The following is a 57,671-nucleotide window of genomic DNA, read 5'->3' on the forward strand; positions in this document are numbered from 1 at the left end:
GGAGATTCACATAGAAATTGTTGTAACGACTGTGAATTTGGCAAGCCAACAACTTTAGCAATAGCCGGTAAGGATTTGCGCTTAACCTCTGAAATCAGACCCACATGTAAATGTTTGAAGGCCTCAAAACTTCTGACTTCAGCGAACAGGTCTCGATAGGACTCGCAGTAGTCATCGATAAATTTGACGGTAGGTTGAGCAGCTCGGGGTGTCACCATGAGTACGGTTTGACCAACTTGGGCCGATAGCTACTCCTATTTTATACTGCTAGAGTCATTAAAGAGCGCTATGCTGGATTAATTCCCCAACAGCATCAATCTGGGCAAACCAATCGCCTAGGCAAGATTACGAAACGGGGACCGCGATTACTACGAACGGCATTAGTGGAAGTCGCCTGGATCATGTTACGGTACAACGACTGGGCTGCCGCCACCTATGCGCGAATTAGTGGTGGTCAGAAGACGCGCAAGAAAACAGCCATTGTAGCCGTTGCCCGGAAGTTGTTGGTGCGATGTTGGGCGATGTTATTACATAATCAACCGTGGAACCCAGAGTTGGCTAAACCAACAACATAGAGAACAATATTTAAAAGAGAGAATAAATGAGAGCAAAGTGAGACTCCAGCATGAGCTTGAAGCTTCACGTAATCTGAAACACGATTGCCCTAACGAATAAGCCATGCACCTTTGTAAAAACTCTTGAGACAATGCAGTAGAACACATAGTCGAATCGCATTGACACCTCGGATAGTCGGTTAAATCCACTTTGGCGTCCACTCATTCTCGATCAAACAGACATTCATAATAACAAAGAGAGAATCATCTTAGTCAAAAATAAGATGAGAGATTTGTATTGGCAAAAATTGAAAGACCCCCTGAGAAAAAGGCTGAAAACCACTTGACACGTTCACGGCTTCATAGTCGGTGTAGTTGTGCGGCTGTGCAGCATTTTTGCATCTTAACCGATACTTTTTGCTCAATCCGCTCAAACGCAGTGTTCGGAGGCAAAGCTTCCGGCGGGAGCGGCCACGATCTCAACTTATACCCATGCCACTCACCAACCGCTCAAAACCATTTATCCCAGGAAATCCACCGATATCCATTGGGACCTCGGCCACTGACCAACCGTTGACAAGATGTATGCTGACGCTATTGACGGCAACTTTGTGGGACCTGTCACGAGTTGGGATACCTGAACTACGCTCAGCTGACCAACGGGCGATTGCTCCACCGCCGATCTGACCCTTGGCAAACTCTCTTTTCTCGATTGCAGCCGAACACCTAGGCACGCCGCCGCGCTCTTCTGTCCACCTGCAATGCTCTTCAGTGACTTTCATTGAGCATAGTCTCCAAAGGATTGCCTGGCGGCACTATTTCATTAATGGACTTAATAAACCCCTCTAGATCGTCGAGCCAGAGGCTCACGTATATTGTGGAGTGATTATTCGCATTTTCGATGACAATGTAAGGAATGTCATACAACACGACGATATAGGCATCAGTTATATCGCAGTATCGAACTGACAAGAATCTTCCATAATAGTTGGAGCCAAAAATTGCTTCTCCTGTCAGTTTGACCTGATATACCAAAGAAAGCAGGTAGATGCTGAGCATCATCACCAAATAGCATGCGAATGGAATTAATAAGGCTAGACCGAGGTCAATGTACGCCGGAAATCGACCTACTCTCAATTGGCCAATAATCGCTCCAACGAAGATGATCGCGCCTGAGGCGACAAAATGGTTTCGAAAACACAACGAGTAAGCGCCAACAGAGTATTTGTAAGTTCTGGCCACGATGCCTCACGACCAATTAGAGGGCAAGTTTTCATCTATTTGTACCATAGGGGTGATGAGGTGGAAATATTTCTGCCTAAGATCCCAATAGAGGTAATTAGGCGGAAGTTGCGCAAGCAAAGCTGATATCTGTTGGGACTGTTGAGGTTTGGCCAGCTGTTGACAAGATTTATGCTGAGGCTAGCGACGGCAACTGTGTGGCATCTGTCGCGAGTTGGAGTAACACAAATATTGATGGGGGTTCAGTCACCCACAAGCACTTTTGCGATCGCTTCAATCTGATTCACCACCACTGAGATATGTCCTTCATTTGGATACATCACCAGCTTAGCCGTCGGGAGAGTCGCAACAGTTCGCTTTACCAGATCAAGCGGAACATTTCTATCGTCTTCACCATAGAACAATGTCAGCGGCATCCGAATTTCATCTAAACTAAAGTCCCATTTTCTAAAGTAAAGCTGAAGATCCCAGGCAGTTCCTTGTGTTCCTGAACGAAGTCCCTCGTTCAAAGCTTCACAGCTTTTCTCTATTCGACCTGGCGATTTTAGTACCGCGTAATCTGCTGCCGGAAGTCTTTTTTTGAAGGTTTTTAATAGTTTGTCTGGAGGTGCATTCAGTGATCGCTGTGTCAATTTCATTGAAGCTTGATAGAGCCAGGGACAATACTTGATTAAAAGCAAACTCCAACGATTATGTTTCAGCAAATCTGCAGCTTTAAATTCCCATGCTCCTGAGACGATCACGGCTGAATGTAACCGATGAGAAATCTTTGCCGCACAGGCAGCAGTATAGCCTCCGCCCGACGAAACACCCAAAGCTGAAAATTTGTCTAACTCCAAGGCATCGGCAAGAAATATGACATCCTTTACCCAATCAGAAAATCCGCGATTCGGTTGGAAGTCTGAGCGCCCTATTCCCGGACGATCTGGCGCAATCAGTCGTAAGCCTAATCGGATAAATACTTCATCGCCTAGCAACAATGGCTCTAGACGACAAGTTCCGCCACCATGAAAGTAGAAAACGGGATGCCCGTTAGGGTCGCCGTACTCTGCATAGGCTAATCGTCGATTGCCAGGTAGAGTCAGAAAATTTGTGGTCTTCATAGCGACTTTTTTAATGGAGCGTTAAGTCTAGCATCTTAATTTAAATCTGCTAGAAACCGCATCGTTTTGCCCACCTCGAATTGAGTAGAGGCTTTTAGAACAGGTGGGCACCAGTCTGGATGGTAGCAAAGGCGGCCACTTGTTCCCATGTGATGATGTGCGAATTGCAAGAACCTATGCAATTTAGCCAACAGCTGCCCCCTTATCATAGTTACATTGAATAACTGTTGCATGTAGTTGAATCGCAACCAATATTGGCTACAGCCAGTGAACTAAAAGCGCTGTAATGGTTTTAAGCTTACATTCAAAAAAGATTAATCTTGAACTCAGATTTTTATGGATTACTAAGAGTGTATCTAAGGCTTTGTCTTAGGCAGTTTGAGCCATTTAGTGATTTACGGTGGCTGAGTTCATAACATTTTATCTGTGGGAGATTCACTAGACTATGGCACTTCTTTCTAAACTCACTTTACGATGTCTCAAGGCTGCTGGTATCGGGGTTGTCAGTTCATTTATTGCATTACCCATAATCGCTCAAAGTGCTGATGCTCAAAGCATTGCTGAGATTGCTAGCTCAAACGATTCCTTTGATGTTCTAACTTCTCTTCTGGAAGAGGCCGGTTGGGTTGGAGCATTTGATGGATCTAATGGGAAAGAATTTACTGTCTTTGCCCCGACAGATGAGGCTTTTAGCCGTTTACCTGAGGGAACACTTGAAAGTCTTTATGAACCTGAAAACAGGGAGACGTTATATGATGTTCTTGCTTACCATGTTATTGGTGGTAGCGTCACCTCCGATCAGCTTTCTTCAGGAGCTTTGGATAGTAAAGCGGGTGGGCTACCTTTACAAGTGGAGGTGGGCCAACAGATCATGATTAATGATGCCACTGTTAGTACAGCGGATATCACCGCTACTAATGGTGTTATCCATGTAATTGATATGGTATTGATTCCACAGCGATAGGTTTAATTCTAATCTCGCTTAATCTTGTTAGGGCTGTGTCTTGTGCCAGCCCTAAAGCTTACACTGACTAAGTAGTAGATAGCCTAAAGTAGACTCCCTAACACCGCTGGTTTCGACTCCGCTCAACCAGCGGTGTTAGAGAAATGAGAGGGCTGAGGCTGCGACGGTGAGACTTCGGCATGAGGCTTCGACGAGGAAGCCAAACACCTGATCTTTTATCTTGTAAACGATTAGGCTAACCCACTTATCAGAAGTCATGGCAGTGGGGGATAGGCATTGTCGACCAGCATTTCAAACTGTTCTGTGAACCACCATCCGGCATGGGGGGCTCCAGCCATGGCATTGGTGGAGTATTGCGGTTTATCTCTATTGGTCGCGTTCGGATCGCACATGCCGTCAAATCCTTTGGCTGGATCATTCGGATCGATAATGCCAGCTGCGCTAACACCATCAGATTCTCCTGGCGGTTTCACCCATACAAATGCGTCAAAATGCTCATAGGGTTCGATGACCGGGCGTTCACCGATACCCATGCCGATCTGGTTGCACCAGCCACCGCGATGAGGTCGTTTGTCAATGCGAGACTCATCTACAAAGGTATTCACATCTTTAGAGGCGCTGGCAACGGTCGGACGCTGCGGACCACCCCATCCGTTACGACTGGTATCCACTAACATTCCAATCGTCGTCGGCAGACCTGCAGCTACAAAAGCATCGTACATCGCACTCATATAGCTAACTTCATCAGCGTAGGGATTCCAATCGTAGAAATCAGCGGAGCGAAACGGCTGGCTACCCGTAAATTCTGGAAGAAATGGCTCAACTACTGGAGTGCTGCCGGAGGTATTTGAAACAAAACCATCCACTGTATTCACGCCAGCGTGTGTGCCCTTAATTGTATCTGTGATCAGTGTCACTGTCGGACTAAACGCGCTATCCCAACCTAACCATCCGGAATGACCGAGATCAACATAGGTATAGACATTGGGGATTTGATACAGTTTATTTAAGGCGTACTGTACACCTTCGACATATTCACCGCTTGATTTTGCCCGAGCACAGGCAGGTGTTGACAGGTTGGTGACTAGGTTAGGCAATGAATCTGGTTCGATGGTGGCGACAATCCGGATATCTGCATACTGCGGATCGCTAACAATCTCTGCAATCGAATCGATGTAGTCGGTTTTATAGCGCTCAATGCTGCCATGGGGAATTTCGCCATTTGAGGCTAGCGCATGACAATCCCGGTTCGGCAGATTGTAGACCACCATCAAGAAGGTGATCGGTTTACCGGGGAGTTTTTGTACTAATGCAGCATCCAAATGTTCGCGTAAGCTCATGGCAATTTTGGTGCCATCGGCGGCGGTTCCTGTAATCGCGCCAATGCGATCCATCCAGACTGCGGTCGGGTAGGTAGCGACCTGGGCCATTTTCTCGCCTAAGCTGCCGGCGGTTTGGGTGGCCTGTTGGTTTACTTTTTCTCCATAGTCGGGGTTCAGATAGGCAGTTGCCCCGACAAATGGGTTGTCTACATGGGGAGGGGCATCCGTGGCTACAGGGGCATCCGTGGCTACAGCCGTTGTCAGGATGCTGAATGCCAGCATGCCGACGGTCAGTAATCCTATAAAAGATTTTAGTTTCGTAGACTTCATAAAGTCCTCTATATTTTTTTAATAAATATGACTTCAGGGTGAGGGTTGGTTGCCTGTATTAATTCAGCGTGAAATGGAATTTTTATGCCTCAAGCTACAGTATGACCGGGAGAGGGGAATTCATGGGGATGCTTACTATCCTGAAAAGAGCGCTCAGGGAGATGCTTATAATAAATACTTCCTTGGATAGGTAGCTCCAGGAGATCTCGGTAGAAAATGGCTTAGAGCTATCAGATGAATCGAATATGCCAGAGGTGCTGATATGCGATCGCTCGATATCTTAGGAACTGATGAGACTTTGCCAGTCGTTAGCAAGATTCAACTTAATGCAATGGGCAACAACTTTATACTCCCCCGCAATGCATTGAACATGGGGGGCACTGCACACTCTCTCTGGAAGCGTTTATTGATGGTCAGTGAATTGTCCTAATTTAGGCTACCAGCCCCCCTGGCAGTTAGGCTGGCCTAGCGTCAAGTAAGTTCAGAGCTGTTTATGGTCTGATTATAACGGGCGAGCGCCACTGCAATGCTCAAGGCAATAATGCCAGCAATTAACACAGTGGTGGGGGATGCTCCTAAGTTTTCAAAATACTGGGTGTAGAAATGGATCATCCCAAAAACAGATAGGGCATTGACCGCCCAGCGACGGTTTTGACGTGCTGCCCAAATGGTCGTTCCGATCAGAGTAATGGCCCAAACCCAAGCAAAAAACCAATCGGGGATAATGATGTCACTGCTATCAAAGCTCCAGCTATCGTTTTGGAGCCAGAGAGAATCGCCCCACAGGGACCCAACCCAAAAGCCAAAGTTGACCAAAAATAGAGAAGTACGAGAGACTGCGATCGCCAGGTGGGAGTAGTCTACTGATAGCTTATGAGCGATAAAATAAGCGCCCCAACCCAAGACACTAAACAAGATCACCGTAATCAACGGTTGGCGAATCACGAGAAAATAGCTGGCATAGCCATACATCACCATTGCTCCTACCGTTGCCGAAAGCGCCAAGGTAGCAATGATCATGAGCAGGGTTCGTTTCGTCAAAATTCCCCCTATCGCACAAAAAACCATCACCAGTAAAAAGCCGACAACACTGCCCTCAGTGATAGCTAAAATGCCGCTACTCCCCATCAATGTACCGACAAATAACAAAATTACACCTAACACTCCCCATTGTTGAGCATATCTAGTTTGAACGTAAATACCACAGACCGATAACATCAAACCGAGCGCAATCGCAGTCCAGAAAGATGGCAACAAAGCCACAGCGCCCAAAATTGCCGCAATCACCCCAAAGCTAATCAAAATATTGAAAGCTAGAGAGCCTGTATCCTCCATAGCAAAGGATTTGATCTGGTTATATTCATTCTGATTAATTCGACCTGCTTCCAACAGCTTATCGATATCAATTGTGACTTTCATAACATATTTTTCCCACGTGTTTGCTTTTAGATGGTTGCAGGTCTAGAACCTAGTGTTTACGAAGACGAGATAAACAATTGATGAATCCTCCCAGTAAGTGTCCCTCCCAAGACTGTTAAAGAATAAAAAGAATAAAATGTCCACGACTCTGAAAACAAACATTAAAAACGGCAAAAGCTAATACCCTGGAGCAAAGCAGCTTGTAAACAGGAGGAAGACTAATTGTGAAGGTGTGCAGCGATAGAAGATAATCTTGGCAACCTAGCCGTAATACTTGACCCGCCGCTCCACTGTTTGTTAGCTGGACAGTTCATCACACTATTTTTTCATCGCAACTGCCTTAAAGAAAGTGTAACAAAAGACCCCATCTGTTTCTGTTGTTCTGTATAGACCCTGAATTCCGTTATCAAAAGTTTCCTCGTCAATTAAGCCAGCTTCAATGGAGGATTCACGTACACCTTCAATCATCGCCGTGAACGTGTTTTTAATAAAGCCCTCAACAAGCTGAGGTTTACTGGAATCAACATAAACCATGCGCGGAGATACTTGGATAGTACCGAAACCGACTGCGTGTAAGAGGGGATAAAGTTCTCTACCTATATTGGCATTGCCACCTGCTCTTTTTTGCAGCTCGACTTGGCATTGAATCGTTTTGTGTGCTGCTTCACTATCAGGATAGAAATAAGTCGATCCGTGATCTCCTTCAATAATGGTGATTGTGCCACCAACTTTAAGGAAATTGTTAAGACACTTGAGTGCTGCAATAGGCTGAGCTAAATGCTCAAGCACAAAACAAACAAAGATGTGATCAAACGATTGTGGTGCAAATGCCAGATTAAAGATATCACCCGACTGGAAGTCCACATTTGTGCATCCTGCTGCTTCAATTCTTTTCTTCGCTTCTGCGATAGAACTCTCAGAGATATCAACTGAGGTGATCTGTGCAAGAGGACTATTATGGGCCAAAGCTACGGTTTGTGACCCTACTCCGCATCCAGCTTCAAGGATTTGACTCTCAGGTGGATAAGATGTGTCGGAGTGCAACAGTTCGACCAGAGTTGAAGCTTGGTCTTGCAACCGTATATTTTCTCTTGGGTCATACCCATGTACGTATTGCTTATTCATTAATCTCGTCTTTGATTTTGCTCAATCCAGCTGTTTATCCTGATCGCAAGTGCCTATGTAATGCCTCATCAGCAAATATAAGCCTCTTGCACAGAGCTAGCTAACTATGATGTATCTAGAAAGTTTCTGCATAATCCCCTTTAGACTGAGTTTATCTAGAAACTTTCTAAATAATCACTCTATAAGCATATCGCCTAGAAATTTGCTGGTGGGTAATAGTCTGAGCCTCGGAGTTATCCAGAAAACTTTAACTCATCTTCAGAAGTGCAAATGAACTAATCCCCTAAAAGTGTTAGAATCCTTACCCCAGATACACCTATACCTGAATGCATCGCATTGCCGCAACACCAGGAGGATGGAGCCCAGACACAGACGGAGTCATCATTCTGGAGCAGACCCCCGCACCTATTGTTATCCTCACCGCTGCCGATACAGAAATCCAAACCCTGGCTGCTAGCCTGCCGCGATTGCCTAAAGATTTTCCAGAGTTTCGAGTGGCAAGCTTACTCCAGCTGCAGCAGGAACTGAGCATTGATACTTATGTAGATGATGTATTGAGTAAAGCCCAGGTAATTATGGTGCGACTGTTGGGAGGACGCAGCTACTGGAGCTATGGTCTAGAGCGCCTGCGGGAAGTGGCGGAGTTTCAGGGCATTCATCTGGTGGTGCTACCTGGGGATGATCGCCCCGATCCGGCTCTCAGCAGCCTAGGAACCGTTCCCCTGACCGTGGCGGATCGACTCTGGCACTACTTTGTAGAAGGGGGGGCGGAAAACCTGACTTACGGGCTACAGTATCTGGCTCGAACTTGTTTAGGGTATTCCTATGAGCCGCCTGCTCCCCAACCCATACCCCAGTGGGGAGAGTATGTAGGGAGTCATGCGGCGGCGAGACCAGGGAAAGATAACACTGCTGGTGAACAACAACCGACGGTGGCAATTTTCTTCTATCGGGCTCACTATCTGTCTGGTAATACTCGGGTGATTGATGCCCTTTGTGAAGCGCTGCACTCTCGTGGTTTTACGCCGCTGCCGCTATTTTTCTCTTCCCTACGTAATCCAGATATACAGGCGCAGCTGCTGGCGGAACTAACTGAGCAGTATAGCATTGACCTGATTCTCAATACTACTGGATTCTCTCTAGCTAAGTTAAACTCTGAATCTCCCCAGGTGGACTTTTGGCAACGGTTAGATGTGCCGGTGATTCAGGTGATGCTCAGCGGTGGTAGTGAAGACCAGTGGCAACAACAGTGGCGCGGACTCTCACCCCGAGATATTGCTATGAATGTGGCTCTACCGGAGGTGGATGGTCGGATTATTAGTCGGGCAGTTTCGTTTAAGGCGGTGCAAACCGATCACCCGCAGCTGGAAACGACGGTGATGGCCTATGAGCCTAAGATGGACCGTGTCCAGTTTGTGGCTGACCTGGCAGCTAATTGGGTAACACTACGGCGCACGCCTCCTCAGCAGCGTAAGGTGGCTTTAATTTTGGCTAACTATCCTAACAAGGATGGTCGTTTGGCCAATGGGGTGGGGCTGGATACCCCGGCTAGCTGTTTGGAGATTTTACGGGCTCTAAAGTCAGCAGGATATACCTTTGGCTCTATTCCCTCAGAAGAGATTCTGTCTACTACCAGTACAGATCTGATCAACTGGCTCACCCAGGGCATCACCAATGATCCAGAGGGGCACGGCATGCGGCCTGTCCGTCAAACTTTATCGGCTAAGGATTATCAGGAGTATTTCCAAACGCTGCCTGCAACTGTGCAACAGGGTGTCATTGAGCGATGGGGAGCAGTGACCCCGGCTCAGGATATTCCCATTGCTGGAATTCAACTGGGCAACATTTTTGTGGGGATTCAACCGTCTCGGGGTTATGACGATGATCCGTCTTTGAACTACCATGCGCCGGATTTAGAACCCACACATCGGTATCTGGCGTTTTATGGCTGGCTGCGTCACCAGTGGGGAGCCCAGGCGATTGTCCATGTGGGGAAACATGGCAATTTGGAATGGTTGCCGGGCAAGAGTTTAGCCCTATCTGAAAATTGTTATCCGGAGGTGGCCCTGGGGCCAATGCCCCATTTGTATCCGTTTATTGTTAACGATCCGGGGGAAGGTACCCAGGCTAAACGTCGGGCACAGGCGGTGATTTTAGATCATCTGACTCCTCCTTTGACTCGGGCTGAACTTTACGGTTCACTTCATCGACTGGAAGCGTTGATTGATGAGTATTATGATGCGGAGTCTCTCGATCCGAAGAGACTGCCGGTGATTCGCGCTCGCATCTGCACTCTAGTTGTCCAAGAAAATCTTCAACAAGATCTCAGCCTGTTGCCAGGACTGGCTCCCATCCTGCCTCAGCTGCAGCTGAGGCAGGAAAAACCGCCCATGGCCCGACGCAACGATCAGTCGATGGATGCAACTATCTTTAGCGAATTTATTACCCAAACGGATGGCTACCTGTGCGATCTCAAAGAAGCTCAAATCCGTGATGGGTTGCATATTCTCGGGCTGTGCCCCGATGGCAGACTGCTGCGGGATTTAATGGTGGCCATTGCTCGCCAACCTGGTCCCGATCGTCAGGGGGTGACCCGTGCGATCGCAGATGATTGGGGCTGGGATTTACATTTTGACCCGCTCACAGCGGATTTAGGGACCGTGATCAAAGACCTGGAAATACCCGAGACTCTGTTACAGCCTGAACAGTTAGCCAAACGTACTCTTCATACCATTGGCGATGCCGTCGAGGTGCTAGAACATCAGGCGGCTGGCTGGGTGGAACAGTTGTTGACCAAAGCAGATAGGATAGAACCTGGTTTTGTGGCTGGCCCAAAAACAACGGCAGAACTTACCTGGATACGCCAGTGGCTATGGCCCAGACTGCTCCAAACCTCTGAGGAAATCACCCATCTGTTACATGGCTTAGACGGGGGCTATGTGCCCAGCGGTGCTTCTGGTGCGCCCACGCGAGGACGGGCGGATGTGTTACCCACCGGACGGAATTTCTATAGTGTTGATATTCGAGGACTGCCTACGGAGAGCGCCTGGGATGTGGGTCGGCGGGCGGCGGAAAACTTGGTGGAGCGCTACACCCAGGAACAGGGAGACTATCCTAAAACCCTCGGACTCTCGATGTGGGGCACGGCCACGATGCGCACAGGCGGTGATGATATGGCTGAGGCCCTGGCACTCTTAGGGGTGCAGCCCGTGTGGGACGGGGTGGGTCGCCGGGTAGTGGATTTTGAAATCCTGCCGCTGTCGGCGCTACAGCGGCCCCGTGTAGATGTGACTCTACGTATTTCGGGATTCTTTCGCGATGCTTTTCCCAATCTGATCGATCTGTTTAACTCAGCAGTGACAGCGGTGGCAGCCCTGGATGAACCGCCTGAGATGAATCCCCTGGCGACCCAGGTGAAACAAGAAGTGACCCATTGGCAATCCCTGGGCTTTAGTTCCAAGGATGCCGAGCTGCGCGCCCAGTATCGGGTGTTTGGTTCGAAGCCAGGGGCCTATGGGGCCGGACTTCAGGGATTAATTGAGGCCCAAAACTGGACTAGCGATCGCGACCTGGCCCAGGCCTATATCAACTGGAGCTGCTACGCCTATGGCCGCACCGGCACGGGAGAGTTCTCAGAACGAGAACACTCAGGCAAACTGCGCTCTACTTCGGTGCCTGATGTATTTCAACAACGGTTGGGGCAGTTGCAAATTGTTTTGCACAACCAAGATAATCGAGAACACGACCTGTTGGACTCTGACGACTACTATCAGTTTCAGGGAGGGTTAGTAGCGGCGGTGCGGGCCACCCAAGGCAAAAATCCCACTGCCTATTTTGGCGATCATTCCCGTCCCCAACAGCCCCGTATTCGGTCCTTACCCGAAGAGATCAGCCGAGTTTATCGGTCCCGTGTTGTGAATCCAAAATGGATTGCTGGGGTAATGCGCCACGGCTATAAAGGCGCTTTTGAGCTAGCAGCGACGGTGGATTATCTTTTTGCCTATGATGCAACAACCCACGCGGTGGCGGATTTTATGTATGCTGGCGTTGCTGAAGCCTATATTTTAGATGACAATGTTCAACGCTTTATCCAGACCCATAATCCCTGGGCCTTGCGGGATATGTCAGAGCGTTTGTTAGAAGCTCACCAGCGAGGGCTATGGCGACAGGTTTCGTCTGAAATGCTCGAACAGCTGAGGGCTATTTTGTTAGATGCTGAAGCTCACATTGAGGAAACACTATGACTAACCGACAAGATATCTTCGACGAACAAGCTCGATTGCAAAAGATCAAAGCGGCCAAAGATCAGGCTCGCGCCAACCGTCAGGGCAATGAAAAAGGACTGTATCTTCTGTTTACTGGCCTGGGTAAGGGAAAAACCAGTAGTGCCATGAACCTGGTCTATCGCCATCTGGCCCATGATATGAGGGTGGCTGTGGTGCAGTTTATTAAAAACGACAGCGCCTTTCCCGATGGCGATCGCATCATGTTAGAAAAACTCAAAGCCCAGGGGTTTCCGATCAGTATTGATACCCTTGGTGGCGGCTTTACCTGGGAAACCCAGGACCCCGATCGCGATCAACGCATGGCGGAGCAAGCCTGGCAGGCAGCCATGACACTGATTACAGATCCGGATATCTCTCTTGTAGTGCTCGATGAATTACACATTGCACTCAAAAAAGCCCGTCTAGATTTGGCTCCTGTGCTGGCTGGCATTCAGTCTCGTCCTGCCCATTGCCATGTGGCCAGTACCGGACGCTATGCTCCCCAAGCATTGATTGATGTTGCCGATCTGGTGACAGAAATGACCCGGATTAAGCACCCTATCAGTGCCGGTATTCCGGCCCAAATGGGTATTGAGTATTAGATTTCATCCATTGGCTAGCCTAGCCTACGGATCGAGAAGCCTGAGACCACAGTATGAAAGAAGGATGAAGCTACGTCGGGAAAATAAGCAGCCCATGATGTAGAGAGTGTTGACGTACATATAACCCACACTTTTGAGCCATCCTATATAATTAAATAGTCCTAGGAAAACGCTTGGCCAAGAGAGTGCTTTAAATGTAGCATTCATCATTGGCTAAGCTCTCCTTGGTCAGCAATATTCCTTATTTCCCTATCGTGTATACACAAGCCGGAGAGTAGCTCTAATTTTCGAGCCCTCATCCTAAATCCTTCTCCCCGAGGGAGAAGGACTTTGAGACTAGCTCCCTTTCTCCCCGCGGGAGAAGGATTCACTATTGGCTAAGCTCTCCTTGGTCAGCAATATTCCTTATTTCCCTATCGTGTATACACAAGCCGGAGAGTGGCTTCTAGATTTTGAGCCCTCATCCTAAATCCTTCTCCCCGCGGGAGAAGGACTTTGAAACTAGCTCCCTTTCTCCCCGCGGGAGAAGGGGTTGGGGGATGAGGGCCAATTCAAAGCCAGAAAGACTTTGAGGCTAGCTCTCCCTGACCTTACGCTTTAGCCCATACCTGAAGAGCTTTAGGAAGGGCTAAGGAGCATGCAAGATTTAGGAAAATCATCAACACCCTGTAAGCTCTCCTTAATGAACTGTAGGACTGACGTTACTGCGTCAGTTTCTCTTCGCCTATTCTCAACCTGAAAGATCTGACGCTAACCTCCAAAAGCTTGGGAGATTTTGATCTGCTAAGCCCTGGATGCTCTCGATCTTTTGCTAACTTTTCTATCCTGCCCTACAGTTCCCGCAATCTTGGCGAATTAAGCACTTTATTATTGGGACTTCTACCTATGAGTACTGCTTCAAGCCCCCTGACCGATCGCGCTGCTTTTGAACGTTTCAAGGAAGCCAACCCTCAGCTGGGTTTAGCCTTGAAGATAGCAGCGATTCCGGAAATAGAATTTGTTAAAACCTATGGAGAGCAGCTAGAGGATGGCGAACGACAAGCTTATCGCATCCACCAGACTGCTGTACGAGTCCAGCAGCAAGCAGCCCTAGTGTGGGCCAATCTGAAAGATGCGGCATCTCCTTTTTTGCAGCAGACCCTTTTTAACAACATTCCTCCTTCATTTTTAGAGCAGCAACAACGAATTCCAGGCTATGATCGGCTGTTTGGCAGTTTGGACTACATTGAATGTGATGAATCGCGCTCAGTGCTGAGTCCAGCTGCCTATTTTGTTGATCTGATGCGATTTATTGAGGAAACCATCACGGGCAACAATACAATTCCCGCAGAATGTCAGCTCGACCAGCGGCGTCCCGATCTGTTGCGTCTGCGCCTGGATGAGGACAACACCTTTAGCCTGATTCCCTACATTGACCTGGTGAATGAGGTGTTAGAAACCCTCGTGACCGATGAGGAGAATCCCAATGCTGAAGCTGTTGTTGCAGCGGCTGTATTTCCCCAGTCATTGCCCCTCAATCTGCCCTTAGCCGAAATTCGTGCTTATTTGCAGCAGCTGGATTGGAATTTGTCCCAAATCTACGATACTTTTGCCACGGCGACAGATGGCCAACACCAGCAGCGAGAACAGTTAGCACTTTCACCTCAAGAATTGGCACTGTTGGGTAGTCCCTTAGTGGACGAGCAGCTGGCAGCGGTCTACGGGTTCGAAACAATGACAACGACGCTCTCGGCACTGGCGTCTGTAGACGTATTTCTGGAGCGTACCGGACTCACTCGGCAAGAATTGAATGACCTAGTTTATCAAGACCTGGATCGCTTTGAGGTGAATGCCGGACTGTCGCGGTTGTTCTTTATTAATGCGGTTGACGATGGCTTAGGACAGCTGACGATCCAACCAGGGTCAGGAGACTCGGAAAATCCTACCCGACCACCGCAGGAAACGTTACTAAATCTCAGCGCTGCCAAGTTGGACCGGATTTATCGCTTTTTAAAGCTAGCCCGGCGGCTGGAGTGGTCCTTTGCGGATCTGGACTGGGCGCTGCGGGCTCTGGATACTCCCTACAACCCGGAGCGAGTGCTGCAGTTTGACGGGCTGAATGATTTTGTGGATATTCCAGCCCCGGCGGAGTCCCCTGGAGAGGGTGAATCAGGGCTGGCGGCTTTGCAAGGCACCTTCACGGTAGAAGCCTGGGTCAACCCTTCACGTCACCAGGCGAATCCGATTCTAAGTCGGGGAATGGAAGATAATACCGAGATTCACTTTTTGCTGTGTCTGACCCCTGATGGTCGGGTGACCTTCTATGGCTCGGCAGCGGCAGAAGAGTCGATCACCAGTTTGCAAACGCTGACGGTTGGGGAGTTTAGCCATGTGGCGGTAACGGTGCAGTCCTCGGATGGTCGAGTGCAGATCTACATCAACGGCGAACTGGACCGGGAGGGTAGTCTACCCGCTGTGCAACCTCCTGCTGGCAACCTGGCGGTCAACATTGGTCGCAACCTGAGCGATATTACCTTTGCTGGGTTAATTAAAGACGTACGGATTTGGTCAGACGTGCGGACAGCGGCGGCGGTCTTTGATAATCGCTATCGTCGTTTAACTGGCTTTGAGACCAACCTGGTGGCCTACTGGCCTCTGACTGAAACCCATGGCATCGAATTGCTGGATCGGACACCTTACCGGCAGCATGGGATACCGGGGGGCGATCGCTTTGTCACCCAGCCCACCTGGATCGGTACCGATCTGGTGCTAGAACCCCTACCCGACCGCATTGGTGCGACGGGCTACCAGTTCAATGGCATCGATCAGTTCCTGGCGGCACGGGGCGTGACGGGGTTAGACGTCGATCAGTTCACCCTGGAAGCCTGGATATATTTGGAAGCGGCTGGCCACAACACGATCATTACCAAGGGCAATGCGGGCAACCGCCAGACCCAGTTCCTACTGTGGGTCGATGAGCAAAATCGTCTAGTCTTTCGCAGCACCTCCTTCGGGGCTCAGGAATATCGCAGTCAATCTACAGTGGCGCTGCAAACCTTTACCCATGTGGCGGTAGCGGTGAGCGCAGAAACCATCGATTTGTATCTAGACGGTGTCTTGGATCAAGGCTTTGAGCGCCCAGACGGTGCCATCGATCCCCGTGGGGATGATTTAGTCATTGGTAACGACTTTAGCGATCGCACCTTCCACGGCATTATCCAAGCTGTGCGGCTCTGGAACCATGCCCGCAGCGCCAGCGAACTTAACAGCTTTATGCAGCGGGCCATACCGGCTCTAGCGCCTGGGCTAATTGGCTATTGGCCTCTCAATGAGATTACCGGCGAAGTAGCCGCAGATCAGAGTGTTAACAACAACCCTCTGTACCTGGGGGGCGTGCCCGCAGACTTTCAGCCGGAGTCCATCCCCGTTGCGCCACTGCTGCCCGCACTACCTGTGGCAGTGCCCGGTAGCGCTCTACAGTTTGACGGTGACCAGGACTTATTGGTGCTGCGTCACGAAGATAATTTGGGTCTGGGGCGATATCCCCGCTTTACCCTGGAGTTCTGGTTTAAGCCCACTGAGCAAGCGGTGAACCCTGAAACCCCACAGTTGCTCTTTAGCCAGGGGGATGGTGAGGCCGGTCTGGCTGTTTATCTGGAGCGGCAGCAGCTGCGAGCAATTGCCTGGTGCGCTAACTACGAGCTCACTGAGGTGCAAGAGACGGTACTGGCCAGCGGTGAGACGGCTGTTACCCCAGATCAGTGGCACCATATCGCCATTGTCCACGATGAAACCCAAAACCTGGACTACATTGAATTTCGTGGCTTCCTCAATGGGACGGCTCTAGACGAGATCAGCAATACCCACGGGAACACCAGCCTGGAGCCAGGACAGCGCGGCTATCACCTCAGCCCGGTGGGGGTGGTTTACCTGGGAGGCATTGACACCACTGGTATGACCCGATTCCAGGGCACCTATTTGCAAGCGGACGATGCCCGGCTGCGGGGCTTTTCTGGCCAAATGGCCGACCTGCGACTGTGGCAGCAGGCCCGGACCCTGGAGGTGATTGAAGCAGAGCGCTACCGAGCACCGGGTCTAGAAGACTTAATTACCTATCTCCCCCTGGATGAAGGACAGGACATTACTGTCACTGACCGGGTTGGTGGCTACACCGGACAGTTGCGGGGTCAGGAGGCGGTGTTTATGGCGGCGGCTATTGCCGATCCGGAGTTGGAGAACCGCTATACCCACTACGCTCCTGAGGGTGAAGCCGTCCTGGATTGGAGTAACTATGGCTACACCGGCATGCTCTATGTGCCCGCAGTGCCAGACGGGGTCACGGCAGGGGGCCTGGGGGTGACCTTCCTCAGTCGTCATCCGGACCAGGTTGATCAGTTCTATCGTTTACAGGTGACCTGGCCTGCTGGCCAGCCGACATTTGGTTTGACGGCCCATCCCCAGGGTGTGCAGCCCCTGACTCTAGGCCAGGCTGACTTTCCCACCCCAACACCGGGGACCTGGTACCATTTCTGGCTCGAAGTCACAGATGCCGCGGACCGTACCAACATTGCTGTTACCCTGTGGCCTGAGGGTGAACGCCGCCCAGCTAATGCTCAAGTGACGGCCTATGATGACAGCGATGTGCGGATCACCTCAGGTGCCGTGGGGCTGTGGGTAGCGGGGGACCAGCCTGAAACTTTGATGGCTCGGTTTAACAATTTACGGGTGGTGACCTTAGATGGGGCTGTGGATCTACTGGTGGCCAACTTTAAAGACTATTTGCCCGGTGAGAATCCCATTGGCTGGGTGGATACGTGCGATCTCATCACGCCCCAGGACGCCTCTGGTCTATTTGGCCCCCTTGACCTGCAGGGTAGAACCGTCCTTGGCACTGACTCCACGCTAGACGGCATCCATAGCCACTATTTTCCCGCTGGCAGCGATGTGCTGACCTGGACCAACTACAGCTACCGGGGCAAGGTGCGCTTTAGTGATGCCGCTAGCGGCATCGGCCTCACCGTACTCAGCCGTACACCTGAAAAGATTGACCAGTACTACGTGCTCCGACGGGATGCTGAGCAGCCCACATTGCACCTGGCCGCCCATCCCCTGGGGGTGCAGCCGCTGACCGCTGAACCCGGCAGCAGCCTGGACTCCGGTCTATTGCTGCAGCCCGAGACCGACTACTTTGTCCTGATTGAGGTCAACAGTGACCCAGAACGCACCCAGATTCAGGCCAAGGTTTGGGAGGCGGGCACCCTAGAGCCCAGCGACTTCCAAATTCGTGCCTTTGATGACAGTGATATTCGGATCTCGACAGGGACCGTCGGCATTTGGGCCGCAGGACCGGGGACTAAAACCTTCGATCACCTGACGGTGCATCAAGAGACTCTATTTGCCGAAGATTTCTCGGTTTATGGACCGGACGCAGAGCCGGTCAACTGGTTGGATACCGGAGCTAACAATAGCCGTGAGGAAGTCCCCGAGCTGTTCCGCACCGCCAATATTGACGGGGGGATTGTGTTGCGCACGCAATCACAAGAGAACAACATTCACAGCCATTATCAAGCTGCTGAGGCTCTAGCCTGGACTAGCTATAGCTACACGGGGCGCATGTTGGCCACACCGGATGAGAACGGCAACTTTAGCGGTATTGGGATCACCTTCTTTAGCCGCTATACCGATGCAGCCCTTGACAATCACGACCAGTACTACCGACTGCGACGGTTTAGCGGCATCCCCACGTTGCACATCGCCCCTCATCCCCACGATCAACGGCAGGTGGAATTCTCCAGTCGCGATACGGGTGTTAATCCCCTGGCTAACACCTGGTACCAATTTCTGATTGAAGTCAATGACACCGGTAGTCGCACCCAGATGCGGGCCAAAGTTTGGCCGGAGGGCACCCCAGAACCGGCTGCATTTCAAGCGGAAACATTTGATGACAACAATTCCAATGACCCCAATCGCAGACGGCTGACGGCAGGCACCATCGGTCTGTGGGCCCAGGGCGAAGGCGAAAAACACTTTGACGATCTGCAGGTGCGTCGCGGTGTGTATTTGTCTGCTGATCTAGCCCTGGAGGACTGGCAGTCTATGGGTGCCCGCACACCGTTTGCAGCGGACGATACCCTGTTTGTCGCAGAGCGTATCCCGGATCAGCCCATGTGGCTGCAGGTTGAAGATATTCCCCTGCTGCGACAGCCGCTGAATCTCCGGGCCTTAGACTTTGATGGCGATCGCGAATACCTGGCCCTGGCAGCACTTCAAGGAGAAATCGCTGACCGCTTTACCCTGGAAGCCTGGATTCAACCGGCCTCTATTGGGCCAGTAAACCCCATCTTCAGCTGGGGTGAGACCACCTGGTTTGGCCTCAATAATGCAGGTCAGGTAACTCTGGTGTCTGGTGCAAACTCCCTTAGTGGTGCGACTATTCTGGCGACCGATGCTTTCACCCATGTTGCAGTTACAGTCGCAGGGGACAGCATCACGCTCTATGTGAATGGCGTGGCCGATGGTGAGGGGACTTTCGCCCCCATGGCGTTGGCTGCTGTTATCGATGTTGGTCGCTTTGGAGAACAGTACTTTGGCGGTCAAATTCGCGATTTGCGGCTGTGGAATACTGCTCTGACTGAGTTCCCCATCCACCAGCGCTACCAAACACCCGACTTCACCTCGACCGACCTGCTGGCTGCTTGGGCCTTTGCTGACTTTGAAAACGCCTACGCCCTGGATAGCTCAGCCAATGGAAATCATCTGCGGTTGGGTGGGTTAGAACCGGCTCGCAAACCCACTTTATTTGAGCGCGAGCTGCCGACGGATAACACCTTCTTCCAGCCGGGGCGTCCCCTGCTGACGTTCAGTGAGGCTGAGGATGGCATCCTGATTCCAGTTGGAGCTAACCCCGTCGTGCCCAAGCGCCATACGGTGGAAGTTTGGGTCAAGGTGACGGATCCTGACCTCTCCGGTCGGCGTCAGGTGATTTACCACAGTGGCGATGCCCAGCAGGGATTAGTGATGTATGTCCATGATGGCCTGCTGCACTTTGGGGGGTACAATCAGGCCCTCGGTTGGCAGGGTACCTGGGTGCAGACCGACCGCATGCTGGCAAAGCGCTGGCATCATGTGGCCCTGGTACTGGATGGGCGAGCGGAAGTGCGACCTGGGGCCTTCCGAGCTTATCTAGATGGCAAGCTAGTGGGCTTTGGAGATGGCTCACAGCTCAGTACCGTTCCTGCAGGCATGGTGGGGGCGGCAGCCGGTGATATCCGGTTTCACGATGGCATGGCCACCGCCGTAGACACCTATTTAGAGGGAGCCGTGCTAGAACTGCGGCTTTGGGATACCGCCCGGACGTCTGCTGAGATTGCCGACTATCGCTATGTCACGTTGGCGACTAACGAACCTAACCTAGCTCTATGGTGGCGATTCCAAGAGATTAGTGTCGAGAATCCTGTGATTAGGGATGATTCGGGTCGCGATCGCACTGCCACCCTCGACAATCTCGACCGGCTGCAGTCTCTAGCTGCCCTAACTATTGGCAGTTTGCCCACACCAATTCTGAGCCAGGACACCCTGCTGGAGCTGGCCACTGGCCGACAGTTGATGGAGCGTCATCGTCGTTCTGTGGAACAGCTCACCGCCCTGTGGTATGACCTGCGCCACACCGGACGGGCTGATGACCAGGTATTCTTTGACCGGGTGTTCAACCCCACCGGGCTGACGGCTGACATCTGGAGCTACCACGACCCGGCCCGCCGCTGGGATATCACCGGGCAGGAATTGCCCAGTCGCGATCGCTCGATTCGCAGTCGCCTGATGGGAGCCTTGCAGCTGTCCAGTGACGACCTGGATCGGATAGTGGCTTTGGTCAGCGGCACAGAAACCCCGGTTGAAGTAGATACGCCTTACCTGCGACAGCTCTACCGTCTGTCCCAGATTCCTCGGGTGCTGCGGCTGACCGTAGATGAGTATCTCGTGCTACTGGAGATGCTGGGTCTGACTGGGGTGGAATCTTTGACGGATCTGGCCTTGATTAGCGATCGCATTACCGAACTGCGTCGCATCGGCCTGCGTGTGGATGAGCTTAACTTCTTCGCCAATGATGTTCCTAGCGATCGCATTCGCCCTCCGTTTACCGACGCTAATATCCGTGTCTTTGCCGATGAGGTGGTGAACCAGTCTGTCGAGTATCTGCTCGCGCCACTCACTCTGACGTCAGACGACATTAGCGAGCTGCAGTCTGCGACCATCGTGGACTTCTTGAAACCTGGTGAGGACACCCGAGTGATCGGGGCGCTGACCACCCGCTATTTTGTGGATGATCTAGGTGCGGTTACCGACCGCTATCAGGTGCCGGAGGATTTAAGGGAACTTGCGATCGCTCAAAACTGGGCCACCCCCTTTGCCGACTTAGGAACCAGCCTCTTCACTGCTCTACAAACCGCCGGATTTGTCAATGAGTACGGCATTATCCTGCGGTCTGAAGAGCTCGATCAGTTCCCTAAGGCATTTGGTGACAGTGCCCCCAGTCCCACCGTATTAGCAGACATTCAGGCGGTGCTGGAAAACCAGAACAACCGCCAGACAACAATCACTGAAACCCTGGTAAATTACCGCAACGAGCACCGCAGTGCTATCCTGGCAGGCCTGTCAGAACTGTTGGGAACCGATCCTGAACCGCTGCAGGCCGTTCTTACCTACTTCCAGTCCGTCGGTGAGCCCCTGAGCGACCCCTCTCGCCTGCTAGATCGACTGATGTCCCTGGAGGAAACGCAGCCTATTCCTACAGAGCTGCTTGACTACTGCTTCCGGCTGTACAAAATTCTTTTGTTGGTCACCCGATTTGAATTGACCACTGCCGAGATTCAGATACTACTGGAGCACCCCGTCTGCTTTAGCGTCAGCGATGTGTTCCGGCCTACGCTTACAGATCTGGTCAATCTGTTTACGTTCACGGAACTCAAGACCGCTTTTGGCGGTGATGAAGACCAGCTGGTGCAGTTACTTTCTCTGGAACCTGGTTCGTCCCTGGTGACAGACGCGATTCTGCAAATCAGCGGCTGGGACTCTCCCCAGCTACAAACCCTGATGGCCCACTTTGGGGCAAATCTCTCCTACAACCGGGTGGAGAATCTGCTGCAGCTGCAGCGAGGCTTTGCCCTGGCGGAAACCCTGCGGGTGGACATCAGCTTTATGCTGCAGCTGGCGGCCACGGATGATTTATCTCTCACCTTTTATCGACAACAGGCCGATGTTCTACTGCCCGCCCTGCGAGCCCTGTACGACGATGAGCAGTGGCCCCAGGTCTTCCGGCCTTTGCGCGATCCCCTGGCGATTCAAAAGCGAGATGCCCTGCTGGCTGTGGCTATGGAAGACATTCCCACAGACTTTGAAGGCCGCCGCAGTCCCGATTTGCTCTCGGAATATCTGCTGCTGGATATGCAGGTTAGCAGTGCCGTGGAAACCTCTCGCATTGTGCAGGGGACAGCGGCTTTGCAACAGTATGTGCAGCGCTGTTTGATGAACCTGGAAAAAGGGGTTGATCCAGCTACTATTCCCACGGACCAGTGGGAATGGATGCAAAACTTCCGGGTGTGGGAAGCCAACCGCAAAGTGTTCCTCTTCCCCGAAAGCTTTATTGAGCCGGAACTGCGAGATACCAAAACGCCCCTGTTTGCAGAACTCGAACAGGAGCTGATGCAAGGAGAGATCAACCAGGATGCCGTTACTCAGGCCTACACCCGCTACCTCAACCGATTTACGGAAGTGGCCAACCTCAAGATCGTGGGCAGCTATCGCCATAAACCCCTCGACGAGGAAATAGAAAACGCCAATCAAGATGAAATCCTGTATCTGTTAGGTCGCACTCAATCCCAGCCTGCTCGGTTCTTCTATCGAACGTTAATCAACAATACCCAATGGCAGCCTTGGCAAGAGATTGATCTGGTAATCGATTCAGAACAAGTCTCTCCAGTGTTTGCCTTTGGCCGTTTATTTCTATTCTGGGCAGAACTCACCAAGCTCAGTCAACCGATAGAAGTGGGGCCGGTCACTATAGTGCCATCTGGCGAAGGCGACCGGGCTAACCAAACCCTGGAAGGAGAAGGCGTGACTCAGCAGGACATTGAAGACTATCGTGCTGAGCGTAGAAGCTTGGACAATCAAGGCTTTCTGGTCAATAACAACACCGGAGAACGGGTCCAGCGGAATGTGGATGTATTTCGTCCTACGGTCAGATATTCTTACCTGAATGCCGACGGCAGTTGGATTACTCCTCAGAATTACCTGGAACTGGAGGAAACGATTAGAGCTGAACAAGCAATTTTGCCAAGCTGGCAACGGGTGGCCGCCCAGCGGGTGTTGACCCTAAATCAGGACAATGAAATTCCCCAAGAAAATAATGCCCAGGTGTTGGAACTGAATTCGAACACCACTATTCTGAATACGATTCCCCGCTTTGATATGCGGCGGCTTACCTGGTCGTTCTGGGTCAAGCTGGATAACCAGCGACCTAACGGCTTCTTGGGCACTACTGAGCCCGTTTCCTCTTCCATCACGCTGTTTGAGTATGGCAATCGTTTGAGGGGTTTAGCTAATGCCAATATCAATCCCATCCAGGGGCTCAGGGAAGCGGTAACCCAAGCGTCTGCACTGGCCACTACCATTCTGCCCCAACTTTCTCTTCTATCCGTTGCGAACGAAGATACTCGGGAGAACATCGTCACTGATCTGCAAACTAGTATCCAGGCTCTAGAACAGGCCCGAGCTGTTGCGCTGACGACAACGAATCCTAATCTGACTAGTGAAGTTACTAATTTAGTCGACGCTATCAATGGCGTTATTAACACTGTCAATAGCGCCATTAGTAACACCGCTAATGTGTCTGCAGCCATCGCTGCGGTTAATCAACTAATTGCGGTTGTCCAACAAACCCCTCAGTGGGAAACCACCTCCTGGCGGTTAACCCTTTCCCACGAGGGGGCTTCACCTGCTAATCGTCTGGATGTCGATCTGCCCTACGATGTGTGGCAACACATTGCCATTACCTTTGACTATCAACAAGGAGGCGACTATGAGCTTAACCTGTACGTAGGAGATGAGCAGACAGAAGTGGCCTCAGTCTTGAGAGATAGTGGCAATCTATCGGAAATGCTACCCTCCGCTCAAGTACTCAGCATTGGTAGATCAACAAATGAGGCTCTTCTCACTAGTACGTTTGCCATTGCTACACGAGACCAGTTACCGCCTGAACCCCTAAATCCCTTCTTCACCGCTCAACTAAGTGAGTTTCGTCTATGGGAACAGGTGAGAGACGTGGCTAGCATTAGCGCGACTCGGAATGAGCGCCGTTCAGGACAGGAGTTCGGTTTATTTTACTTGCCCTTGAACCGTGCCCCGCAGATTAATGTCTATCAGGGAACCGTACGCGATCTATTGGCTGATCGCAATACCCTGGTATCGTCCAGTCTGGATTTCCGCTTAACGGCCATTGTGCCAGTCGATGCGGAGCGAGAGCGGATCATTCTGTTCTATGGCAATCAGGTCAGGAGCATTCGCAATAATTTAGAAGAACAAAGCTTCACCTTACAGCTGGAGAATCGGTTTGCAGATATCACAAACTATGATGTCAACCTGTCACTTTTCTCCGAAACCGGGAACATCAACTTCCCCAACAGTCGAGGGCTGATCCTGCATCTATCCTTAACCAATGGGCTCAGCCTTAACGACTATGCCGATGGTGAGCACTCCACGCTCAATCGCTTTACTCCAGCTAGCTTAAGGCTGCTGCAGGAGCAGATTACCAGTTTGGCTTTCTTTAACATTTTTGCTCAACTAGCCAACGTTATCGAGGATCTGCGAGATACCCAGGCTTTCAGCGCTAGAAACTTTCTGCTAAGAAACCTACCCCGCTATGAAGCATCCATGATTGATGTGGGTAATCAACCCGGTTGGTACATCCTCGATACAGGGGATGAGCAGTACCTGGTACAGGTCAATATCGACAACTTGAAGACGGCGGGAGAGCGGATTCGATTTGAGTACGGTCAGAGCAGCTTGAATGATGTCCGTCAACAGATCACAGTCTACTTTGATCGAGATGATGCCCTCGAAGCTGTCGATCCTGATAATGACGCTAATTTACCCCTATTTCGGTTTACTCGCTTAAGTACGTTTGCCGTGCATGACCTGAGCGTCAAGCTATTTACCGAAGGAATTGAAGGTCTTCTGAGCCTGAGAGCGCAGCAAACCGAAGAATTTGACTTCAACAGCTACCAGCCCTTTACCCACGACTCTGATTCGGGGGTGGGTCTAGTGCTCACCGATGGCATTACGGAGACCTTAGATTTTGACGGGGCCTATGGTCTCTACTATCGAGAGATTTTCTTCCACATTCCCTTCTTTATCGCCAATCAGCTCAACACCAACCAGAACTTTGCTGATGCTCAACGGTGGTATCACTATATCTTTAACCCGACGTCCTCTGAGAGCAGCAATGGGGCTAACTCTAGCTCCGATCGCTTTTGGCAATATCTGCCGCTGCGGAATCTGTCTTTAGAGACCCTGCGGCAAATGCTCGGGAATGAGGAGGCGCTGGCGGAATATCAAAGTGATCCCTTTGACCCCCATGCGATCGCACGGCTGCGGATCAATGCCTACCAGAAGGCAATCGTGATGAAGTATATCGACAACCTGCTGGATTGGGGCGACAACCTATTTGCCCAGGACAACCGCGAGTCGATCAACCAGGCATTTCTGCTCTATATTCTGGCATTCAACCTGCTGGGTCCCCGACCGGAGGCCAGAGCTGATCGTACCTTTGAGGAAATCGGCAACTACCAGGGTATCCGTGAAGCCTTTGACGACGTGCCAGAATTTCTCACCGAGCTGGATCTAAACGGCAACGTCGCCGCCCGTACCAGCACTATCACCCTGAATCAGAACGGCAACATCATCACCACCTTCTGTGTCCCCGAGAACTCTGACTTCATCGGTTTCTGGGATCGGGTGGAATCCCGACTGTTTAACATTCGCCATAGCCTCAATATTGAAGGCATCTTCCGACAGTTAGCGCTCTTCCAGCCGCCCCTGGATGTGCGGGCTCTGGTCCAGGCTGCCGCCGCTGGCGGACGGGATATTGGCAGCCTGCTAGCGGACGTGAACGTACCCGTACCCCATTACCGCTACGGTTTCATGCTGGAGCGAGCTAAGGAGATTATCGGCAACGTTAAGGATTTTGGGGCCGTGCTACTTGATGTACTGGAAAAACGGGATGCAGAACAACTCGCGACTCTGCAAACCACCCATGAACGGGATATCCTCAATCTGACTACCGCCGTCCGGGAAGCCGCACGGGATGAGGCCCGCACTGCCATTGGAGTCCTGCGCATCAGTGAACAACGAACGCAGGAGCAAATTCGCTATTTGGAGGGTCTAATTGAGCAATCCCTGATTCCCGCAGAACAAGCTGGGCTCGGCCTCATGATCGGTGGGAATATCCTCAAACTTGGCGCTTCAGGGCTAAAATTGGCAGCTTCATTTGCCTTCAACGTACCTGAGACCACTGCCGGTGCTGCCGGTGCCTTTGGCAGTCCTGTATCCGTGGTCAGCTTTGGCGGCGGCGATGTGGCCGAAGGGCTGACCACCGCCTCGGACATTGTTGAACTGATTGGTGATACCACTCTGACGGCGGGCGAGATCGCAGATAGAACTGGAGAGTATATCCGCCGGGCAAGCGGCTGGGCACAGGATCTAACCATCGCCCAATTTGATCTGTCTGAAATTCAAGAACAAATTGCAATAGCTGAGCTGCAGCTGCAAATGGCTGAACGGGAGTTAGAAATCCACAACCGCCAGATTGAACAAAATCAGGAGCTGGCCACGTTCTACCGCAGTAAGTTTACTAACGAGGCTCTCTACAACTGGATGATCAGTCGCCTGGCAGGGATGTACTTCCAGTCCTACCGCCTGGCCTACGACTTTGCCAAATCGGCAGAACGAGCCTTGCAGTTTGAGCTGCCTACCAACGATCGGTTCATCAACTTTGGTCATTGGGATAGCCTGCGTCGCGGTCTGCTAGCTGGGGAGGCCCTGCTGTTGGATGTCAACCGCATGGAAAAATTCCACCTGGATAACGACAGCCGCTTCCAGGAGATTGAGAAGATCATTCCCCTGAGCCGGGTCGATCAAGCAGCACTGCTGCAACTGCTAGGGACAGGTGAGTGCAACTTCAGTCTCAATGAAGCCCTATTTAATCGTGACTATCCGGGACACTACTTCCGGGTCATCAAGTCTATCTCCCTATCCCTCAAGTTTGTCGAGGACTCTCCCCTGGTGGATGATCCGTACTTCACCGTTAACGCCAGCCTGACCCAGGTCGGCAACAAAACCCTCCTCGATCCGGATATTAACGCCGTGCGCTACCTCATGGGTATTGAAGGAGCCACCCAGCCCGGTGGGACGGCGCTGCGGGTCAATTGGCGCTCCAATCAACAGATTGCGGTGTCTAGTCCCCGGCAAGACAACGGCATGTTTGGTAGCTTCGACTTGAACTTTGTGTTTGACGATCGCTACTTCCCCTTTGAGGGCACAGGCGCAGTCTCCAACTGGCACTTAGAGATCCCGCTAGAAAACAACCCCGATCTAGTGCAACGTATCCAGAACGCCAACGTTCTGGCTTTAGAAGATGTGGTTATTCACATCAAGTACACCTCTAAATTTGACCGGAGCGAATTTAGAACCCAAGTTCAGGAGGAAGTGAGAACCTTAGATCAGGCCTAACCGAGCAGGTAATGACCGGCACCGTGATGTCGGTCATTACCCAATATAAAAAATGTTTCTGCTGTCCTCCATCCTCTGCCCTGGGCTTACGTACGAGAGTTAAAAGCAGCATAGGGCGACAATGTCGGCACCGGCCATCGGGCGTACCATTGTCCTAAATAGGGGATGAGATCCGTGGCCAAGGCGCGATATTGGTCTCGGTTGGGCGCGGCGTCAAGCTGTTCGGCAATGGTTTGGCCCACTGCCCTGAGGTCAAAGCCGGTGGGCATGCCGGCTTTGAGGACGACCTGGCCATTAACCAGAACCGTATCGACATCGGTGGCCTTGGCCCGCATTAGTATGACATGGAGAGGATTGGCCTCAGGAGACATCCAGGGCCAGGTGATGCGATCGCAATTTACCAACACCACATCGGCTCGATAGCCAGGGGCGAGTTTGCCAAGCTGTTGCGCTTTGCCCATGAGCTTAGCACTGCCAACTGTTGCCAGCCGCAAGATGTCGCCATAGCCAGGGGCCGGACTGTTAATTTGAGGAGACCGCTGCAGCCGCGCCGCTAATCGCATTTCAGCAAACATGTCCTCATCATCGCCGAGGGCGGTACCATCCATACCTAACCCCACAGTCGCCCCACCAGAGACCATGGCTGTCAGCGGAGCCATGCCCGCCCGCAGCCGCAGGTTAGAGCTGGGGTTGTGGCTCACCGCAGCTCCAGTTTCTGCCAAAATCTCAATGTCAGCTGGGGTAAGCCAGACACCGTGGGCAATGGAGAATCGAGGACTCAGCACTCCCAGTTGGTTTAAGTGAGCAATAACAGATTGACCATAGAGACGCGGCCCCATCAGTTTTTCATAGAAAGACTCCAGGGCATGGGTTTGGACATGGGTATCTAAACGCTCAGCGGCATCTACCATCTGTAGGAGTAGTTCATCGCCAACCCATTGAGGGCCTGGTGGACCAAACCAGATATCAATGTGGGGGTGAGTCTGATACTGTTGCACAAAGTCGGCAATCAGCTCTATGTGCGCTGTTCTAGATACGGGCTGTGCCATGGGTACCAGGGTTTGCAGCCGCTGTCTTAAGTCTTCTGGCAGACTGGCTAAAAAGGTATCATCTTCACCATGGACAAACATGCTTTCATAGCGCATGCCCGGCGTTAGGGCGACACGCATGCCAGCTTGCTCATAGGCGGCCAGTCGTCCCTCAAGATTGTCCCGACAGTCCTGGGCGGTGCCACCCATGCTGGCCACATCCACAACGCTGGTTACCCCGCTCTGCAACAGCTGGGCAATACTCAGTAAGGTTTTAAGTTTAGGATCTTGTGATCGCAAGCCAATATTGGCAAATAGCCACAATTCTAGAAAATCATCGTCCACACCCTGGAGAGAATTGGGCACCCCATTGCTGTGGTGGTGGGCATTGATTAACCCCGGCATCACAGCAAACCGATCAGAGCCAATCACCGCCGCCTGGGGATAGGTCGCCTGTAACGTCGTCCAGGCATCCACCGCTACAATAGTATCGTCCTGGATTGCGATCGCGCCATCAGTTAGCGTAGTCTCACCCGTAAAAACCCAGCGACCTCGAATTAACCGCATATCTGTCATCGTTGCCGTCCACTTAGAAAACCACGTCAAGCAACAGTCTATTCTGAAACTTTTTTGATGTTTGTCAATTAATTCAGACTAGTACCCATGGCAGAAACTTAGCAGCTATTTCATCCCCCATCTACCCATCCACTCATCCACTCATCCCCACTGAATAGTGAGCCAACTTACGCCACAGAGCACTAGGGTGCTGGTAATTTTTCTGTTGCTTAAAATTCTGTAAATTAATTAATTTTTTGCTTCAGCAAGTGATACAAGGGATTTAATGCTGAGAAATGCTGCTGTTTTACCATGACGACCCAGTTTGATCCAGATATTCATGCTAAACGGGTCGATACCGAAGTCGGCGCAATCGGATCTATCCTGCAGCGTCTGGGTCAAACCATGCAGCGCGATCAGCTGGTGCAAACGACGACTGAGGATCTGCGCACCTTTCTACAAGTTAATCGAGTCGTTATTTATTACTTTTACAATCAATGGGAAGGCCAGGTTACCTTTGAAGCCCTAAGTTCCGGGGAATTCTCCATCTACGGTTCGACCGGTCCAGACCAATGTTTTAACGGTGAGTATGCTGAACTTTATCTGGCTGGTCGCATCCGAGCTATTGAGGATATTGAAACAGCCTCCATTGAGCCCTGTCACCGTGACTTTTTGCGACACTTGCATGTACGAGCCAATCTGGTAGTGCCCATTTTGACTAATCAGGGGCTATGGGGTTTGCTCGTGGCCCATCACTGTCAGGGCCCCAAGGTTTGGTCAGAGATAGACGTTAAACGGATGCAGGAAGGTGCTTTGACCCTGGCCTCGGCTCCTTCTATTAAGGATCATTGAGGGGGGATATTGCTAGGAGCGACGGCTGGTTCCTTACAGCAGAGCAGCCGTTGCTGATTTAGAGAATGAACCGATCGATTCGCAACACCATACAGCGATATCTTTGAGAGAAAATCATGGTTCGGCTCAGCAACGCCCAGGTCAAGAATCCCTACTGAATCAAGTCTTGAATGCTACCTTTAAAGCACCCTCTGAGAGGTTGCCCCTATGGAAGTTCTATACCGAGCAGGCCAAAAAACAGATGTCAAAACCCTGGCTGAACTAGAGGATATCGCCTCGGGCGGAGCCGTCGAGTTTCTTTTCCACGACTTGATGCCAGGGGTTTCGGCAGTGCAATTTGTCGCATCTGGCCTGGAACAGGATGTGTATCCCCACTCTTATCGCAGTGCCATTGTGGCCGAATTGAATCACCACGTCATTGGCATGGCCCTCTCATTTCCGGCCACTTATCATCAAATTACTCCGGAAATGCGTGACCTTTTCCCACCAGACCGGCTGGAGCACTTTCAAGACTTTTTCTCGGCCCGAGTGGAAGGCAGTTTTTTTCTTGATGCTCTGTGTGTGTTGACAGACTATCAGCACAAAGGCATTGGCTCTCGGCTGATTGAGCTCACAAAATCAAAAGCCCAGACAGAAGGCTATAACAGTTTAAGCCTGATCGTATTGGCAGATAATATCGGGGCCCAGCGGTTATATCAGCGCCATGGATTTGAGAGCGTCAGATCCATCGAACTCCATCCCCATCCTCTGATGCCACACCAGGGGGGGGCGCTATTGATGAGGGCCAACCTGTAAAACTCAGTTCGGATCAGCAATGCCCAACAAATTATCTGATAGTGTTGTGCTTTTCCCTCTTGATGTTTGTGAACGGCTGAGCCTACAGTAATGCAATCTTCCAAACGGCTATGTATCAATCTGCTAGGTCATTTTCGATTAACGTTTGAGCACCAACCGGTCGAAGGATTACAGGCAGATAGATATCAGTCGTTGATCGCCTATTTGGTGCTGAATGCGCAAACACCTCAGCTGCGCTCTCAGCTGGCCAGTGTATTTTGGCCAGATACCACCGATGCCAAAGCAAAAACGAGTCTGAGGCGAGAACTACATCGACTGAGACAGATTTTGCCAGCTGCGGATCAGCTACTGGCGGTCACATCCCAAACGATTCAATGGCGACCTCAATATTCATTCTGGTCGGATGTGGCGGCATTTGAAACCCAAATTGCCCAGGCGGCTGAGGCGGTGGCGGCTCCAGCCAAGGCCGAGAGCCTCAAGCAAGCTATCGAGCTGTATCAAGGTGAACTACTCCCCACCTGCTATGACGATTGGATTGAACCGGAGCGCCATCGTTTGCATCAGCTTTTGATCAATGGGTTGGCTGATTTGAGTTCGGTATTAGCTGAATTGGGAGACTATCGGGATGCGATCGCAACTACCCAACGCTTACTCCAGCTAGAACCCCTGAATGAGTCGGGCTATCTAACCTTGATGCAGTGCCATGCCCACCAGGGAGAACGAGCCAATGCCCTGCAGGTGTACCACCAGTGCATGACGCTGCTACGGGATGAAATGGGCATTGACCCCAGTCTAGAAACCCGTCAGTTTTATGAACAACTACTCTTAGATGAAACCCCACCACCAGCATCTAGACAGGCTGAGCCATGGCCGGGGCAATTGACTACTGAGTCTGTGGCCATCGGTGCTCCTAAAACAAAAACACAAATCGATTGGGGAGAAGCTCCAGATATTAGTTTTTTCTATGGCCGCTCAGAGGAGGCAAGCCAGCTATGTCAGTGGATTGACCAAGACCAGTGTCGCCTGGTGACTGTAGTGGGGATGGGCGGCATTGGCAAAACGTCCCTGGCGGCCAAGGTGATTCATCAGCTGCAGACAAAATTTGACTTCATCATCTGGCGTTCGCTGCGTAATGCACCGCCGCTGAATACGTTGCTAGAAGATTTAGTACCGTTTATATCTAACCAGCAAGAAGCGACCTGTTCCCTGACTCGATGGGTGCATTGGCTACGGCAAGCGCGATGTTTACTGATTTTGGACAATGTGGAAACCCTGTTTAAGGGGGGAGAACGGGCTGGTCAATATCGTGAGGGCTATGAGAACTATAGTGAGCTGGTGTCAGTCGCCGGTCAGACTAACCATCAAAGCTGTCTGTTGCTAACCAGTCGAGAAAAACCGGCTGAGGTGGCCACGATGTCAGAGGCCAATCCTGCGGTGCAGGTGCTGCAGTTAGAAGGTTCGCCGGAGGCAGCACTGGCTCTGATTGAAGCGAAGCAACTGGTGGGTAGCCAAGAGGATAAAAACCGGCTTTGCGATCGCTACGGCCACAGTCCCCTATCGCTGCAGATCATCAGCAGTTCCATCCGCGATGTGTTTGATGGCGATATCTCCCTATTCCTCAAAGAAGACACCTTGCTCTTTAATGGTGCACGAAAATTGTTAGATGTTCAGTTTGACCGTCTCTCCCCCCTGGAACAAACGGTCATGACCTGGCTGGCGATTAATCGAGATTGGACCACAATTACTGAACTCAAGACGGATATTTATCCATCCTGCCATAAGACAAAATTAATTGAGGCCATCGAATCACTCTGTTGGCGTTCTCTAATTGAACGACGGGGTAATACCTATACTCAACAGCCGGTGATTATGGAGTATGTCATCGATCGGCTGATTGAACAGATCAGTGAGGAATTAGCTGATCCTGAGTGTTTTAGCAGCCAGCCACTAAAGTCTCTGGCAACAGTCACCTATGCCTTAATTAAAACGACTGTCAAAGATTTTGTACGAGAGAGCCAAGAAAGGCTGATCTTACAGGTTGTTGCTGAGCAGTTGAGGCAATCGTTATCGCATCCAGAACCGGCTATTCTGGACCATCTCAAAACACTACAATCACTTCAGAAAAAAGCCACTGGCTATAGCGCTGGCAATCTGATTAATCTTGCGTGGGCCCTGGCTATAGACTTTACGGAGTTGGATTTATCAAGACTAACAATTTATCATGCCTATCTACAGCATGTGCCTCTGCAACAGGTTGACTTTTCCCATACTGTATTTAAAGAAGCGGCATTTAATCAACCCTTAGATCCTGTTGCCAGCGTTGCCTATAGTCCTGACGGTTCATTGCTGGCCACAGGTGAAGGAGATGGGCGAGTTGTTGTCTGGCGAACGGTTGATCAAAGACCGATCTTGATCATAAAAGAAGCGTCAACCAGCTGGGTGATTGCTGTGGATTTTATCCATAATGGTAAACACTTAGCGACTGAAGGCAAGGCTGGAGAAATAAATATTTGGGATGTTGCTACAGGCCAATTGATTCAAGTGCTAAAAGAGCATACAGGTATTGTTTGGACCCTGAATACTAGCCCCACTGATAATTTGCTAGTGAGTGGTAGCCTCGACACTCATTTGATCCTGTGGGATTTAACTACCTACAAACCTCGACATCGCTTAACAGGACACACCCAACAGATTAATTCAGCCGTTTTTAGCCCAGACGGCCAACAAATTGCCAGTGTTAGCGTTGATAAAACCCTGCGTATTTGGGATGCTCAAACGGGAGAAGTGCTCACTGTCTGGCACTGTGAAACTGAGCCTAAATGTGTCAGTTTTAGTCCAGATGGACAGTATTTGGCTATTGGTGAAAATGATGGCAGTATTCGCATCTGGAATTTACAAACCCGACAAATTGAACTGACATTCCAAGCACACAAATATTGGATCTCATCCGTGGCGTTTAGCCCCTGTGGTAATTATCTTGCTAGCGGTAGTGCTGACGCTACAACCAAGTTGTGGGACCCGAAAACAGCTCAGCTGCTGCGCATTGCAACTGTTTATACTAGCCTCGTATGGGCCCTGGCATTTAGCCCCGATGGTCAACAGTTGGCCGTTGGCAGCAATGATCACACCATTCGACTATGGGAAATACCCCAGAAACGTCTTTTCAAGGCATTGCAGGGCTTCTCCAGTTGGGTGAACTCAGTGCGTTTTCATCCTAATAAACCTCTCTTAGTGAGTGGCAGTAGCGATCACAAGGTGAGACTTTGGCATGTAGATACGGGTGAGCTGATCAGCACATTCGAAGGGCAGAGTGACGCCGTCTTAGGGGTGGCGGTCAGTCCTGATGGCAAGATGATAGCCGGTAGTGGTGTTGAGAACACTATTAGTCTATGGGATGTGGCAACAGGTCGGCTTTTGAAGGTGCTGCATGGGCATGATTTTGCCGTATATTTCGTAGAGTTTAGCGCCGATGGTCAACTGTTGTTGAGTAGTGGATTCGACCAAACAGTGCGTCTATGGGATGTGCCCTCTGGACAGGTGATTAAAACCATTGATGCCCATGACGGTTGGGTGTTTGCAGCTCGCTTTAGCCCGGATGGTCAATACTTTGCCAGTACGGGTATGGATGGTGCCATTAAACTGTGGGATACGGCAACGAGAGAATTGCTCACTGTTTTGCAAAGCCAAAAAAGTTCCACCTGGACGTTAGGGTTTCACTGTGATGGTCAACAGTTAGTGATCGGCGGTGATGATGGCACAGTGCAACTATGGAATCCTAAGACGAGTAAGCTGCTAAAAACTCTGCAAGGGCACCAGGCAACTGTTTGGGTGGCTGATTTTAGCCCGAATGGCAGCATCATAGCTACGGGTGGCGACGATCAGATGGTTAAACTTTGGGATGCAAACACAGGCAAATTGTTACGGATTCTGGATTTACATCATGGACGGATCAACTCACTATCTTTTACTCCCGATGGTCAAATACTGGCCAGTGGCAGTGCGGATCAAACGATTCGACTTTGGCATGTTGCTACGGGTGAATGTTTGAAGACTCTGATGGTGCCCAGACCTTACGAGAATATGAATATTACCGATGTGCAAGGGTTAACCGCTGCTCAAAAAGAGTCTTTGAAGGCGCTGGGAGCATTTGAGAAGTAAGGCGTTGCTGATTTAGAGGAGAAATCGATCTAGCAGGATCGCCTGACAGCAATATTTTTCAGATTAGAGCCTGGTCGAGGATCAGCAACGCCTTAATCTAATAACGGCCTAAGGGCTGAGAAGAGAATAGGGTTTCTAGGAGTGTGATCGCATTTCCCACACCCTCCTCAGCCCGAATTTTCTCCCCCAATGTCTCAGCATTGTGTCGTAGGGTTTGGTTAGAAACAAGCTCATGCATTGCCTCAGCCAGCTTGCTTATCGTTAGCTGTTTTTGCGGAATCGGCTTTGGCCCCACCCCTAGGGTATAAATCTGTTTGCCCCAAAATGGCTGATCGCCAAAGAAAGGACAAATCAATGTGGGACGTCCGGCTCGCAACCCTGCGGCAGTTGTACCTGCACCACCATGGTGGATGACGGCTGACACTTTTGGAAACAACCAGTCGTGGGGGGCTTGCTCTAGCTGAAAAACTGTTTTAGGTAAGTCGCCTGTTTGCAGGCCACCCCAGCCCGTGGCCAGAATACCGCGTTGATGGGTGGTCTGTAATGCTTCAAGCACAACCTTAGCCAGTCGCTGGGGCTGACTGCCAGAGATACTGCCAAAGCCAATATAAATGGGCGGTGCCCCCGCCTCCAGAAATGCTTTTAAGTCATCTGGAGGCTGCCAGCTATCGTGTTGTTCCAAAAACCAATAGCCATTAACATAGGCAGCCTCTGGCCAGTCAGTTGGTCGGGGAACAACATGTTGGCTATAGCCATGGAGCACAGGAATAGGACTACCATCCGCCCGGTGCAACAGGTCCATACCTTTAGGCTTGGGCGGTAGCTGCAACACCTGGCGACGAAATTCATTGGGAATCCCCCCATACAAACCAATGGCTGTATGCACAATCCAATAGGTGAGGCGGTTATACCAGCGGCCCAGGGGCCAATCTGGGAAACCCATGGCAGGGGATTGAGCCGTAGGCACAAACTGGGGAAACGGTAGGGCGATAACTAAGGGGATTTTCTGTTTGTCGGCAATGGCTTCAGCCATAAATGCGGCTTTAGATGCCAAAATCAACAGATCCGGTGCAACCGATTGGGTGGTTTGCCAGATATCCTGCAGGGTCTGGCGATACATTGACTTCACCTGGGAAAACAGTTTGATGTTAGTGCGAATAGTACCCCACAGATTGTTGGTATTTTCCATCGCATCTCGACCCGCATCTGAGTCCATCAGCTGCATCAGCTGATTGTTCATATGGCCGTAATGCAGACCCTGTTCAGTGATAAAGGATTGAAACAGCATACTGGTGCAAACAGTGACCTCATGGCCAGCGGTCTTTAATCCTTGACCCAGAGCAACGTAGGGTTGCACATCACCGCGAGAGCCCAGGGTAACGATTAAGACTTTCATGATGTATTCACTCCCCTAGGAGATTCTAATGTGGCTGCACTGTTCTATTTCCAATATTAGGCCATGAGCTTAGATATGTGTGTCGCAGCGATCCCTATGGGCTTGGTTGTAGTGCTGGGACGCATTAGAGACGAGTTAGAGACGCCTGTTTGGTTACCTTTGGGGTAGTTGAAAACCAGATAACGTTTTCAACCGGCACAGTTTAACCCCACAACTACACATTAGGGAGGACTCGAAAAATGTTGCACGTATTACGACCTTATCATCTTGTGTTTGAGCGACTTGCGATCGCATTCCTCTTCACCTTCATCATTGCTGATTTATACCCCCATCCATCTCTGTCGCCAGGGTTAATTATGTCAACTGTGTCATATCTGCAATCCGATGCGACTGAGTTAGTGGACCATGACACCACGACTTTGAATAAATAACCGAGCAGCTGTTAAAACGATGGCATCACAAGGATTGGACGCCCTGGAGACGGTCTGGAGACGCCGACTTAATTAAAGTAAAACCATGGTAATAGGAAAAGATAACCATGAGTAAAGCACAGGCTAACCTCTCTCTAGTTGGAAAAATACCGGCCCTACTACCGGATAGATTAGACGAAATAAAAGAGTTGTTTGCCGATGATTTTGTCTGGCACTACATCAATCCTCAGCTGCCACAGCTTCACGGTGACTATCAACGTCTTGATGGCTTGCAAGGGTTTTTTAGAAAACTAGGTAAGCTGACTGATAACACCTTTAGTGTACGGGTTCAGCAAGCCTATGCTGTGGGTGACGAGTTTGTCGTGGCCCATGCCTGCCCGAGTATGACCCTCGACGGTAGCTCTTTTGAGATAGATGCTGTTGTGGTCTGGAGAATAGTTGATCAACGCCTCAAGGAGGCTTGGGATATTCCTAGCCTGCATTCGCTGCGATCGCAATCATCATCATAATCTCCTCAAAAGCAAAATACCACCTAATTTTATTTGGATGAATCACCATGAAGCAGGTTCTATATCGCAACTTTGGCAATCCTGCAGAAGTGCTGGAAGTAAAAGAAAGTGATGCATCTGTGCTGACCGCAGGGCAGGCACGGATTAAGGTACTCAGAGCTCCCATTAATCCATCCGATGTCGCTCAAATCGCAGGGCAGTATGGGGTAAAGCCCGACCTCCCAACAATCGCTGGTCTTGAAGGTCTAGGCAGAGTGGTTGAAGTCAATGGCAACGGCGTTGATGAAGGGCAGCTGGTACTGTTGCCTTCGGTGGGTACCTGGACCACGGAGATGGTAGGTGCCATCGATCAGCTTGTGCCTTTGCCAGAGGCCGATCTAGATCAGCTGTCTATGCTCCGTGTGAACCCAGCCACCGCATATTTGTTGCTGACCGAGTTTGTGGACCTCAAACCAAGAGACTGGGTGATACTATCTGCGGCCAATTCAGCGGTGGGCAGCTATATTTTGCAATTGGCGAAAGCGCGAGGGATTAATCTTGTTTGTGTTGTGCGACGCGAGAGTGCGGTGGCAGCCCTGAAGCAAGCGGGCGCAGATATCGTTTTAGTGGATGGAGTAGATCTGGCCAAACAGGTGCGTGAAGCAACGGGTGTCGGGATGAAGTTAGCCCTTGATGCTGTGGCAGGCGACACGTTTGGTCGACTGGCAGAAACACTGGAGGAGTCTGGAACCATCGTTCTCTACGGTGGTATGTCCAATAAACCAGCCTCGGTAGAGATTGCCCCAATTCTTTTCCGCGATGTGCACGTGCGAGGATTCTGGTTATTGCCCTGGTTGCTCAAAGCTAGTAAAAAAGAACAAACCAGAGTTTATGGTGAATTGACCATGGCTGTGGCCGCAGACATATTGTATGCGCCGGTTGAAAAACATTTCTTGCTAGATGAGATTACAGAGGCCATCACCTACACCATGGCCGGAGAACGCAAGGGTAAAGTTCTGTTGGCTCCAAATGGCCTGTAAATAGTCAGACGGAGAAAATGTATGATGCAGGATGTATTAGTGATTGGTTCAGGGCCTGCCGGATTAGCGATCGCAGCCGCCTTATGCCATCAAAATCTCAAGGTGCATGGCCTAGCACCGACAGGCCCATCTATCCCCTGGTCCACTACCTATGGCATTTGGGTGGATGAGCTAGAAGCCTTAGGACTGCCCGATGTATTGAGCCACCGATGGCCAGACTGTGTTAGCTACTTCAGTGAACGAGAACGACCACTGCATCGGGAGTACGGCTTTTTGGATCAAGCTAAGTTGCAACAACACTGGCTCCAACAATGTGACTCAATCACCTGGCATCAAGGGCTAGCTGACACAATTGAGCACACAGAAAATAGCTCTACGGTCACCACCCAAGCCGGTGAACAGTTTTCCGCCAAACTGATCATTGATGCCACTGGCCATGAGCCTGCCTTTATCCAAAGACCCGCTAAAGATAATGTGGCCTATCAGGCTGCCTATGGAATTTTCGCTCAATTTTCTCGGCCACCGATTCAGCCGGGGCGCTGTGTTTTGATGGATTATCGGAACGGACACTTGCCCTCAGAAGACAGGTCTAAATCTCCTACATTTCTGTACGCGATGGATTTGGGCAATGATATTTACTTTCTCGAAGAAACATCCCTGGCCTCCCATCCCGCGATTCCCTTTGAAATGCTTAAGGACAGGCTCTATCAACGCCTGATGGCAAGCCAGATCGAAGTCTTGGAAATCCAGCGCGAAGAGCATTGTCTGTTTCCCATGAATCTCACCCTGCCCGATTTTAAACAGCGGGTTGTTGGTTTTGGCGGTGCCGCCAGCATGGTACATCCAGCAACAGGTTACATGGTTGGCGCGCTACTGCGCCGGGCACCGATTTTAGCAGAAGCTGTTGCAATAGCGATGCAGTCTTCAACCCCTTCGCAGCTATCTCAGGTAGCTTGGCAAGCGTTGTGGCCCAGCGAACGCCTGCGTAAACACTATATTTATAGCTTTGGTTTAGAGGCATTGATGCGGTTCAATCATCCTCAGCTCTGCTGTCTTTTCAATGCGTTTTTCCAGCTGCCTCGTTGCCAATGGTCAGGCTTTTTAGCCGATAGCCTGGCCACACCTGATCTGCTCGCCGCCATGGTTAACATGTTTGGCAAAGTCCCTAATTCTGTTAGAGGGGGTCTGATCCGAACTCTAGGAACCGATGGACATTTGCTCTGGGAATCGCTTCGGTCTTAGCTCTTCTTTGCAAAAGCTTATCCCTCATCGACTTTAAGAGCTATCTAACAAGGGTGTCAAAAATCTAGCAAGTAGATGGTCTCAATAGGAATCATTGAGGGGCCTGGGATACGGGCGACAGTGCGACGACAGTCAGCTGCGGAGATGAACATCTTCTTGCATCTTGCTGGGATAAACGATATAGTAGAAATTCGTGGTCGTTGTTGCCGTTTTGCGAAAACAACGGTGCTTAAAGGGAGCGTTCTTACCACAATCGCTCATCTGGAATCATAATGATGGGGTTATCAAAATCATGGCTGCCGATATTCATCGACATGATAATGCTGCTTCAATAGTCTCTTCAAACCCAGTACGCATTGTCTCTCGACACTGGGAAAGAACGATCAAGCAAAAAAAGCTGCTGTCACTACGCTAAAGTAGCCTTTGCTGTCCCTTATCTGCAGGGATGTGAAGTTTTTTCCTATTCTTAATTAGAGGTTCTTATCTCTAGTTAGTATTTATCGCCATGTCCCTTGTCTGCAGGGACGTGAGGTTTTTTCTTGTCCTTAATTAGAGGTTTTCATCTCTAGTTAGTACCTATAGCCATGGGCGCGTCCACCTCAGCTTGAAGTGGACGGTATTTGTTCAGGTTTCAAATTCATTGGCACTAGGCAACCCTATGCCGAAGTCATCCCTTCGATGATCGTGATTATGGAATCTGCATCTGAATTGATCAAGCAGGCGTTTTAATACCCTTCAAAAACTCTCTATTAGTCCGTCATGTCATTGATTATCTCGATGTCCGTCTTTGGTATAGCTACCTATATCGCCAACACTGCAAAAGAGGAAATGATTGGAGTTTTTGCAGCTATCTTGGCGTTGCTCAGCCTTCTCTTGAGCATTGTTTTAGCTCCCTGGTTTATACAGGTGGTCATCTTACTTTCTGTATTGTCTTGGCAGTTTTCTCTTCGCGATCGCAGTAACTATTCCGAAAATTAAATTGCAGCAAGATATTTGAACGCCATCATTTCCCAGTACTCTTCTTTGATCATGAACTCACCATACGATTTTCAGATGCTGATTTCTGGTTGTGCTGTTGTTGAGCTGATTTTTCCGCCCTAGTGCAGCGTCAAACCTAAAAATTGGGATCAATAGCATCTGGAACCTTTGAAGTGTAAAGCTTCAAAAGCTTATGCATGCCAAAATTTAGGCTTGACGGACTACTAGTCTTATCTGTTTTTTTGGGTAACTACCCCACTGGTACCGTTGGTTGAGCGAAGTCGCAGCCAACGGTACCAGTCAGTCTCCCCTATTCTCTCCGGGGACGCTTAGGAATGAGAATTCAATTAGACCCTGTTTTTTGCCGTACAGACGTTCCATGGAACGCTTCTGCAGACAACATTCTGGGATCTGATAAAATCCTGCTTCCTTACTTTTTTGATTGCCTGATCTGGCATTAAACGACTATAAGAGGAAAATTTCATGCCTGTTCGATTTCGCAAAAAGAAGCGAATTAGTCCCATCCCGCTGATGGCACCCAGTGAAGCGAAGCGTAAGCTAAAAAATCAGCTTGTCATTGATGTGCAAAATCCAAAATTCGCAAGCCATATGATTCCAGATGCGAAAAGATTAAATTTAGATATCTCAATTAAAGACATTCCCAAAGACCAGCCGATTCTAATCACCTGCCTCAACGGACAGCGAAGTAGTATGGCCGCTCGGCAGTTCATGAGCCGAGGCTATCGCAACATTTGCGTTTTGAAAGGTGGACTCGCAGCATGGCAAAGTGCAGGTCATACCCTATGGCGAACTAAGTCCCCTACCTAGTTTTTCCATTGTTGATTGCCTACGCTCCATCGCGAGATAAATCGAACTCATGCTCGACCAAGTTTTTAATTCTCCCTTTAATACCAGCGTCGAAACGCTGTTTCAGTTAATTGTTCTAGTTGCTATGGAAGCGGTGCTCACTGCTGACAATGCGATCGCTCTAGCCGGACTGGCCCAAACACTCCAGCAACCAGAGCTGGAACGACGTGCCTTGAATATTGGATTGGGGCTGGCCTACGTCTTCCGAATGTTGTTGGTTGTGGGTACTGCCTGGGTGCTGCAGTTCTGGCAATTTGAACTGGCCGGAGCACTTTACCTTCTGTGGTTGGCTGGGCGCTATTTTACAACAAAACCACCAGACAGCAGCCAGTTGGTGCAAGCGCGATCCCATTGGCAAATTATTCCACTGATGGTGTTAACCGATCTGGCCTTTTCCTTAGATAGTGTGACAACTGCGCTCGCCATCTCTCAAGAACTCTGGTTGATTATGCTAGGTGGCACGATTGGGGTTGTGTTGCTGCGCTTTCTCGCTGAGTTGTTCATTCAGTGGCTACAGGAGTTTATTTATCTGGAAGATGCAGGCTATTGGGCGGTTGCCTTAGTAGGAATGCGCCTGCTGCTACGGGTAGTCAATCCTGAATGGGTGCCGCCTGAATGGGCGATGATCAGTTTGATTGCGGTATTGTTTATCTGGGGATTCTCGCGACGTACCTCAGAGGTTCCTGTGGAATTGCAATCATCGAGTGTGGATAAAATGAGCTATGAATTGGTTGAATAAACTGCCGTGCTGGTGATGGTTTGGGCTGTAGGCTTTTTGCGACTAGTCGTCGATGGTTAGCTGGCACCGAGAGTATTCGATTTCTTTCATCCTCAGCTCACTATTTTTTGACGGCCATACTACTGTCGTTGGACAAACAACCGTAACGCTGGGACTGGGCACCGCGATGACAACCTCGTTTTTGCTCATGAAAGTCTCATTGGGTTTGTTGTTTTCTCTGGCAGTGGACGTCATGATGCTGTTCTCTTTTGGTGAACTTATAAGCATTGCGATTGCCGAGGTGTTGACAGCGCTGAAAATTATTTGGCTGGGCGCACGATTGCTTTGCTGGACTTGTTGTTGAACAGATTTTAACCAATGGGATCGCTCATTGAGGGTATTTTTAGGCTAAATCCAGCCTGGGTTTAGTCTCTTTATTGCTTTGCTCTAAAATTGGGGGCATTTTGGGTTGAATTGTAGTGTTATCTGCCACTAGCTCTATAACAGAGCTAGTGGCTTTGTCTTTCATAGTCGACAATCTTGTGTCCATTGATTGTTATAAGAGAGTAGGAGTAGTCACGAACTTTCATCTTTCGACAGAATTTATTCAAAAATATCTCGAAGAGGATTGTTGAATTCTGTTGCATAGGTTATAGTAATTATGTCAGCCGAAAAACAACTTCTTGCAAGGGAACGCAAAGCTTTCTTTTAGAAGTTCGTGATTTCCTTTGATTTTGTTGCTTCGGCTGTCTTTTTACTTAATTACCCAAGATTAATAATGACTACTACTTTGCAAAAGCGCCAGAGTGTGTCGCTTTGGGAACGGTTTTGTCAGTGGGTTACTAGCACCGAAAATCGCCTCTACGTAGGCTGGTTCGGCGTGTTGATGATTCCGACGCTGCTCACTGCTACCGCTTGTTTCATCCTTGCCTTCATCGCGGCTCCCCCTGTAGATATGGATGGCATCCGCGAGCCGGTTGCTGGTTCATTGCTGTATGGCAACAACATGATCTCGGCTAGTGTTGTTCCTTCCTCCAACGCGATTGGCCTTCACTTTTACCCTATTTGGGAAGCTGCTTCTCTCGATGAATGGCTTTACAATGGTGGCCCTTACCAACTGATTATCTTCCACTTTCTCATCGGTGTATACTCTTACATGGGTCGTGAGTGGGAACTCTCTTACCGACTAGGGATGCGTCCTTGGATCTGTGTTGCTTACTCTGCGCCTGTCGCCGCAGCAACTGCAATCTTTTTAATCTACGCAATTGGCCAAGGTTCATTCTCTGACGCGATGCCTTTGGGTATTTCTGGTACGTTCAACTTCATGTTGGTGTTCCAGGCAGAGCACAACATCTTGATGCACCCCTTCCATATGCTTGGTGTGGCGGGTGTCTTTGGTGGTTCCTTGTTCTCCGCTATGCACGGTTCTCTGGTAACGTCCTCCTTGGTTCGTGAGACCACTGAGACTGAGTCCCAGAACTATGGCTACAAGTTTGGTCAAGAAGAAGAGACTTACAATATCGTTGCAGCCCACGGCTACTTCGGTCGTTTGATCTTCCAGTATGCTTCTTTCAACAACAGCCGTTCCTTGCACTTCTTCTTGGGTGCCTGGCCTGTGATCGGTATTTGGTTTACCGCGCTGGGTATCTCTACGATGGCATTCAACCTAAACGGTTTCAACTTCAACCAGTCCATCCTCGACTCTCAGGGACACGTGATTAGTTCTTGGGCAGACGTCTTGACCCGCGCCAACTTGGGTATAGAAGTGATGCACGAGCGCAACGCTCACAACTTCCCGCTTGACTTGGCCTCCGGTGAAGAAGTCCCTGTTGCGCTAAGCGCACCTGTAATTGCTTCGTAATCGTCATTTAATAATGACACCGCCATGAGCTTTAGCTAGCTCGCAAAAGCCCCCCGTACGCCGTCTTTTGATGGCAGTGCGGGGGGCTTGCTTTATATGCAAGTCTAGACGCGTATTATATTATTCTGAAATGCCTGAATAACAAGGATTAGACGCTCTGTAGACGGCCTGAGACGCTTTGGAGACGCCCATCTAACTATGGTGGAACTAGCCAAACAGATGACGCTCCATCATCTGTTGCTTACCATTGACATCACACCAGTTCCATGAATGATGAAAACCCTAAGTCTCAATCTCCGTTGTCTTCTCAGAGTCTGGAACGCGTTCAAGAAATTCAGTCGCCTGATGTAGAACAGCCACAGGATGAAAATGCTCCACCTGCTAAACCTTCCCCATGGAAACTAAAAAAGCCCCTGTGGCCAGTGATTACTTTGGCCATGTTGGTGTTAGCTGGCTTTACAGGTTGGAAAGTGTATCAAGGGTGGCAGCAACCATCGTCCACTGAAACAGCTGAAATCAGCCCAACCCAGCTGCCGGTGCGAGTCACCCGCGCTCAACAAGGCCTTGCCCAGGCTTGGGTCTTTGATGAAGGGATTTCTCTGCCGGTTCAGCTCAGGGTCTTGAACTTCTATGCCAATGGTGACATTACCTATGTGGCAAAAAATAATGGCGTTGCTCTTAAGGAAGGGGACTTTGTTTCCCGTGGTCAGCTGTTAGCCACGATAGATGACCGCCGACAGACGTCCAGTATGGTGACATCAGAGGCTGATATTCAAGTAGCCCTTAACCAGCGCGATCAGTCACAAGCTTCGGTCCTGCAAGCTAAGGCCGAGCTGGCTAAGGCTGAATCTGACTTAGCACTGGCCCAAACTGAATACCAGCGTTACCAATCGTTATTTGCACAAGGAGCAGTATCGGCCAGCTCACGGGATGTCTATCGCAATCGTGTAGATCAGGCCCAGGCTGCCTTCAAAATTGCTCAGCAAACAATTGCATCTGCTGAAGATAATGTGCGTGTGGCCGAGTCCTCTATTCAATCCGCTCAGGCTCGCCGTAATCAAACCGTAGTGGATTTGGAAGATACTCAGCTAGTTTCTCCTATTGATGGTGTGATTGCCTACATCAATATTCAAGAAGGAGAGTATTGGAACTCCCAATACCTCAATGTCAGTGGTGCTCAAGAGTTAATTGAAACAGCTCCCATTGTTGTTGTGGATCCGTCTACTTACGAAGTGGAACTAGAACTTCAGGCTGATGATGCCAATGCGGTGCGCGCTGGTCAGCGAGCCTATGTAGTTTTAGAAGAAGATGTGAGTGCTGCTCAAGCCAGCGGAGTCAGTCAGCAAGACTTGTTGTCAATTGCTAAACAGCGGGGCAGTGAAGGACGCGTTTTTGCCATTAGCCCATCCCAGACGCCAGGTAGTCGCGGTACTAAGATTGTTATTCGAGATTTCCAGCAGGTGCGTAATCTCAAAGTGGGTGCTCGGGCCTACGTGTGGATTGAAACAGAGGCCAATTCAGATGCAACCGTTCTGCCCTTAGGGTCTGTGCTTTCTCGGGGACAAGACTTTTTTGCATTTGTTGTTGGGGAGGACAGCACGGTACAGAGACGTCGCGTCACCGTAGGTGTGGAGGGCCTCGCTGGGACAGAAGTGTTGTCTGGAGTGGAGCCTGGCGAGCTAGTAGTTACTGATGGCCAAAATCGTTTGGTGGATGGTACCCCTGTCGAAATTATTAATCAGGAGGAAGTACAGTGAGTCCTCAGGAGTTGTCGAACACCCCATCAGATAATGTGACCAGCATTGCATCCGATAACAGAGGTGAGCAGCCATCAGTCCCTGCCTGGATGACATTCTTTTTTACCCGCCAGATTTTTGCCATTCTACTCTGCTTTATGCTGATGATGGGCGGGCTGATGGGGTATTTCTCCATGGTGAAGGAGGGAGACCCTGATATTAAGATTGCCCGTGCGCTGATTACTACAGTTTGGCCGGGTACCGATGCAGAAACTATCGAAAATCAGGTTACCGACAAAATTGAAGAAGAGATTAAAAGTCTCCAGGGGTTGGATGACTTTACCAGTGCTACCTTTAATTCCTTCTCGATTATTAATGTTGCCTTTAAGGCCGAATCCCCTGTGGCTGAGTCGATTCAACAACTGCGCGGTAAGCTGGATGATTCTGAACCTGAACTGCCGTTAGAGGCTACTGGGCGAGAAAAGCCGGAATTTGAACAGCTTTCACAGCAGGATGCGCCAGTTCTCTCTCTAGCCCTAACCGGAGACAATCTGGATATTACCATTCTCAGTCAGGTTGCTGAAGACTTACAAGAACGGCTGGAGTCGGTTAAAAATGTGCGCGAGGTCGATCTGTCAGGGCGACGTGAAGATGTTATCCATGTGCAGATGCTACCCAGTCGTTTAACAACCTTAGGGATTTCCGCCACCCAGGTGGGCAGTGCCATTGAAGGGAGCAATATTGACACCTCCTGGGACTTAGTGCGGGATGACAAAATTGGTGCTCAAGTCAGGCTATATGGTCGCTTTCGTACGTTGGAGGATTTGAGCAGCCTGCCGGTTGCTCGGCTGAATGATAATCGTGTGGTGCGCTTAGCTGAGGTGGCTGATGTTTATCAAGGTCTGGAGCGAGAAACCAATCGTGCTGACGTCAGCTGGCAGGGGGCTGAATTTTCACCCACCATCGTGCTGGATGTGGTGAAAGTGGCCGGTAGTGATACGACCCAGGTGGTTAATGGTGCCCTTGCTGCTATGGAATCTGCCCGTGAAGATCCTGAGCTATGGCCCCATGGTATGGACTATCGCGTTCTCAACAGTGATGCCAACAAAATTCAGACTGAGCTGAATGATTTGGGTAGCAACGTTTTGCAAGCGTCGCTCTGTGTCTTTGCCATTCTCTTTGTGGCCCTCACCTGGCGCGAGGCGCTGATTGCTGGATTAGCCATTCCCCTGACGTTTTCAGGGGCGATTTTCTTTCTGTGGATGATGGGGTATACCCTCAACACCATGGTGATGATTGGTATGATCCTGGCGTTGGGCCTGCTGGTGGATGTGTTTATCCTGATGCTGGAGGGAATGCACAATGGTCTATATATTGAGGGACTAACCTTTGCTCAAGCGGCGATTAAAACCGTAAAGACCTATGCGGCTCCTGCGTTTTCAGGCCAGTTGACGACCATTTTAGCCATGGCTCCACTGATGGCGATCGCAGGTACCATGGGCAAGTTTGTGCGCCTGATTCCCATCAGTGCCATTACCTGTTTGGTGTTGAGCTATGTAATTGCCTTACTAGTTGTTGTGCCCCTCTCTAAATTCTTGCTAGATAATGTGCAGGATAAGGGCGATGCTAAAACTTTTGTCGATCGCCTGACTGAAGAGGTTTCTAAAAAGTTTGCCCAGTGGAGCTTAAAGGTCACGGTGCCCAATCGGCGGGTGGCTCGTCTATGGACAGCTAGCACAATTGCTTTGTTTGTATTGGCCATGGTGTTGTTCACGGGGTTACCATCTGCCCTATTTCCAGATGCGGAGGGGCGTAAGCTCAGCATTAATGTGGAATTACCGCCAGCCACCACGCTGACCCGTTCCCAAGAGGTGGCTGATCGCATGGGTGAATTTGTTCGTAACTATAGTGACCCTAACGGAGAAAAAGTCTTCGAAAGTGTAGTGAAACTGGTGGGTCAGCGCAGTAATTTGGTCGCTTCTAGTGAGATCAAACCCACCAATGCCGACTACTTTGTTGGTTTATCGACAATGTTCGTCGAACGACCTCAGCGAGACCGTGACTCCTTTGAATATGCTCGCGATCTCAGACGGGAGATCAACAACACCATCCTACGGGATTATCCAGGAGCCATCTTAGCGGTTCAATATGAGCGTACCGGGGGCGGTGAAGACCCCATCCAAGTAGAACTCTATGGTAAAGATCTGCAAACCCTACGGGAGATCTCTGGTCAGGTGCAGCAGGCATTGCGGGAGATTCCCGGAACCATGGATGTGCGGGATGACCTTGGTAACTTACGGGAAGATTACAAGTTTGTGCCTAAACGAGAGGCCTTAGATTTTTATGGCATTAGTCAAGAAGATTTGGGGGTCCAGGGGCGCTATCTAATGATTGACAATGAGGTGGGTGACTTTTCTGTGGGCAGTGGCGAAGAAGACCTGGAAATTCGTTTGAGTACCCGATGGCCCTCTCAAAATGGCGAGGTGGGTGGACCGGCTCGGCTCGATGAATTTGCCACCATGCGTTTTATCACACCTGATGGTGAGGCGCTGCCTGCCAATGCTTTATTGGAACCGGTACAGGGGGCTGTGCCTCTTTCCATCACCCATCGCGATACCCAACGCAGCGTCACAGTGTTGGCTAAAGTGATTCCTGGTCAGGGCTACTATGACAGTCAGATCTTGGCTGAACTTGTGCCCCATCTGGAGGCCATGCAGTACGATTCCGCCGCTCCCAAGAATCCTGATCGCTGGCCCAGGGGGTATACCTATAAGTTTGGCGGTGATGCCGATACCAGTAGTGAAACCTTTGGTTCGGCAGGGCAGATGTTAGTGGTGGCCATCTTTCTAGTGTTTGCGGTGCTGGTGCTCCAGTTTGGTTCCTATACTCAGCCGGTGATTATTATTCTCACCATTCCCTTTGCTCTGATTGGGACAATTGTTGGTTATGTTGTGCTCAATCTACCGTTTTCGTTCCCAACCGCCATTGGTATTATTTCTCTCACAGGCATTGTGGTAAATAATGCAATTGTCATGGTGGACACCATGAATGAGCGCCGCAGAGAGGGCTGGGATGTACGCCATGCAGCGGCTCTGGGTGCTAGCGATCGACTACGCCCCATTGTGACAACGTCGATCACAACTGTGATTGGTTTGATTCCGTTGGCGCTGAGTGATGCGAAATGGTTTCCGTTGTGTATGGCGATCATTTTTGGACTGATGTCGGCGACGTTGATTGCTCTGTTGGTTGTGCCGGGGCTTTACTTGCAGTTGACTCCCAGGACCCCAAAAGAGTCTGGTGCATAAGACATTCTATGGGTGAAATTTTGCCTTAGAATTTCTTCTCCTTAAGAAGATCGTGCCAGTGAACTCAATGTTTAGAAATATTGGTGCTGATGTGAATGTTATCCAGGCCCTCAAATTCCCCAAGATTCTTTTTTGAACTATGATTCTTTCTTCACTTTCTGTTGTCACGAGTTCTGTGCTTACTCCGCTGCTGGCTTCAGCTGTCGGAGCTGAAAGCGAGTTCTATGCTAAAGCGTTAGCCGCAGCCGTTGCATTGGTGACCGTTGTCGTTTTTCTGTTTGCTCAGCTTTTTGGCGAACTTGCTATTCGCTTGAGTTTGCCTGCAGTTCTAGGAGAACTGATTGCTGGTTTTATTCTGGGTGTTTCAGGTATTCATTGTATTGTTTTGGGTAATGGGGGGGAAGTTGCTGATTGGACCGTGGCCGCTGTTCAGCTAATTTCTGGTAGTGACACTACGACAATTCAAGAAGTCTTTGCGGGTCCGATAAGGATTTTACTGAATCAATATGCCGATCTTGGTGTGGGGGTTCTACTCTTTAAGATTGGTCTGGAAGCTGATCTCGAAGAGTTAATCAAGGTGGGTCCCCAGGCGGCATCGGTAGCTGTGGCAGGTGTGATTCTCCCGTTTGTAGCCGGGTTTGTGGGTCTGACTTCGATCTTTCATCTATCTGCGATCGCATCAATTTTTGCAGCGGCAGCACTAACGGCCACAAGTATCGGCATCACCTCTCGGATCATGCAAGATATGGGAGTATTGAACACCAAGGAAGGGCAAATTATTCTCGGTGCTGCCGTTTTAGACGATATTCTTGGCATTGCCATTTTAGCGGTGGCCATTGGTATTGCCGAGCATGGAACAGTGGAGATTTCTAGCGTCATTGGCACAATTGTCAGCGCTACACTTTTTGTAATATCAGCCATTGTCCTGAATAAGTTTTTTGGTCCCCGCTATATCAACTTTCTGGACAAATTCAGTAACCCGTATAGTGTGCTAATCGGTTCCATTATCTTTCTATCGTTGATGGGCACGATTGCTAATGTGATTGGCTTGGAAGAAATTCTGGGTTGTTTTGCAGCCGGTATAATTCTTGGCAATACAAAAGCAACGGCGGCTTTAGAGAAGGCCTGCGAGCCTTTGGTTGCTCTATTTGCAACGGTATTCTTTGTGTCCATTGGGGCCAAAACTGACTTGAGTGTCCTGAACTTGGCGAATCCTGAGAGTCGAACTGGTTTAGTGATAGCAGCATTCCTAATTGTGATTGCCATTCTGGGCAAACTAGCCGCTGGATATTTTGTCTTTTCTAAAGAGAATGTGAATCGGCTAGCCATTGGTACTGGCATGGTGCCACGGGGAGAAGTTGGTTTAGTATTTGCAGGTCTGGGGGCCGCCACAGGGACATTAACAGGGTCCCTAAATGTTGCCATTGTGTTGATGGTGATTGTCACCACATTTGTGGCTCCTCCTATGCTGCGATGGGTCTTTGCGAGCAAGCAGGCGTCTGCAGTGACGCAGAAAAAGCAGACCGTTTTGAAATAAATCGTAAAACCCGAATCGGCGGTATCTGTCTATCCAAATAAACCCAGGAAATGACAATGCATTTTAGAACAGGTTATCCCAAAGTGATCCGGCGGTTAGTGAAAGCTACGGTTTCAGGTGTACTTTCAGGAATGATCGTCACCTTGCCCGTTCGCTCAGCAGATAAACTTTATGTTGACTATGGTGTTTTGGGACGACAGATTTCAGTCTCATCCCTTGAAACATTTGCCACATATGGCACCATAGAGACTGAACTAGCCCCCTATCTGAATCAGATTTCACCAGAAAATCGCCAAGAACTTCAGCGTGTCTTGAATACCCCTCTCTTAGCTTTAGGGGACGGTATCCCTGAGGAAATAGGCAATCCGTTTGTGCTGTCTCAATGGCTGTATTCTCCTATTGGAGAATTCGTTTTAGCGACAGTTGGACAGCTGATTCAAACCGAAGGTCATCAAAATGGTCGGCAGGCAATTCGAGGTGCGATGGTTTTAGCAGCGGCTGATCCAGCGGGTCTATCGCTGATCAATATTCTGCGGTTTTACCCCACAAACGGGGTCAGGCTAGATTTGCGACAGATTTTGGCAGTATCGGATGCCATTAGAACGAATATTGAGGCTACTGACCGTTTAGTAAAAGCAACTATCCAACAGTCTGTTGCGACTGCTGCCACTGAGCCTACGCTAGACTATCAGGCGCTACCGATGTTGGCGGACGTGTCTCGGTTTGAAGTGGTTCAGCAATCGCTGATGTTGGTGGATCGCGATCGCAACCGCACCTACCCCACTGACCTCTATCTCCCTGCCGACCTCAGTGCCGTTCCCGGACCAATACCAGTGATGGTGTTTTCCCATGGCTACGGAGAGACTCGCACCAACCCAGATGCTGTAGCCGCTGCTCGCAGCTTAGCTGCCAATGGCTTTGTGGTTGCTGTGCCCGAGCACATTGGCAGCAACGCAGCCTATCAGGATGATTTGGCCCTGGGACTAAACCGTGAATCTTTTGATGTCATGGAGTTTATCAATCGCCCTCTGGATATTCGGTTTCTCCTTGACACTCTAGAAGAGAAAAACAAAACTGATTTTCAGGAACGGCTACAGCTCGATCGAGTCGGTCTGGTCGGGTATTCGTTTGGGGGGTACACCGTATTAGCAGCCGCTGGGGCAACCGTTGATGTGGAACTCCTAGAGCAACAGTGTGATCTAGACGCCGATTTTGTGCCTGACAATGTCAATATTGCCCTGCTGATTCAATGCCGATTGCTAGAGCTACAAGCTTCTCCCCAGGTGCTGCAACAGCTGCTCGATGGTAGCCTGGCCGATGAGCGCATTGCCTCGGTGTTTGCGCTCTCTCCATTGAGTAATCTGTTTGGAGACAAGGGTATGGGGAACATTCAAATGCCAGTGGTGATTGTGGGCGGGGCCTATGATATTGCCACACCCATTGTGCAAGAGCAGCTAGCGGCTTTCCAGGGGCTTACCGTTTCTGAAAAGTATTTTTACCTGGCCCAAAATCTATCTCACACCTCTGCTCTGACGCGGGCGATCCTGGACCTGGCGTATCCCAGAAGTGGCATTGTAGAACGCTTTAACGCCAGTGAACAATGGTTGTTTAATCTGATGGTAACGCTGTTGATTGCCCACGGTCAGGTCTCTTTAATGGGGGATGAAACCTACACCCCCTATCTAACCGCTGCCTATGTGGAGGCCGTTAGCGTAGAGCCCACCAGGCTGCATTTACTCAGGTTTTTGCCACCGTGCTTGTCAAGGCGGCCAGCTCAATGTGTTGAAAATTAGCGTCAGCCGAGAATTTCGGCTACAGTCTTTGACGTGGTTAATGAACAAACTGATTGCGCACTCTACTCAGTACAGACATATTTATACAACCCAAGGTTTGGAAGAAATTGCCGCCTGGTTACCGCCGGGAAAACTCTCTAGTAATCTGCTTGAGTTATTGAAGATGGCCTCGGGGCTACACCTATAAGTTTGGTGGTGACGCCGATACCAGTAGTGAAACCTTTGGTTCGGCAGGACAGATGTTAGTGGTGGCCATCTTTTTAGTATTTGCGGTGCTGGTGCTCCAGTTTGGTTCCTATACTCAACCAGTGATTATTATCCTCACCATTCCCTTTGCCCTGATTGGGACAATCTTTGGTTATGTTGTGCTCAATCTACCGTTTTCGTTCCCAACCGCCATTGGCATTATCTCTCTCACAGGCATTATGGTAAATAATGCAATTGTCATGGTTGACACCATGAATGAGCGGCGCAGAGAGGGCTGGGATGTACGCCATGCAGCGGCTCTGGGGGCTAGCGATCGATTGCGCCCCATTGTGACGACGTCGATCACGACTGTGATTGGTTTGATTCCCCTGGCGCTGAGTGATGCGAAATGGTTCCCGTTGTGTATGGTGATCATTTTTGGATTGATGTCGGCGACGTTGATTGCTCTGTTGGTTGTGCCGGGGCTTTACTTGCAGTTGACGCCTAATGTTTCGAAAGAACGAGAGGCGTCTGCTTAAATCCCCTCCGGGGAGATAGGGCTGGTTCTCTAAGTAGAGGCTACTGTGTACACACAAGTGCTGGAGGCTAGCGTTTGCGGTGACTTCACCTCCTCTAACTCCCCCTAAAGCCCTCTAGGCATGGGCTAAAGCCTAAGGTCAGGGGGAGGACTGGAGTTTTCCCCTCTGACCAAGGGTTTCCCTTACCAAGGCTACTGTGTATACGCATTTGGAAGATACTGCTTTGAAAGGTGCTTCATACCTTGAGTTGGCCCTTGCAAAATGATGTCCACTTGGGACTCATGGCGGTTTTTGGTGATCGCGATCCCCTCACCTGAACCATCGCCTCAGGAGACTATCTATTCGTCAAAATCAGTCGTTTGGCCAATAGGTCTAACCCAGCCCGCCCAAACATTTGTCGTTTGAGCCTTTTCAATCGATTATTTTGGCCTTCAACCGGATCATTCGGATCATTACTGACGTCTAAGGAAATGCTCGCTTTGACGGCATCATAATCTTCGCCCAAGCCCTTAGCAAAACTCTGAAATGCTTTTATTGTCCTATTTTTCGCGTTTTCTAGCCAGGTATCTAGCTGCTTGGGAAGCTGCTGTCGGACAAGGTCTATAAAGTCTTGAGCGAGCCGGATCGTTTCCGAGAGTTTAGATCGTTGAGTGAGTCGTTCCAAGAGCGTTCTGAGTCATTCCGCGTTTGTAGGTCTTAGAAAGGTCTCGTGACAAGATTTCAAGACCAGGATGCTCTTCCAACCACGTTGCTAATGTTTTTGCTGTACGGTCTGGTAACAGGGCAATGGGATGAAGGGCTGATGAGTCAGGGAGTAGATGCTGTAGAAAGTCCATGATGGGATGTACGCAAAGGCCATTCCTATCTATGCCTGGTCACCCCATTTGGATCACGCAAAACGGCCATGAGCCCGAAGTGGAGGTCACTTAGTAGCGCTTAAGGAGAACGTCGATCTCAGGTCCGATTATCTTGTGGAACTTCCAACATCGCCTAACGGTTGAGGTCAGTGACGGGCAGGAATTTTCTGGAAAAGCGAAACTGAAGCCATTCCGTGCCACGGACGGAATGGTTAGGCATGATCGTTAATACTTAACGCAAAATGCCACTAACTTTATACAAGTATAGCCAGTAGTAATACTGTATGACGATTCTCTCATGTTCAAGAATGCTCTTTCTTGGTTTTGAACTCGGTACCTTCAGGCGTTCCAAGAGTCATGATGTCTGATTGAGAAAGAGTCATGCCTGAAATCTTGCCTGTATCTTCTTGGGTAAACGAAATCTGAATATTCACCTCTTCACTAAAAAAAACTAGTTCCGATTTTGAAAACAGTTGAACAGGTTGCTGTCGATCACACTGTAAAAATAGTTGATTGTCTTGATTAGAGACTATGAATTTTAATCTAGACTTTGTTGAGTATGTACCTAAATAGCGATCAATTCTAGAAATTGGCAAGGCAGCATTTTTCTCTTTCCCTAAGTTAGGCCATTCATACGCCTGCCCAATTCCTTGCATAATGTCACCCCTAAAGAGCACACCTTCATCTGAATTCAGCATAATCACTGCCCCTTTTCCTAGATGAGGGTAAAACCGCATCATGGCGACGAATCCAAGGTTAGTGCCGTCGTGAAAAAAATAGGTTCCTTCTCCTGTTCCATTCTGTGCGATACCTAATCCTAGCAGCAGTCCATCCTGACCCATTGACTTTTCTGAGTGAGGTTTCAACATCTCCTCAATAGTTGCCTGTTTCCATATGGACGTCGGTTTCCCTGACAATGTCCTCATCATCTCAATCCCAAGTTTGGCTATGTCAGTAGGTGTTGACCACAGACCTGCTGCTGCCATCTCAGGATAAACAAAATATTTTCCCTCCAAAGGGATTCCATTATGTCGATGTCCAGTCGCCGCCTGCTTCAGAAAGGCTTGCTCTAAAGGTTGAGAGTAGGTGCTGTTCTCCATGCCTAAAGGTGCAAAGACTAGATCTCTCATCATCTCAGGAAACCGTTTGTCCATGACATCCATGAGCACCTGCTGAGCAATAACCATGCCCCCACCGGAATAGCGGTAGTTAAGACCAGGGATAACATTGACAACTACTTTTTCGCTGTTGGCAGGTAGCTCCCCATTGAGAATCTGCACTGTTGTAGGCAAAGGCATTGATACTTTGTATCCGTAATATCCAGATACAGTTGTTCCAGCTGTGTGACTCAGCAAATGTCTCAGTGTTACGCGAGGTTGCCAGTCTCCATTCACAGGAACTTTCCAAGAGGTAAGGTAGCTATTGACATCTTTATCTAGGTCTAGCATACCTTCCTGTACGAGCCGCATTACCGCTAGCGCAAAAACTGGTTTGCTAATGGAACCAACTTGAAACAAGGTATTAGGTGTAACTTGATTTGGCTGCTTCGCCTCGCATACGCCGAAGCCAATAGCACCATCAATCTCAAAATTATCAATAACTGCAATGCTAGCGCCTGGTGTGTGATGTTGCACCATTCGCTCCAGGAGCGTTTTCGGTGGCTCTGGTTTTTCATAAAATATAGAGGCTGAAGGAATATGGCTGATCGCCTGATTAATTCTGTGTTGCATGAACCTTAAGTCCAGAATCCATACTTCCAATACCTTGACATTACATGCCTGGCTAACTATGCGTTATCCAGACTTTGTCTATATAAATACCTCCCAATCGGAACTATCCCGAAACTTTCTGGATAAAAATCTAATGCCGAAGTTATCCAGGCAGCTTCAGCAAGTTTTCAGTATGGGGCCCTTGCCAGATGGCAATACATGTATCTACATGGCTAAGAACTTTTGTATATGGAGGTACCCCCCTGATTAAGTAGTACTATGTGTACGTAGAAACGGCGTGGCGAGCTTTCGTCGATGTACTTTCGATGGATTATCCACCATTCTGACTGTTTTTTGGGCTCCCCGATTCTTGGAAAATGCTGCTGCGTTGAATTCGATCCTGTATACCTAGAGGCTAGCTGATCAGGCTTTTTTTATGACTCTTCGAATTCCATTGAATTAAATCTGTTGCAGTGATTTAGCAACATAGTCAGATGAAAGATGTGACAGTATAGGACTAGCTCAAATGAATTAAATCTGTTGCAGTGATTTAGCAACATAGTCAGATGAAAGATGTGACAGTATAGGACTAGCTCAAAAACTGCCTTGGCAAATGGTGCCAGTAATGGTGTTATTTTATCTTTTCCGATAGCTCCTTGGGTGTATGCGCAAGTATGCTACATGGAAATGGATGGACTGACTGATTTGAGTCACCTGTGTGAGCCGGAACCAGAATCTCCAGATATGAGTAGTAATGAGTTGAGTAGTGATGAATTAGCAGAAATAGACGCTACACAAGCTTTACTGGACGAGGTTTTTGAAGCATGTTCCCCTATTTGCAATACTGAAGAAGAGTATGCTCGCGAGTTAGAGCGATTCTGCATTGAGAACGGTTCATGTCCTACTTCTTTATTTGACCCAGATTTCTCTAACAGTATGTAGTTTATTAATGGTGAAAAAGGAGCTTTGGAGAAGTCAGAGTTAATTGAAATTCTAGAACAAGCTGCCCGTAATGGTACAAAGAGTCTCGACCTATCAAGTAAACGGATAGACGAGTTACCCCCTAACATAGGTGAGCTCAATCAGCTCACAAAACTCAATCTCTCGTCTAATCATTTAGTAGAGCTGCCATTAGAGATAGGTAATTTAAGTAGCTTAGAGGAAATCGATTTAAGTTCCAACAGAATAGCACATCTACCACATTCCTTTTCTCAATTAAAGCAGCTTGAAAGAGCTTTTTTGACCAATAATGATTTCAACATGTTTCCAAGAGAGATTTCAAGTTTAATTAGATTAAAGGAATTAGATATTTCTAGAAATAGGCTCACTGTAATCGATCTAGATAAGTTTAGTTTAGAGGGGTTGGAATGGCTTAATCTTTCTTTTAATCGAATTTGCGTAGTATCTTCAGAAGTTCTTCAATTAAAATCTCTCAAGATTCTTCTACTGGATGATAATCGTCTCAAAAAACTACCTATTGAAATAGATGAGAATGATGTTCTTGAGGACTTAAACCTTAGTAAGAACTTTTTTGTTAAGTTTCCCATTAGCGTTACGAAACTGCAATCTTTGAAGTACTTAAGGCTTGAGGATAATCAAATAGACGCTGTGCCTGCAGAGATATCGGATATGAGAGCTCTAGAAGCTCTGTACATAGCAATTAATAAGATCAAATCATTGCCGTTATCAATTTGCCAACTCAACAAATTGGTTCATCTTGATCTGTTGGGTAATAATCTTCAATCAATACCTAGTGAGATTGCTCAGCTTAGCAACTTAACTAACCTGATATTGGGTTGGAACCAACTAAGAAATATTCCTCAGAGTATTAATCAACTTACAAGTTTGGAAGAGCTTGATCTTAGGGATAACCCTTTAGCTGATTATAACTCTGCTGACTATACCTTTCCTGAA

32 protein-coding genes and 4 pseudogenes (1 of these 36 running past the window's edge) are annotated in these 57,671 nt (G+C 49.5%); 26 read left to right on the top strand and 10 right to left on the bottom strand.

Going from position 1 to position 57,671, the window contains the following annotated elements; all coding sequences use genetic code 11:
* Positions 1–218, bottom strand: a pseudogene (locus N836_RS64430) (IS701 family transposase); the annotation flags it as partial.
* Positions 219–287: 69 nt separating this feature from the next.
* On the opposite strand from N836_RS64430, the pseudogene N836_RS77965 reads away from it, so the two are divergent.
* Together N836_RS77965 and N836_RS76105 are read left to right on the top strand one after the other, a co-directional pair.
* Positions 288–575: pseudogene (locus N836_RS77965) on the top strand (transposase); the annotation flags it as partial.
* Between the two features lie 471 nt (positions 576–1,046).
* Entirely contained in the window at positions 1,047–1,241 is a 195-nt protein-coding gene (locus N836_RS76105) for a hypothetical protein (protein ID WP_152532250.1), read from the top strand.
* Positions 1,242–1,322: 81 nt separating this feature from the next.
* Here the strand turns inward: N836_RS76105 and N836_RS64440 are convergent, their stop codons facing one another.
* On the bottom strand, positions 1,323–1,616 hold the full coding sequence (locus N836_RS64440; protein WP_161635025.1) for a hypothetical protein: 294 nt from the start codon (positions 1,614–1,616) through the stop codon (positions 1,323–1,325).
* Between the two features lie 422 nt (positions 1,617–2,038).
* Positions 2,039–2,899 carry an alpha/beta fold hydrolase gene (locus N836_RS73775; RefSeq protein ID WP_023075414.1) on the bottom strand — a complete coding sequence of 287 codons (861 nt, stop codon included), beginning with the start codon at positions 2,897–2,899 and terminating at the stop codon, positions 2,039–2,041.
* Between the two features lie 445 nt (positions 2,900–3,344).
* Between N836_RS73775 and N836_RS64445 the strand changes: the two genes are divergently transcribed.
* Positions 3,345–3,863, top strand: a complete 519-nt coding sequence (locus N836_RS64445) for a fasciclin domain-containing protein (RefSeq protein WP_023075415.1) — start codon at positions 3,345–3,347, stop codon at positions 3,861–3,863.
* Positions 3,864–4,117: 254 nt separating this feature from the next.
* Here the strand turns inward: N836_RS64445 and N836_RS64450 are convergent, their stop codons facing one another.
* From N836_RS64450 to N836_RS64460, 3 genes are all read right to left on the bottom strand, one after another.
* Complete coding sequence (locus tag N836_RS64450; protein WP_031293849.1) at positions 4,118–5,515, bottom strand: glycoside hydrolase family 6 protein; 1,398 nt, start codon at positions 5,513–5,515, stop codon at positions 4,118–4,120.
* 471 nt (positions 5,516–5,986) lie between these two features.
* Positions 5,987–6,934, bottom strand: a complete 948-nt coding sequence (locus N836_RS64455; RefSeq protein ID WP_023075418.1) for a hypothetical protein — start codon at positions 6,932–6,934, stop codon at positions 5,987–5,989.
* Positions 6,935–7,252: 318 nt separating this feature from the next.
* Positions 7,253–8,059: a class I SAM-dependent methyltransferase gene (locus N836_RS64460; RefSeq protein ID WP_023075419.1), complete on the bottom strand. Its 807-nt coding sequence runs from the start codon at positions 8,057–8,059 to the stop codon at positions 7,253–7,255.
* Between the two features lie 326 nt (positions 8,060–8,385).
* On the opposite strand from N836_RS64460, the gene cobN reads away from it, so the two are divergent.
* The 3 genes from cobN (at position 8,386) to N836_RS64475 (ending at position 27,686) form a co-directional block, all read left to right on the top strand.
* Complete coding sequence (gene cobN / locus N836_RS64465; RefSeq protein ID WP_023075420.1) at positions 8,386–12,303, top strand: cobaltochelatase subunit CobN; 3,918 nt, start codon at positions 8,386–8,388, stop codon at positions 12,301–12,303.
* Positions 12,300–12,926 carry a cob(I)yrinic acid a,c-diamide adenosyltransferase gene (locus N836_RS64470; protein WP_023075421.1) on the top strand — a complete coding sequence of 209 codons (627 nt, stop codon included), beginning with the start codon at positions 12,300–12,302 and terminating at the stop codon, positions 12,924–12,926. Before cobN ends, N836_RS64470 begins: the two co-directional genes overlap by 4 nt.
* 885 nt (positions 12,927–13,811) lie before the next feature.
* Complete coding sequence (locus tag N836_RS64475; protein WP_023075422.1) at positions 13,812–27,686, top strand: LamG-like jellyroll fold domain-containing protein; 13,875 nt, start codon at positions 13,812–13,814, stop codon at positions 27,684–27,686.
* An 86-nt stretch (positions 27,687–27,772) separates the two neighbouring features.
* Here the strand turns inward: N836_RS64475 and N836_RS64480 are convergent, their stop codons facing one another.
* Positions 27,773–29,290: an amidohydrolase family protein gene (locus tag N836_RS64480; RefSeq protein WP_023075423.1), complete on the bottom strand. Its 1,518-nt coding sequence runs from the start codon at positions 29,288–29,290 to the stop codon at positions 27,773–27,775.
* A gap of 291 nt (positions 29,291–29,581) precedes the next feature.
* On the opposite strand from N836_RS64480, the gene N836_RS64485 reads away from it, so the two are divergent.
* The 3 genes from N836_RS64485 to N836_RS64495 all read left to right on the top strand — a co-directional run bounded on the left by N836_RS64485 (position 29,582) and on the right by N836_RS64495 (position 35,074).
* Positions 29,582–30,121 (top strand): GAF domain-containing protein, encoded by a 540-nt coding sequence (locus N836_RS64485; protein WP_023075424.1) that lies wholly within the window; start codon positions 29,582–29,584, stop codon positions 30,119–30,121.
* Positions 30,122–30,328: 207 nt separating this feature from the next.
* Positions 30,329–30,916, top strand: coding sequence for a GNAT family N-acetyltransferase (locus N836_RS64490; RefSeq protein ID WP_023075425.1), 588 nt, complete (start codon positions 30,329–30,331; stop codon positions 30,914–30,916).
* Between the two features lie 90 nt (positions 30,917–31,006).
* Positions 31,007–35,074 carry a BTAD domain-containing putative transcriptional regulator gene (locus N836_RS64495; RefSeq protein ID WP_023075426.1) on the top strand — a complete coding sequence of 1,356 codons (4,068 nt, stop codon included), beginning with the start codon at positions 31,007–31,009 and terminating at the stop codon, positions 35,072–35,074.
* Positions 35,075–35,171: 97 nt separating this feature from the next.
* Here the strand turns inward: N836_RS64495 and N836_RS64500 are convergent, their stop codons facing one another.
* Positions 35,172–36,470, bottom strand: coding sequence for a glycosyltransferase (locus tag N836_RS64500; RefSeq protein ID WP_023075427.1), 1,299 nt, complete (start codon positions 36,468–36,470; stop codon positions 35,172–35,174).
* Positions 36,471–36,709: 239 nt separating this feature from the next.
* Here N836_RS64500 and N836_RS77215 point away from each other — a divergent pair, with 239 nt between their 5' ends.
* The 14 genes and pseudogenes from N836_RS77215 to N836_RS64565 all read left to right on the top strand — a co-directional run.
* The gene (locus N836_RS77215) at positions 36,710–36,901 is read left to right on the top strand and encodes a hypothetical protein (protein WP_152532252.1); all 192 of its coding nucleotides are present in this window, start codon (positions 36,710–36,712) and stop codon (positions 36,899–36,901) included.
* A gap of 107 nt (positions 36,902–37,008) precedes the next feature.
* Positions 37,009–37,410, top strand: coding sequence for a nuclear transport factor 2 family protein (locus N836_RS64505; protein WP_023075428.1), 402 nt, complete (start codon positions 37,009–37,011; stop codon positions 37,408–37,410).
* Positions 37,411–37,457: 47 nt separating this feature from the next.
* Positions 37,458–38,429 carry a zinc-dependent alcohol dehydrogenase family protein gene (locus N836_RS64510; RefSeq protein ID WP_023075429.1) on the top strand — a complete coding sequence of 324 codons (972 nt, stop codon included), beginning with the start codon at positions 37,458–37,460 and terminating at the stop codon, positions 38,427–38,429.
* Between the two features lie 21 nt (positions 38,430–38,450).
* Positions 38,451–39,671: a lycopene beta cyclase gene (crtL, locus tag N836_RS64515; protein WP_023075430.1), complete on the top strand. Its 1,221-nt coding sequence runs from the start codon at positions 38,451–38,453 to the stop codon at positions 39,669–39,671.
* A 759-nt stretch (positions 39,672–40,430) separates the two neighbouring features.
* Positions 40,431–40,649 (top strand): hypothetical protein, encoded by a 219-nt coding sequence (locus N836_RS64520; RefSeq protein WP_023075431.1) that lies wholly within the window; start codon positions 40,431–40,433, stop codon positions 40,647–40,649.
* Positions 40,650–41,132: 483 nt separating this feature from the next.
* On the top strand, positions 41,133–41,477 hold the full coding sequence (locus N836_RS64525; protein ID WP_023075432.1) for a rhodanese-like domain-containing protein: 345 nt from the start codon (positions 41,133–41,135) through the stop codon (positions 41,475–41,477).
* A 49-nt stretch (positions 41,478–41,526) separates the two neighbouring features.
* A complete protein-coding gene (locus tag N836_RS64530) occupies positions 41,527–42,255 on the top strand; it encodes a TerC family protein (protein ID WP_023075433.1) in 729 nt (242 codons plus the stop codon).
* A 52-nt stretch (positions 42,256–42,307) separates the two neighbouring features.
* Positions 42,308–42,598 (top strand): hypothetical protein, encoded by a 291-nt coding sequence (locus N836_RS64535; protein WP_023075434.1) that lies wholly within the window; start codon positions 42,308–42,310, stop codon positions 42,596–42,598.
* Positions 42,599–43,012: 414 nt separating this feature from the next.
* Positions 43,013–44,095, top strand: coding sequence for a photosystem II q(b) protein (gene psbA, locus N836_RS64540; protein ID WP_031293852.1), 1,083 nt, complete (start codon positions 43,013–43,015; stop codon positions 44,093–44,095).
* 266 nt (positions 44,096–44,361) lie between these two features.
* Positions 44,362–45,852 (top strand): efflux RND transporter periplasmic adaptor subunit, encoded by a 1,491-nt coding sequence (locus N836_RS64545; RefSeq protein WP_023075437.1) that lies wholly within the window; start codon positions 44,362–44,364, stop codon positions 45,850–45,852.
* Positions 45,849–49,136, top strand: coding sequence for an efflux RND transporter permease subunit (locus N836_RS64550; protein ID WP_023075438.1), 3,288 nt, complete (start codon positions 45,849–45,851; stop codon positions 49,134–49,136). The genes N836_RS64545 and N836_RS64550 overlap by 4 nt, the downstream gene beginning before the upstream one ends.
* Positions 49,137–49,275: 139 nt before the next feature.
* Positions 49,276–50,673, top strand: a complete 1,398-nt coding sequence (locus N836_RS64555) for a cation:proton antiporter (protein ID WP_023075439.1) — start codon at positions 49,276–49,278, stop codon at positions 50,671–50,673.
* A gap of 56 nt (positions 50,674–50,729) precedes the next feature.
* Complete coding sequence (locus N836_RS64560; RefSeq protein ID WP_031293854.1) at positions 50,730–52,466, top strand: alpha/beta hydrolase; 1,737 nt, start codon at positions 50,730–50,732, stop codon at positions 52,464–52,466.
* 179 nt (positions 52,467–52,645) lie between these two features.
* A pseudogene (locus tag N836_RS64565) lies at positions 52,646–53,191 on the top strand (efflux RND transporter permease subunit); the annotation flags it as partial.
* Between the two features lie 334 nt (positions 53,192–53,525).
* On the opposite strand, the pseudogene N836_RS64570 reads toward N836_RS64565, so the two are convergent.
* A pseudogene (locus N836_RS64570) lies at positions 53,526–53,861 on the bottom strand (transposase); the annotation flags it as partial.
* Positions 53,862–53,900: 39 nt separating this feature from the next.
* Between N836_RS64570 and N836_RS77970 the strand changes: the two are divergent.
* Positions 53,901–54,029, top strand: coding sequence for a hypothetical protein (locus N836_RS77970; RefSeq protein WP_268744331.1), 129 nt, complete (start codon positions 53,901–53,903; stop codon positions 54,027–54,029).
* A gap of 321 nt (positions 54,030–54,350) precedes the next feature.
* Here N836_RS77970 and N836_RS64575 read toward each other — a convergent pair whose 3' ends face one another.
* Entirely contained in the window at positions 54,351–55,808 is a 1,458-nt protein-coding gene (locus N836_RS64575; RefSeq protein ID WP_152532253.1) for a serine hydrolase domain-containing protein, read from the bottom strand.
* Between the two features lie 555 nt (positions 55,809–56,363).
* Here N836_RS64575 and N836_RS64580 point away from each other — a divergent pair.
* Positions 56,364–56,699, top strand: a complete 336-nt coding sequence (locus N836_RS64580; RefSeq protein WP_152532254.1) for a hypothetical protein — start codon at positions 56,364–56,366, stop codon at positions 56,697–56,699.
* A gap of 24 nt (positions 56,700–56,723) precedes the next feature.
* Positions 56,724–57,671 carry the 5' portion of a leucine-rich repeat domain-containing protein gene (locus N836_RS64585; protein WP_023075445.1) on the top strand. It continues 36 nt past the right edge of the window, so the window shows 948 of its 984 coding nt (coding positions 1–948); it begins with the start codon at positions 56,724–56,726; the stop codon falls past the right edge of the window.

It is taken from the genome of Leptolyngbya sp. Heron Island J, from assembly GCF_000482245.1.
Taxonomy (GTDB): domain Bacteria; phylum Cyanobacteriota; class Cyanobacteriia; order Phormidesmidales; family Phormidesmidaceae; genus Leptothoe.

Bases quoted from the DNA above. Each gene is read 5' to 3' on its own strand.
- N836_RS73775 (WP_023075414.1), bottom strand. From the start codon at position 2,899: ATGAAGACCACAAATTTTCTGACTCTACCTGGCAATCGACGATTAGCC.
- N836_RS64530 (WP_023075433.1), top strand. From the start codon at position 41,527: ATGCTCGACCAAGTTTTTAATTCTCCCTTTAATACCAGCGTCGAAACG.
- N836_RS64560 (WP_031293854.1), top strand. From the start codon at position 50,730: ATGCATTTTAGAACAGGTTATCCCAAAGTGATCCGGCGGTTAGTGAAA.
- N836_RS64455 (WP_023075418.1), bottom strand. From the start codon at position 6,934: ATGAAAGTCACAATTGATATCGATAAGCTGTTGGAAGCAGGTCGAATT.
- N836_RS64535 (WP_023075434.1), top strand. From the start codon at position 42,308: ATGGTTAGCTGGCACCGAGAGTATTCGATTTCTTTCATCCTCAGCTCA.
- N836_RS64460 (WP_023075419.1), bottom strand. From the start codon at position 8,059: ATGAATAAGCAATACGTACATGGGTATGACCCAAGAGAAAATATACGG.
- crtL (WP_023075430.1), top strand. From the start codon at position 38,451: ATGATGCAGGATGTATTAGTGATTGGTTCAGGGCCTGCCGGATTAGCG.
- N836_RS64475 (WP_023075422.1), top strand. From the start codon at position 13,812: ATGAGTACTGCTTCAAGCCCCCTGACCGATCGCGCTGCTTTTGAACGT.
- N836_RS64480 (WP_023075423.1), bottom strand. From the start codon at position 29,290: ATGACAGATATGCGGTTAATTCGAGGTCGCTGGGTTTTTACGGGTGAG.
- N836_RS64495 (WP_023075426.1), top strand. From the start codon at position 31,007: ATGCAATCTTCCAAACGGCTATGTATCAATCTGCTAGGTCATTTTCGA.
- N836_RS64525 (WP_023075432.1), top strand. From the start codon at position 41,133: ATGCCTGTTCGATTTCGCAAAAAGAAGCGAATTAGTCCCATCCCGCTG.
- N836_RS64450 (WP_031293849.1), bottom strand. From the start codon at position 5,515: ATGAAGTCTACGAAACTAAAATCTTTTATAGGATTACTGACCGTCGGC.
- N836_RS64520 (WP_023075431.1), top strand. From the start codon at position 40,431: ATGTCATTGATTATCTCGATGTCCGTCTTTGGTATAGCTACCTATATC.
- N836_RS64490 (WP_023075425.1), top strand. From the start codon at position 30,329: ATGGAAGTTCTATACCGAGCAGGCCAAAAAACAGATGTCAAAACCCTG.
- N836_RS64545 (WP_023075437.1), top strand. From the start codon at position 44,362: ATGAATGATGAAAACCCTAAGTCTCAATCTCCGTTGTCTTCTCAGAGT.
- N836_RS77215 (WP_152532252.1), top strand. From the start codon at position 36,710: ATGTTGCACGTATTACGACCTTATCATCTTGTGTTTGAGCGACTTGCG.
- N836_RS64440 (WP_161635025.1), bottom strand. From the start codon at position 1,616: ATGATGCTCAGCATCTACCTGCTTTCTTTGGTATATCAGGTCAAACTG.
- N836_RS64510 (WP_023075429.1), top strand. From the start codon at position 37,458: ATGAAGCAGGTTCTATATCGCAACTTTGGCAATCCTGCAGAAGTGCTG.
- N836_RS64470 (WP_023075421.1), top strand. From the start codon at position 12,300: ATGACTAACCGACAAGATATCTTCGACGAACAAGCTCGATTGCAAAAG.
- psbA (WP_031293852.1), top strand. From the start codon at position 43,013: ATGACTACTACTTTGCAAAAGCGCCAGAGTGTGTCGCTTTGGGAACGG.
- N836_RS64505 (WP_023075428.1), top strand. From the start codon at position 37,009: ATGAGTAAAGCACAGGCTAACCTCTCTCTAGTTGGAAAAATACCGGCC.
- N836_RS64500 (WP_023075427.1), bottom strand. From the start codon at position 36,470: ATGAAAGTCTTAATCGTTACCCTGGGCTCTCGCGGTGATGTGCAACCC.
- cobN (WP_023075420.1), top strand. From the start codon at position 8,386: ATGCATCGCATTGCCGCAACACCAGGAGGATGGAGCCCAGACACAGAC.
- N836_RS64555 (WP_023075439.1), top strand. From the start codon at position 49,276: ATGATTCTTTCTTCACTTTCTGTTGTCACGAGTTCTGTGCTTACTCCG.
- N836_RS64445 (WP_023075415.1), top strand. From the start codon at position 3,345: ATGGCACTTCTTTCTAAACTCACTTTACGATGTCTCAAGGCTGCTGGT.
- N836_RS64485 (WP_023075424.1), top strand. From the start codon at position 29,582: ATGACGACCCAGTTTGATCCAGATATTCATGCTAAACGGGTCGATACC.
- N836_RS76105 (WP_152532250.1), top strand. From the start codon at position 1,047: ATGCCACTCACCAACCGCTCAAAACCATTTATCCCAGGAAATCCACCG.